48 protein-coding genes and 2 pseudogenes (1 of these 50 only partly in view) are annotated in these 57671 nt (G+C 61.7%); 15 read left to right on the forward strand and 35 right to left on the reverse strand.

Features of this window, described 5'->3' with window-relative positions; all coding sequences use genetic code 11:
- Positions 1 to 310: 310 nt before the first annotated feature.
- Positions 311 to 706: pseudogene (locus HV670_RS09425) on the forward strand (transposase); the annotation flags it as partial.
- Between the two features lie 150 nt (positions 707 to 856).
- Positions 857 to 1135 (forward strand): hypothetical protein, encoded by a 279-nt coding sequence (locus HV670_RS09430; RefSeq protein ID WP_175104333.1) that lies wholly within the window; start codon positions 857 to 859, stop codon positions 1133 to 1135.
- A 194-nt stretch (positions 1136 to 1329) separates the two neighbouring features.
- Here HV670_RS09430 and HV670_RS09435 read toward each other — a convergent pair whose 3' ends face one another.
- Positions 1330 to 1632: a hypothetical protein gene (locus HV670_RS09435; protein ID WP_175104503.1), complete on the reverse strand. Its 303-nt coding sequence runs from the start codon at positions 1630 to 1632 to the stop codon at positions 1330 to 1332.
- 312 nt (positions 1633 to 1944) lie between these two features.
- Here HV670_RS09435 and HV670_RS09440 point away from each other — a divergent pair, with 312 nt between their 5' ends.
- Complete coding sequence (locus tag HV670_RS09440) at positions 1945 to 2187, forward strand: hypothetical protein (RefSeq protein ID WP_175104504.1); 243 nt, start codon at positions 1945 to 1947, stop codon at positions 2185 to 2187.
- A gap of 121 nt (positions 2188 to 2308) precedes the next feature.
- On the forward strand, positions 2309 to 2584 hold the full coding sequence (locus tag HV670_RS09445) for a DNA-binding protein (protein WP_175104505.1): 276 nt from the start codon (positions 2309 to 2311) through the stop codon (positions 2582 to 2584).
- 612 nt (positions 2585 to 3196) lie between these two features.
- On the opposite strand, the gene HV670_RS09450 is transcribed toward HV670_RS09445, so the two are convergent.
- From HV670_RS09450 to HV670_RS09470, 5 genes are all read right to left on the reverse strand, one after another.
- Complete coding sequence (locus tag HV670_RS09450) at positions 3197 to 3355, reverse strand: hypothetical protein (protein ID WP_175104506.1); 159 nt, start codon at positions 3353 to 3355, stop codon at positions 3197 to 3199.
- An 88-nt stretch (positions 3356 to 3443) separates the two neighbouring features.
- Positions 3444 to 3647 (reverse strand): hypothetical protein, encoded by a 204-nt coding sequence (locus HV670_RS09455; protein ID WP_175104507.1) that lies wholly within the window; start codon positions 3645 to 3647, stop codon positions 3444 to 3446.
- A gap of 377 nt (positions 3648 to 4024) precedes the next feature.
- Positions 4025 to 5233, reverse strand: a complete 1209-nt coding sequence (gene bamC / locus HV670_RS09460; RefSeq protein ID WP_175104508.1) for an outer membrane protein assembly factor BamC — start codon at positions 5231 to 5233, stop codon at positions 4025 to 4027.
- A 188-nt stretch (positions 5234 to 5421) separates the two neighbouring features.
- Positions 5422 to 5961, reverse strand: a complete 540-nt coding sequence (locus tag HV670_RS09465) for a hypothetical protein (RefSeq protein ID WP_175104509.1) — start codon at positions 5959 to 5961, stop codon at positions 5422 to 5424.
- 198 nt (positions 5962 to 6159) lie between these two features.
- Positions 6160 to 7683, reverse strand: a complete 1524-nt coding sequence (locus tag HV670_RS09470) for a CoA-acylating methylmalonate-semialdehyde dehydrogenase (RefSeq protein WP_175104510.1) — start codon at positions 7681 to 7683, stop codon at positions 6160 to 6162.
- A gap of 307 nt (positions 7684 to 7990) precedes the next feature.
- Here HV670_RS09470 and HV670_RS09475 point away from each other — a divergent pair, with 307 nt between their 5' ends.
- Positions 7991 to 9418, forward strand: a complete 1428-nt coding sequence (locus HV670_RS09475) for an aminotransferase-like domain-containing protein (RefSeq protein WP_175104511.1) — start codon at positions 7991 to 7993, stop codon at positions 9416 to 9418.
- 166 nt (positions 9419 to 9584) lie between these two features.
- On the opposite strand, the gene HV670_RS09480 is transcribed toward HV670_RS09475, so the two are convergent.
- The 5 genes from HV670_RS09480 to prpB all read right to left on the reverse strand — a co-directional run bounded on the left by HV670_RS09480 (position 9585) and on the right by prpB (position 16310).
- On the reverse strand, positions 9585 to 10154 hold the full coding sequence (locus tag HV670_RS09480; protein WP_175104512.1) for a peroxiredoxin: 570 nt from the start codon (positions 10152 to 10154) through the stop codon (positions 9585 to 9587).
- A gap of 76 nt (positions 10155 to 10230) precedes the next feature.
- Positions 10231 to 12516, reverse strand: a complete 2286-nt coding sequence (locus HV670_RS09485) for a P-loop NTPase fold protein (RefSeq protein WP_175104513.1) — start codon at positions 12514 to 12516, stop codon at positions 10231 to 10233.
- 123 nt (positions 12517 to 12639) lie between these two features.
- A complete protein-coding gene (locus tag HV670_RS09490; RefSeq protein ID WP_175104514.1) occupies positions 12640 to 14091 on the reverse strand; it encodes a bifunctional 2-methylcitrate dehydratase/aconitate hydratase in 1452 nt (483 codons plus the stop codon).
- A gap of 78 nt (positions 14092 to 14169) precedes the next feature.
- The gene (prpC, locus tag HV670_RS09495) at positions 14170 to 15393 is read right to left on the reverse strand and encodes a bifunctional 2-methylcitrate synthase/citrate synthase (protein WP_175104515.1); all 1224 of its coding nucleotides are present in this window, start codon (positions 15391 to 15393) and stop codon (positions 14170 to 14172) included.
- An 11-nt stretch (positions 15394 to 15404) separates the two neighbouring features.
- Positions 15405 to 16310, reverse strand: coding sequence for a methylisocitrate lyase (gene prpB, locus HV670_RS09500; RefSeq protein ID WP_425511405.1), 906 nt, complete (start codon positions 16308 to 16310; stop codon positions 15405 to 15407).
- A 162-nt stretch (positions 16311 to 16472) separates the two neighbouring features.
- Between prpB and HV670_RS09505 the strand changes: the two genes are divergently transcribed.
- Positions 16473 to 17225 (forward strand): SDR family NAD(P)-dependent oxidoreductase, encoded by a 753-nt coding sequence (locus HV670_RS09505; protein ID WP_175104516.1) that lies wholly within the window; start codon positions 16473 to 16475, stop codon positions 17223 to 17225.
- A 231-nt stretch (positions 17226 to 17456) separates the two neighbouring features.
- Here HV670_RS09505 and HV670_RS09510 read toward each other — a convergent pair whose 3' ends face one another.
- From HV670_RS09510 to HV670_RS09520, 3 genes are all read right to left on the reverse strand, one after another.
- Positions 17457 to 17753, reverse strand: a complete 297-nt coding sequence (locus tag HV670_RS09510; RefSeq protein ID WP_175104517.1) for a DUF4148 domain-containing protein — start codon at positions 17751 to 17753, stop codon at positions 17457 to 17459.
- 375 nt (positions 17754 to 18128) lie between these two features.
- The gene (locus tag HV670_RS09515) at positions 18129 to 18407 is read right to left on the reverse strand and encodes a DUF4148 domain-containing protein (protein WP_175104518.1); all 279 of its coding nucleotides are present in this window, start codon (positions 18405 to 18407) and stop codon (positions 18129 to 18131) included.
- A gap of 410 nt (positions 18408 to 18817) precedes the next feature.
- Positions 18818 to 19261 carry an Lrp/AsnC family transcriptional regulator gene (locus HV670_RS09520; RefSeq protein WP_175104519.1) on the reverse strand — a complete coding sequence of 148 codons (444 nt, stop codon included), beginning with the start codon at positions 19259 to 19261 and terminating at the stop codon, positions 18818 to 18820.
- Positions 19262 to 19605: 344 nt separating this feature from the next.
- On the opposite strand from HV670_RS09520, the gene HV670_RS09525 reads away from it, so the two are divergent.
- Complete coding sequence (locus tag HV670_RS09525; protein ID WP_175104520.1) at positions 19606 to 20745, forward strand: ornithine cyclodeaminase; 1140 nt, start codon at positions 19606 to 19608, stop codon at positions 20743 to 20745.
- 125 nt (positions 20746 to 20870) lie between these two features.
- The gene (locus tag HV670_RS09530) at positions 20871 to 22451 is read left to right on the forward strand and encodes a hypothetical protein (protein ID WP_175104521.1); all 1581 of its coding nucleotides are present in this window, start codon (positions 20871 to 20873) and stop codon (positions 22449 to 22451) included.
- A 37-nt stretch (positions 22452 to 22488) separates the two neighbouring features.
- On the opposite strand, the gene HV670_RS09535 is transcribed toward HV670_RS09530, so the two are convergent.
- Positions 22489 to 23865 (reverse strand): sigma-54 dependent transcriptional regulator, encoded by a 1377-nt coding sequence (locus tag HV670_RS09535; protein WP_175104522.1) that lies wholly within the window; start codon positions 23863 to 23865, stop codon positions 22489 to 22491.
- A gap of 457 nt (positions 23866 to 24322) precedes the next feature.
- On the opposite strand from HV670_RS09535, the gene HV670_RS09540 reads away from it, so the two are divergent.
- The 3 genes from HV670_RS09540 (at position 24323) to HV670_RS09550 (ending at position 29296) form a co-directional block, all read left to right on the forward strand.
- Positions 24323 to 25498: an isovaleryl-CoA dehydrogenase gene (locus HV670_RS09540; protein ID WP_175104523.1), complete on the forward strand. Its 1176-nt coding sequence runs from the start codon at positions 24323 to 24325 to the stop codon at positions 25496 to 25498.
- A 75-nt stretch (positions 25499 to 25573) separates the two neighbouring features.
- The gene (locus HV670_RS09545; protein WP_175104524.1) at positions 25574 to 27181 is read left to right on the forward strand and encodes a carboxyl transferase domain-containing protein; all 1608 of its coding nucleotides are present in this window, start codon (positions 25574 to 25576) and stop codon (positions 27179 to 27181) included.
- A gap of 3 nt (positions 27182 to 27184) precedes the next feature.
- Entirely contained in the window at positions 27185 to 29296 is a 2112-nt protein-coding gene (locus tag HV670_RS09550) for an acetyl/propionyl/methylcrotonyl-CoA carboxylase subunit alpha (protein ID WP_175104525.1), read from the forward strand.
- Between the two features lie 24 nt (positions 29297 to 29320).
- Here HV670_RS09550 and pcaF read toward each other — a convergent pair whose 3' ends face one another.
- The 3 genes from pcaF to HV670_RS09565 are packed head-to-tail and all read right to left on the reverse strand — an operon-like array spanning position 29321 to position 31952.
- Positions 29321 to 30523, reverse strand: a complete 1203-nt coding sequence (pcaF, locus tag HV670_RS09555; protein ID WP_175104526.1) for a 3-oxoadipyl-CoA thiolase — start codon at positions 30521 to 30523, stop codon at positions 29321 to 29323.
- 41 nt (positions 30524 to 30564) lie between these two features.
- Positions 30565 to 31233: a CoA transferase subunit B gene (locus HV670_RS09560; RefSeq protein WP_175104527.1), complete on the reverse strand. Its 669-nt coding sequence runs from the start codon at positions 31231 to 31233 to the stop codon at positions 30565 to 30567.
- A gap of 11 nt (positions 31234 to 31244) precedes the next feature.
- Complete coding sequence (locus HV670_RS09565; protein WP_175104528.1) at positions 31245 to 31952, reverse strand: 3-oxoacid CoA-transferase subunit A; 708 nt, start codon at positions 31950 to 31952, stop codon at positions 31245 to 31247.
- 174 nt (positions 31953 to 32126) lie between these two features.
- On the opposite strand from HV670_RS09565, the gene HV670_RS09570 reads away from it, so the two are divergent.
- Entirely contained in the window at positions 32127 to 32933 is an 807-nt protein-coding gene (locus tag HV670_RS09570) for an IclR family transcriptional regulator (protein WP_175104597.1), read from the forward strand.
- A gap of 135 nt (positions 32934 to 33068) precedes the next feature.
- Here HV670_RS09570 and HV670_RS09575 read toward each other — a convergent pair whose 3' ends face one another.
- From HV670_RS09575 to HV670_RS09655, 17 genes and pseudogenes are all read right to left on the reverse strand, one after another.
- Positions 33069 to 34172, reverse strand: coding sequence for a fimbrial protein (locus HV670_RS09575; RefSeq protein WP_175104529.1), 1104 nt, complete (start codon positions 34170 to 34172; stop codon positions 33069 to 33071).
- Positions 34169 to 36763 (reverse strand): fimbria/pilus outer membrane usher protein, encoded by a 2595-nt coding sequence (locus HV670_RS09580; protein ID WP_343054375.1) that lies wholly within the window; start codon positions 36761 to 36763, stop codon positions 34169 to 34171. Before HV670_RS09580 ends, HV670_RS09575 begins: the two co-directional genes overlap by 4 nt.
- 132 nt (positions 36764 to 36895) lie before the next feature.
- Entirely contained in the window at positions 36896 to 37636 is a 741-nt protein-coding gene (locus tag HV670_RS09585) for a fimbria/pilus periplasmic chaperone (RefSeq protein ID WP_175104531.1), read from the reverse strand.
- Between the two features lie 258 nt (positions 37637 to 37894).
- Entirely contained in the window at positions 37895 to 38458 is a 564-nt protein-coding gene (locus HV670_RS09590) for a fimbrial protein (protein WP_175104532.1), read from the reverse strand.
- A 546-nt stretch (positions 38459 to 39004) separates the two neighbouring features.
- Positions 39005 to 39322, reverse strand: coding sequence for a GIY-YIG nuclease family protein (locus HV670_RS09595; RefSeq protein WP_175104533.1), 318 nt, complete (start codon positions 39320 to 39322; stop codon positions 39005 to 39007).
- A gap of 2 nt (positions 39323 to 39324) precedes the next feature.
- Positions 39325 to 42327: an EAL domain-containing protein gene (locus tag HV670_RS09600; protein ID WP_175104534.1), complete on the reverse strand. Its 3003-nt coding sequence runs from the start codon at positions 42325 to 42327 to the stop codon at positions 39325 to 39327.
- A gap of 157 nt (positions 42328 to 42484) precedes the next feature.
- Positions 42485 to 43267 carry a hypothetical protein gene (locus HV670_RS09605; RefSeq protein ID WP_175104535.1) on the reverse strand — a complete coding sequence of 261 codons (783 nt, stop codon included), beginning with the start codon at positions 43265 to 43267 and terminating at the stop codon, positions 42485 to 42487.
- A 185-nt stretch (positions 43268 to 43452) separates the two neighbouring features.
- Positions 43453 to 44748 carry an NAD(P)/FAD-dependent oxidoreductase gene (locus HV670_RS09610; RefSeq protein ID WP_175104536.1) on the reverse strand — a complete coding sequence of 432 codons (1296 nt, stop codon included), beginning with the start codon at positions 44746 to 44748 and terminating at the stop codon, positions 43453 to 43455.
- Between the two features lie 78 nt (positions 44749 to 44826).
- The gene (locus tag HV670_RS09615; RefSeq protein ID WP_175104537.1) at positions 44827 to 46389 is read right to left on the reverse strand and encodes a DUF3138 family protein; all 1563 of its coding nucleotides are present in this window, start codon (positions 46387 to 46389) and stop codon (positions 44827 to 44829) included.
- Positions 46390 to 46457: 68 nt separating this feature from the next.
- Positions 46458 to 47330: an ABC transporter permease subunit gene (locus HV670_RS09620; protein ID WP_175104538.1), complete on the reverse strand. Its 873-nt coding sequence runs from the start codon at positions 47328 to 47330 to the stop codon at positions 46458 to 46460.
- On the reverse strand, positions 47327 to 48247 hold the full coding sequence (locus tag HV670_RS09625) for an ABC transporter permease subunit (protein WP_246257183.1): 921 nt from the start codon (positions 48245 to 48247) through the stop codon (positions 47327 to 47329). The genes HV670_RS09620 and HV670_RS09625 overlap by 4 nt, the downstream gene beginning before the upstream one ends.
- Positions 48244 to 49329 (reverse strand): annotated as a pseudogene (locus tag HV670_RS09630) (ABC transporter ATP-binding protein); the annotation flags it as partial. The pseudogene HV670_RS09630 and the gene HV670_RS09625, both read right to left, overlap by 4 nt.
- Positions 49330 to 49660: 331 nt before the next feature.
- Positions 49661 to 50782, reverse strand: coding sequence for a polyamine ABC transporter substrate-binding protein (locus HV670_RS09635; RefSeq protein WP_175104541.1), 1122 nt, complete (start codon positions 50780 to 50782; stop codon positions 49661 to 49663).
- Between the two features lie 133 nt (positions 50783 to 50915).
- Positions 50916 to 52397 carry an aspartate aminotransferase family protein gene (locus HV670_RS09640; protein ID WP_175104542.1) on the reverse strand — a complete coding sequence of 494 codons (1482 nt, stop codon included), beginning with the start codon at positions 52395 to 52397 and terminating at the stop codon, positions 50916 to 50918.
- 17 nt (positions 52398 to 52414) lie between these two features.
- Positions 52415 to 53749: a glutamine synthetase family protein gene (locus HV670_RS09645; RefSeq protein WP_175104543.1), complete on the reverse strand. Its 1335-nt coding sequence runs from the start codon at positions 53747 to 53749 to the stop codon at positions 52415 to 52417.
- Between the two features lie 52 nt (positions 53750 to 53801).
- Complete coding sequence (locus tag HV670_RS09650; RefSeq protein WP_175104544.1) at positions 53802 to 54569, reverse strand: gamma-glutamyl-gamma-aminobutyrate hydrolase family protein; 768 nt, start codon at positions 54567 to 54569, stop codon at positions 53802 to 53804.
- 210 nt (positions 54570 to 54779) lie between these two features.
- Complete coding sequence (locus HV670_RS09655) at positions 54780 to 55004, reverse strand: hypothetical protein (RefSeq protein WP_425511407.1); 225 nt, start codon at positions 55002 to 55004, stop codon at positions 54780 to 54782.
- 384 nt (positions 55005 to 55388) lie between these two features.
- Between HV670_RS09655 and HV670_RS09660 the strand changes: the two genes are divergently transcribed.
- The 3 genes from HV670_RS09660 to HV670_RS09670 form a co-directional block, all read left to right on the forward strand.
- Complete coding sequence (locus tag HV670_RS09660; protein WP_175104546.1) at positions 55389 to 55940, forward strand: cupin domain-containing protein; 552 nt, start codon at positions 55389 to 55391, stop codon at positions 55938 to 55940.
- Between the two features lie 36 nt (positions 55941 to 55976).
- Positions 55977 to 57479: an aldehyde dehydrogenase gene (locus HV670_RS09665; protein ID WP_175104547.1), complete on the forward strand. Its 1503-nt coding sequence runs from the start codon at positions 55977 to 55979 to the stop codon at positions 57477 to 57479.
- Between the two features lie 115 nt (positions 57480 to 57594).
- Positions 57595 to 57671, forward strand: partial view of an NAD-dependent succinate-semialdehyde dehydrogenase gene (locus HV670_RS09670; RefSeq protein ID WP_175104548.1) — the start only. The gene runs 1396 nt beyond the window's last position; only the first 77 of its 1473 coding nucleotides appear in the window; the start codon lies at positions 57595 to 57597; the stop codon falls past the right edge of the window.

Here is a 57671-nt window from a genome sequence, read left to right on the forward strand (position 1 = left end):
CGGAGGCCCCGCCTCAGGCCGGGATGCACAAGATCGGTGATTTCCCCGATTTGCGCCCCCCTGCTTTTGGCGTCTGATACGCCGACCAGAGTGGGCCGCCAGCCTTATCCAGCGGCCGTTTGCGCTGCCGCACCGCAAGATTGGCATGGTTTTCGCTGAGGGGCATACACCCGACGAATCGAATCGATCGCGGGGTTTTCGAGAAAGCGGCCGCGAGTTTGAACATATTCGCGCGGCGAACAGCACGAGGAGTGCGCAACGCGCACGGCGCGGGCCCACACTGGGGTTAGCATCGCTGAGGTGAAAGATAATGGTGTTCGACGATTTGAAAGACAATGAATGGGCGTTGGTCGAGGCGTTGTTCTGTGACGAACCTAAACGCAGCGAACGCCGCGGCCGTCCGCGCGTCGAAGCCCGTTCAGTGGTCAACGCAGTCCTGTGGGTGTTGAGCACGGGCGAAGGCTGGTCGAAGCTCCCGGGTCGCTACCCGTCGCCGCCGACCTGCCGCCGCCGCTTTGACGAATGGCAAGCCGACGGCACCCTCTCCGAGATCGTGAAACGTCTCGGCGGCAACGGCAGGGAGATCAACTTGCGCGGCCGCGCAGCCGTAACAGTGGCGAAGCAGCCCATCCCGCCGACGCGCGATCGATTGCGCGGTGCATTCTGGACTAATCCGGAATCGTGGCGCGCTCCGGCCAAGCTCGCCTGATTGCGGATGGGAAAGGGGCGTGCTGGCGCCGCCCTCCCATCTCGCTTCTTGAGCGAACGCACCGAACATTCCCTTACTAACACTTACAGCAAGGTCGAATGCGAAACATAAACTGGAAGCTCTCAGTTCGAGCCTTCAGAGCATTCGATGACCTGGAAAGTGGTAGTCGCCGCCGGCATCGTGACCCTGGAATTCGGCGGCCTCATGGCAAGTAACGCGGCACATGGCCAAACCCCCATCAACGGATGGGGAGGGCCTCGCGCTGCCCCCGTGCTGCTGCCTGTCGAGCCTGCCGCGCCGCGTCGCGGCGATTTCACACCGCCGGCCCCGCGGGGCGACCTGCGCGGCGATATCGCAGCCAATTCAAAAGATGGCCACCGCGATCACAACCCACCTGCCGATCACCCTAAGAAAGCGCCACGCTAGTCTCGTGGTCCGGCGAACAACACCCAGGGTGAATAAACCCGAGGGCGGGAACCAGTGCGGTCTTCCGCGAGTCGGATCAAGTGCCATGACCACAGCGTGGCATGTGTTACCCGGTATCGCCCGTATCTTCGGATACGGGCGTTTTTTTGTGCAACCGGACTCCCCCTCTGTCAGTCTGTCAACGACTGCACCCGTCAGCTTTCGGTTTCGGTCGCACCGTCGGCAGGCACCAGATAGAGGCTCACGCGTTGATCGGGCCAGCTCGCGAGTCGCTCGATGCGCTCGAGCCGCACGATCTCAGCCTTGCCGCGCGCGGTCAGCACCGCTATATCGACCGGCGCATGATAGCCAGGGCCATCGGGTGTGCGCTGGCGAATGGTCTCGAGCAGGCCCGCATCGCGTAAGAACTCGAATACCCTGGGTCGCTTCGGCCACGGTACCTGACGATACTGCGCATGGCGCAGCGCCTCGAGAACGGCCTCGTTCGAATGCTTCATTTCGCTCTCCGCGTACCGGCTCTTGGCCGCTGTTCGACTTGTGTTGAAGATCGCGTCGATGCCGCCCGAAAGCCGGATCGGCAAACAGTCATATTAAGCCCGCAGTAATGGGCAGGCAAAGTATCGTTAAGCCGGAGCCTCTAAATTTACAACTGCCGATTTCCGGCACGGTTAGTAACAACTTGTAAGCATGGTAAGTATCGTTGCGCCGGGCCGAGGCTGGAATGCGCGCGCCGATAGAATGGAATCGTCTTCAGGAACCAAATTTGCAACTGGCTTGGTTCTCTTATCTTTCCCTGTGGAGGTCTGATCATGAAGAAAATGTCCGTGGCACTCGCGGTTTCCCTGCTGTCGTTGGCCGGCACCGCCGCTGCCCAGTCGACTGGCGTGACGATGAGCACCGATCCGGCCAAGGCGGCAGACATCGAGCAGCGTGCCCAAATGCTGCAGGACGCTCAGGACAAGCAGTCGGCGATGAAGATGGAAATGCCGGGCCACAAGGCAAAGCACCCCCACCACGGCGCAAAAGCTTCCGGGGCGAGCGCGGCGCAGTAAAATGGCGCGCGACGCCCGAAGCTGCGGCTTCGTGCCAGGCGTTTCGACAAAAGCCCGCCCCGCGCGGGCTTTTGTCCATCTGTATCCCGCCGCGTAGCGCGGTTTTTTTGAAGGAGCATGTGTGAGCAATATTCAATTCGACATCGAATGGACCGATGCGGCGAGCAAGAAGATCGAAAAACTGATGCCCAAGGCAAAGGGCCCGCAGGCGGAACGCGAGCCCGTGCTCGCGCTGCCGCCGATCGAGTGTCTCCCGGCGGAAGGCGACATCCTGTTCCTTGGACCGCGCGGCAAGCAGCAGCCTTTCATCGTCGCCGAGCGCCAATATCATCATGAAGGCGCAGCGGATTGGACGATCGTCCTGATCCTCGATCTTCCGGATGAAGATGAAGAATAAAACAACAATCGTAAAATTCATGTAAATCCGGTTTTTGCGGGATCCGCTTTAAAAGCCGGGACGAAAAAAACTCGCACTTTGGAAAGTGCGAGTTCAAACCATCGCCCAACGAGGAAAGGGCGACGGGGCCAATTCATTTCATTCGCAGTACTGCAGAGTGCCAAGCCGGAGTCGGATCGTTTCGACTGATTGCTCCGATTCCCGCTGCTCCGTCCCGCTGCCGTGTTTCGCAATTGTCCGTCGACGTATCCGACCGCGTACCATCAAGCATGCAACTGCCATGCGATTCACCCCTCCCACATGGGCGGCCGGATCGCTCGGCTTAATGCAGGGGACCTACCGCTGATTGATTCGCGAAATGGTTTGTGATACGAAGCAAATACAGGCGTCTTCAACGGTCTACGTGCTGCTGCGCGGATCGTAACGTTACGTTACGTTACGTTACGTGACCATCAGAAGGCCAAGCAGGAGATGCGACGAGGGACGGAGGAAACGGAAGCGGGACAGAAACCCAACGCCCGAAGCACGGCACTGGGCTTCATCGAAAAAATGCATGCACACGCTCTCGCCGGAGGGCATCCGGTCACAAATAGCGTCCGCAAACTTCCCCTGCTAGCGGGGATGTCGCCGCGCGTGTCGCAGCCGCGAATGCGGGAGCCGGGGAGGATCGCAGTCGTCGGACGGCTCGGTCAGCGTGTGGGCGACGATAAACACAAGGGCCGCAAGAAAAACGATGAACGCCCACATCCAGTACGGAATCAGATCGAACATGATGCCCCCACTTCGGCATTTATACTTACCAGCTTAATATCGGCACGCAATCCATCCGGCTTGATAGCGGGCCGACCACGCGCTCGCCTCAAGGACGCTGCCGGCGTGATCGGGTATCGATATGAATGGCGGCCGAACGCCGGGTGTCGGTATCGGAACGACGCCGGAATTCAAGTTCGATGGCGCGCGGTTTCGCGGGAAATCGCCTTTGCCAGGTCTGCACGAGTCGATCGAACGAACGATTGAACAGAGACTTCATTGCCTTGGCCGAGTCTTCCAGAACTTTTTTCATTTTGTCCGTCCCCTTGATTCCACTGCTATTGGGCGTCTCCGGCTTGACTGTCATGGCAGGCATCGAATGAGCCGGCACATTCCTCGTCAATCAGTTAAGCAAGCACCGAGCCTACACACTCACTGCACCGCCTCGAGTCCCGACGGTAGTTCAACAGTCCCACAAAACACTGCACGGCGCTATTGCGACGGTCCCGATGTATCCGATTGGACCACTACTACCCCTGCTTCGGTGCCACCGCAATACTCACAAAAAGGGCGAAAAAAATGCCGGCGCGGGGCCGGCATTTTCATACAGGATCACAATGCCTGACCGCTCGCAGCGCCCCGGCCGACCGTGTCGACCGCGACGCTACTCTGGTTCAAGCATAGGACAAATCAGCGCACCTGACCGCTTATCAAACCGACAATCTGCTGGGCCTGTTTCGAGGTGTCGATTTTGCCTGACTGGTCGACGACGGCAACACGTGTCAAGTTCTCGGTCAGCGCGCGGACGTTGATCCGATATTGTTTAGCAACCTTGTCTGTGTGACCGTGGAACAACTGGCTCCAGAAGCCCTGCTCTTCCGACGTATGGTCGTTCGGATCAACGTAGCGGATGAAGTAGAGGCCCTTGATCCGATCGCGGTCATCGACCGTGAAGCTCGCGCGATCGAGTGCGACACCGACCGCCAGCCAAGCGCGATCGTAGGCGGCCGGAATATTCAGCTCGGTCACCCCGGCTTCCGCACCCGACGACGTCGTTTCCTTTTCGGTGCTGGCAGCGGTGACCGCCGACGCCGCTGCGGTAGCCGACGCCGCTGCGGTAGCCGACGCCGCCGCAGTAGCCGACGCGGCTGACGGTTCATCCGGCACGGTCTGACCGCTCGTCTTGTTATACGAGATCGTCTGCATCAGACGGCGCAGGTACTCGACTTCGAGCGTCGGATCGTTCGGTGCCGCGACCCACTCGCGATTCTCGTTGTTCGATCCCGTCAACTGCTCGGTCAGGCTGCGTTCGCTGATGAACACATAAGTTGAGCCGTCGGGACCGGCTTCGATCCGTGTACGGTACTTGTAGCGGCTCGCCGCGGTGTATGCGCTGTCGAGACTCTTGCCGATGAAGTTACGAACGAACCCAGCATCGATGCTTGGGCGTTTCTCGTTCCAGTCGGTTTCCATGACGCCCGCGTTTCGCGTTTCGACCACCAGCAGAAAACCTTGTTGCTGCCAGAATTTGCGCAGTTGCGGCCAGAGCTGCTGGCTGTCCTGGTTTTCGACGACAAGCCAGCGCTCGTTGCCGTCTCGCTGCAGGTGCACTCCGGGCATCGAAGGCAGAACCGCGTCCGCCGGCGCCACCGTCGGCGCGGTCTTTTCGGTCTGCGTCAGCGAGCTCAGCGAGGTCTCGCCGCTGCTCGGCGCCGCGAGGCGCTGGTCGGGAACCTGCGCGGTCAGGTCCGGAGGCGCCGCGAGCGACGGCTCCTTGGTCTTTTCCGTGCTTTTGTATTCGATCGCATGCGGGTCCGGCGCGCTGCACCCGGCGACCAGGACTGCTGCGATTGCAAGCGCTGCATAGTTCAGCGTAAAGCGATGTGCATTGAGTTTCATGGAGTCCTTCGGGCGCACCACGGATCAGCTTCCGTGGGATCAACCCGGGATTTTACCGGGCTCCGGGCGTTCAGTGCAAAAACGCTTGCAAAACCCGGCTTTCGGCGTGTCACCAGACACAGACAAGATAGCGCGCTTACACCGGCCGGGCACCCCCCGCGCCCGGCCAGCCCAGCCTTTAGCCCGTTTCAGGCCGCGACGACGGCCCCCTCATAAAGCGAGGCGTAGCTTTCCCTCGGCAGCAGGTTCTTGCGATCGCCGGGCCGCATCATCGCCTCGAGATCCGGCATCGGCAATCCCATCACGTCCCCGAATGTGCGGAACGCGCTGTTGCTATTGCCCGTGGACAGCTCCGAGGGCAATCCGCCCAGGATGTGATAAACGATGTCCAGGTCATTGAGTGCCTGTGCCGCAGCAAGCGCACGGCCCCAGATCGCCATCGCCTCCTCCTTCGAACCCGTGAACACCACCTTGTGCGCCTGATCGAGCGCATACAGGCCCGAGAATCCGCCCTCCGCCGGTTTCATTTTTTGCTCCTGGCCCATCATGGGGTAAGGCCAGGCGCGCAATACATCGCGCGTGGTGCCGACTGCCTGTGACATGCCTGTCTCGCGGTCGGTTGCAAGCCCGTGCAATTCGCCGATCAGCCAGTCGTCCTCGTACAGCGTCCAGAACGTGTGGCAAGCGACCCACATGATGGGGTATTCGCGAAACTCGATTCGATACATATCGATGGACTCCCTGACGAAAAATGCCCCGCCGCAAGATTGCAACGGGGCATGCACAGGCTAAGTCCACTTCCGCAGGAAAAATCACGCGCTCGAGCCAAGTGCCGAGAATCGGTACTTACTCAGCGGCGATGCGAACAAATCCGACCCAGCGAATCGATTCGAAATCGTAACCGCTTCTGTAACACGTAGGCGCGGCTACTTCGCGACAGGCATCGTGAATTCCGCCCCCTTCGAGATCGAATCGGGCCAGCGCTGCATCACGCTCTTGTAGCGGGTGTAGAAGCGCACGCCCTCTTCACCGTAGGCGTGATGGTCGCCGAACAGAGAGCGCTTCCAGCCGCCGAAAGAATGCCATGCCATCGGCACGGGAATCGGCACATTGATGCCAACCATGCCGACCTGGATCTGGCGCGCGAACGCACGGGCCACCCCGCCGTCCGATGTGAAGCAGGCCACGCCGTTGCCCATCTCGTGCGCATTGATGAGGTCGACCGCGGAGGCAAAATCGGGCACACGCACAATCGACAGCACGGGTCCGAAAATCTCTTCCTTGTAGATCTTCATTTCGGGCTTCACATCGTCGAACAGCGTACCGCCGATGAAGAAGCCTTCCTCATGGCCCTGGACCTTGTGGCCACGGCCGTCGACGACCAGCTTCGCACCGCCTTCGACACCCGCGTCGATATACCCCTCGACCTTGGCCTTGTGAGCGGCCGTGACGAGGGGACCCATCTCCGCATCGCTTTCGAGGCCGTTCTTGATCGTTAGCGCCCGCACGCGCGGCGCGAGGCGTTCGACGAGCTCGTCGGCGATATGGCCGACCGCCACCGCGACGGAAATGGCCATGCAGCGCTCGCCGGCCGAACCGTAGCCCGCGCCGATCAAGGCGTCGACCGCGAGGTCGAGGTCCGCATCCGGCATCACCACGAGGTGATTCTTCGCGCCGCCCAGCGCCTGGACTCGTTTGCCGCGTGCCGCACCCTGCGAATAAATGTACTCGGCGATCGGCGTGGAGCCCACGAACGAGATCGAGTCGACTTCCGGGTGTTCGAGCAGCGCGTCGACGGCTTCCTTGTCGCCATGCACGACATTGAACACGCCGTCCGGCAGGCCCGCTTCCTTGAGCAGCTCGGCGAGACGAATGGCGCACGAAGGATCGCGTTCCGACGGCTTGAGCACGAAAGTATTGCCGCAGGCGAGCGCGACTGGAAACATCCAGCACGGCACCATCATCGGAAAATTGAACGGCGTGATCCCGGCGGCGACGCCGAGCGGCTGGCGCATGCTCCAGTTGTCGATGCCGCCGCCGATCTGCTCGCTGTACTGCCCTTTGAGCAGTTGCGGTGCCGCGCAGGCGAATTCGACGACTTCGATGCCCCGAGTCACTTCGCCCTTGGCGTCCGACAACACCTTGCCGTGCTCGCGCGTGATGATCTCGGCGAGTTCGTCCGCATGCTTGTCCAGCAGCTCCTTGAACTTGAAAAGAATGCGCGCGCGTTTGAGCGCGGGCGTCTCCGCCCACGCCGGGAAGGCCGCGCGCGCGGCCGCCACGGCGGCGCCGACCTCGTCCGTCGAGGCCAGGGGAACACGCGCCTGGACCTTGCCCGTCGCCGGGTTGAACACGTCCCCGATGCGCCCGCTCGTGCCCGGCTGTGCCTTGCCGCCGATATGGTGGGTGATCGCACGGACCGCTGTGTCGCTTGCGTGGGTATCGCTCATTGTCTTTCTCCGAGGAAATGCCTGGGTATGTCGGTGTGAGGTTGAAGCGCCGGTGCCGGACAACCGGGACGGCGGCGTCCGGCACCGGCGATCGCGTCCATCGAATCGGCCGGCGCCGCGCGCCAGCGCGCGCAGGCCGCGGCCGCGCGCGTGGGTGTTGGTACGCCACTATGCGGCGCACCCCGAGGCGCGCACATAGGCAGTTACGGAACTGCGATGCCAACTGTATTGATTGCAATATGCAAAGTGTATTGGCAAAACCTCGCGGTCTTCCGTAGCATCGGATATTCATCGCAGCCCGCCGACCATGATCGAACTCGAACTGATTCGCCAGCGTGCCAATGCACCTACTCTCGTCGAGCAACTCGTGCGCGCGTTTTCCGAAGCGATCGAGCGCCACACGCTGAAGGCCGGCACACGCCTGCCGTCCGTGCGACGGCTCGCACAGGAGCAGGCGCTGAGTACCTTTACGGTGACTGAAGCCTATAACCGGCTCGTATCGCTCGGCCTGGTGATCGCGCGGCGGGGTTCGGGCTATCGAGTCGCGAGCCGCCCACCGGCGCTCGCGGGCGCCACGCCCGCATGGGAGCCGCCGAGCCTGAACGCGACCTGGCTGCTCTCGGACGTTTTCGCCGATCATTCGGTGCCGATCAAGGCGGGATGCGGCTGGCTGCCCAATGAGTGGGTCAACGAGACGGGCCTTCATCATGCGCTGCGCGCGGTGAGCCGGACGCCGGCCGCGCGGCTTGCCGACTACGGCCATCCATACGGATTCGCGCCACTGCGCGAGCGGATCGCAGCCGAACTCAACCGATACGCTGTTCCCGCCAATGCGTCCAACGTGCTAATGACGCAAGGTGCCACCCAGGCACTCGACCTGATCGTGCGTACCCTGCTGCGACCGGGAGACTCAGTGGTCGTCGAAGACCCGTGCTACTGCAATCTCCTGCAGATCCTCAAGCTCGCCGGCCTCCAGGTCCATGGCGCGCCGCGCACGCCGCAAGGCTTCGATCTCGAGGCCCTTGAAGATATCGTGCGGACGCGCCAGCCGAAAGCGCTCTTCATCAACACTGTCCTGCAGAACCCGACGGGTGCCACGCTCAATATGGCCGCGGCATTTCGCGTGCTGCAGATCGCCGAACGACATCAGTTGTGGGTGATCGAGGACGACGTGCACCGCGAACTCGTGGCGGCCGGGCCGCCGATGCTCGCGGCCATGGAAGGGTTGCGCCGCGTGGTCTATGTGAGCGGATTCGCAAAGACGATTACGCCTGCTTTGCGATGCGGCTATGTCGTCGCCGATCGCGATGTGCTGCGCGAGCTTGCGCGCACCAAGATGGCGGTCGGACTCACTTCATCGGAGACGACAGAAAGGCTCGTCGACAAGGTGCTCGTCGAAGGACGGTATGCGCGCCATGTCGAGTTCGTCAACGACAAGCTCAAGGATGCGCACGCGCGCGTCGAGCAGCATGTCGACGATCTCGGTCTCGAGCTTTTTCATCGCCCCCAGGCGGGTCTGTATTTGTGGGTCAGGCTGCCGATCGATCCGGCGCGCGCGAGCGAGATCGCGACGAGAGCACTGCGTTATGGCATCTGGCTCGCACCGGGCTCGTATTTCAGGCCCGACGACCAGCCGTCGGAATGGTTCCGTTTCAACGCGCCCTATTCCTGCGATCCGCGACTCTGGGATTTCGTGGGACAGGTCGCGCAGGAGGCCCGGGTCGCAGCCGGATGAGGAGATCGACGAAAGACACGCCCCCCCACGGAGAGCTGCAATGCATTGCGGATTCAACCGGTCGATGCAACATACCAGGGGCTGTGTAGGCAGCGGGAGTGTGGCAGATGAAGTAGCGACCGGCCACCGCCCGAAGGCATGACCGGCCGGTCTTCGGCGCATCGCCTCAATTCTGTGCCGGATGCGTCTTCTGATAGTCGTCGAGCGCTCTCAACGTGTTATTCACGTGCTGGCTGGGGTCCATGCTCTGATACGAATACCAGATCTTGCCGTCAGGCTCGATCACGTACGAAACGCGGTCCGCCATCGGTAAGACCGTCATCCGCGCGTCGTACTTCGTCATGATCTTGCGATCGCCGTCGGCCGCGACCGGAAACTTGCTCCGGCATTCGCTGACCGAAAACTTGTTGAGCGTCTCGATGCTGTCATGTGACACACCGATGACCGTCGCGCGATAGTCGTCCCGGAATTTGTCGGCCGCATCCGCGAACAAGTGTGCCTCGATCGTGCACCCTTTTGTAAACGCGGCGGGGTAGAAATACAGCACGACCGGCCCCTTTTTCAACGCGTCCTCGAGCGAGAACGAGAACACCTTGCCGCCCAGCGATGCCTGCGCCGTGAAGGGAGGCGCCGCCTCACCCTTTTGCAGTTCGGCGTGCGCCAACTGGAACGCGCCGCTTGCCGCGAATGCCATCAACGCTGCCGCAGTCTTGCCAATAATCCGCTCCATTCCCATCTGAGTCTCCGATCGGGCGCATGCCCCATGGCGCCTATTGTGCCCGTTCCCGTGCGAGTCGGCTCGCGGGTCTTGCTCAGGCATGCAGGGCGCTGCGGCTGCGCTGGTCGCGCTCGCCCTGCTTGCTCGGCATGTCGAACATCGGCACCAGGTCCGGGCTGCATAGCGAAAAGCGCGCCGCTGTATTGGCGTGCAGCGCGAGTGCGTGGACCATCGCGCTACTCGGATCGAGCTCCTCCAGCATCTGCAGGACCTCCATATAACGACCGCCGCCGCGAATCCGGTCGAAATTCAAGCGGCGCAGACGCATGATGAGGCCATGCATGTCTTCGTTGCGCCGTGCACTCATGTTCTGCACCGCCACATAGCGTTCGAACAGGCGCGGTATCCCGCAGATGAAACCCAGCTGGGCAAGCACCGCGCGATAGTGCGGACGGGTGCCCTCGGTGCCGACGAAGCCTTCCATCAGTGCCGGCCCGAGCGAGGACTTGATCAGGTAGTAGGCGTGAATGAGCCGCTGGCCGCCTCCTGCCGACTGATTGGCGATGATGTCGAGTCTCTGGATGAGCTTGCGTTCCGGCTGTGACAAGGTGACCTCTTCGATCGCACCCGCGAATTCGGCTTCGCGGCTGCCACCGGGCGCATTCCACCACTCCTCGTCGTAGTCGGAGGCCAGTTCCGCGAGATGTTCGCCGACGGACGCGGAGTTGTGGACGAGAGCGGGTTCGGACTCGTCGCGAACCCAATAGAAGGTGTCGAAGCGGCCGCACAGATATTCGTCCGACAGCGCCGTCGTGCCCGCGCCCGGCATGAAGTCGTCGGTCGGACGGCGCGGCTGCCCCAACTCGTCCTCCTTCTCGATCGCCCGCTTTTCGTCTTCGCGGCGCAAGGTCTTGTTGATCCGCTCCTGGTCGAGCGTGGCGAGCACGGTGAATTGCGACAAGGTCATCATCGCGTCGATCGCACGCAAGGCATTGGTCAGCGCATTGTTGCCGCAGCGATCGAGACCGTCGAAGATCACGACGACCCGGCCGACCGGGGCCAGCGGCTTGGGGGAGGCCTCGGTTGCCGAGGATGCCTCAAGTGCCTCTGATCCCTCGGATGCCGGCGCATTCCCGTCCTGAACATCTTCCACCCCTGCCTCAGCTTCCGCCGCGGCCTTCGCGTATTCTTCGGCCAATTGTGCCGCGGCGTCCGACTCGGGTACCTCGCCATACCGTGCCCTCGGAGGGCGCGGTGGCCGGACCGGCGGCTCGCCAGCCGGATGGCCGCCCGGCGTCGCGGCCGCAAGTTCGGCACGCGCGTCATTCAATTCGCGCTCGGCGTCAGTCAGCGCCTGCCAGGCATTGCCGACATCTGTTTCGCGTTTGGCGAGGACCGTGGCCTTGGCCGACGACTTGACCTGCTCCCGCCCGGTCTCGCGTTCGATCGTCGTGCGAATTTGCTTGTCCAGGTGCCGCAGGTAACCGATCGCACGCGCCGGACCGAACAGGCCGATACGGAATGCGAGCACCGCGGCCGTCACCGCGACGGCCACGTCGCCGAGCGGCCGTGCGAGGTCTTTCGGCATGAACTGCGCGAGAACGTCGACGCCGATAGTGTCGAACGAGAGCGTCGCCGCGGCCGTCGCAACGATCGCCAGGACCGTCGTGATAAGGACGATCAGCGGGCGCCGCTTGACGATCGACATCAGCGACGATGCGAGCATCCGGGCTCGGCCGATGCGGGTGCTCGCGTCGGCCATCAGCGAGCGCAGTACGTCTTCGCTCATCGTGCGTACACCGAAATCGCGCGCGAAGCGTACGAGCTTCGCCTTGTCGTTCTTCAGGCGTGCCGCAAAAATCTCGCTGGTCACGTCGACACTGACTTTTTCCGCGCTCCGAACCGGTTTGCCGTAGATTTTCTCGTAGGCCTCGCGTGCGCGCTCCATGGCCGCTTCGGCGCGGGTCACGCGTTCGCGCGCGCGCAGCACGCGCTTGGCCTGGTCATCGAGCTTGAAGACGCTTGTCAGCTGAGCGGCCAGCGGATCAGCGTCGTTCGTGGCCTCCGCACCGGCCGAACCGAGTTTCAGCGCCGCAAAGAGGTGTTCGATGAACTGCGCCCAAAGCTGACCATGCTCACTCGGCAAGGGGGAAAAACGGACCGTGACGAAACGGCCCTGCCCCGGTGCCGGCTCGCCCTCGGTAAGCCTGCCGATCGTCGACACCACCCGATCGATGAACAGGCTTTTGGAATTCGAGGTTTCACCGAACAACGCGACGGAAGCCGGTGCCGCCGGGCCGCCCGCCACGATGACCTGCGCAAAGGCCGCCGCTTCGGCGGCCGCCAGTTTCCGACGTTCGTGATTCGTGCTCTCGTTCATGGCCCGTGAATTCGCGTTGAGGTGGCAAATGCCGCGGGTCTGGTTCAGAGAAGCCCGTTCGACTGTTTAACGGACGCGAAAATGAATTCTTTAATCAGGGCCTCTCTTCGATTAACGCTTCGCTCAGATCACATAGAGATCGACGTATTCATTGACCGGCATGGAATCGAGCGCTTTCCTGTCGAGCGATGCATCCAGAATCGCTGCCTGCTGCTTTGCCGGGAAACGACGTGCGAGGTTCGTCCGGAATTTCTCGATCAGCAACGGAATCCCGTCAGCGCGGCGGCGCTTGTGGCCGATCGGGTATTCGACCGCCACTTCCTCGAAGCGGCTGCCGTCGTTGAACTCGACCGTCAGCGCATTCGCGATCGAACGCTTCTCGGGATCGTGATAATCCCTCGTATATTGCGGATCCTCGACACATTCGATCTTCTCGCGCAACACGTCGATACGCGGGTCCGAGGCGATCGAATCTTCATAGTCCGCAGCCGTCAGGCGGCCATGGATCAGCGGTACGGCCACCATGTACTGGATGCAATGATCGCGGTCCGCCGGGTTCGCAAGCGGCCCCTTCTTGTCGATGATCCGGATCGCCGCTTCGTGCGTACGGATCGTGATTTTGCGAATGTCTTCAACCCGCTTGCCCGCCTTCGCAAGTTGAGCGTGCAAGGCCATCGCGGCCTCGACCGCGGTCTGCGAGTGAAACTCCGCGGGGAACGAGATCTTGAACAGTACATTCTCCATCACGTACGAGCCATACGGACGCTGGAACGCGAACGGCTTGCCCTTGAACAGCACGTCGTAGAAACCCCAGGTCTTCGCCGTCAGCACCGACGGGTAGCCCATCTCCCCCGTCTTCGCGATCAGCGCGAGACGCACCGCGCGGCTGGTCGCATCGCCCGCCGCCCAGGACTTGCGGCTACCCGTGTTCGGCGCGTGACGATAGGTGCGCATCGACTGGCCGTCGACAAACGCGAGCGACACCGCATTGATCAGTTCATCGCGTGTGAGCCCGATCATCTGCCCGACGACGGCCGTCGACGCGACCTTGACGAGCAGCACGTGATCGAGACCCACCTTGTTGAACGAGTTCTCGAGCGCGATACAGCCCTGGATCTCGTGCGCCTTGACCATGCCGACGAGCACGTCCTTCATCGTCAGCGGCGATTTGCCGCCAGCCACGCGGGTGCGCGACAGCCAGTCGGCCGTGGCAAGGATGCCACCGAGATTGTCCGAAGGATGGCCCCACTCGGCGGCGAGCCAGGTGTCGTTGAAATCGAGCCAGCGGATCATCGCACCGATGTTGAAAGCGGCCTGCACCGGATCGAGCTGGAACGGTGTGCCCGGCACCTTCGCGCCGTGGGGCACCACTGTGCCCGGGACGATCGGCCCCATCAGCTTGGTGCACGCCGGATAGCTCAGCGCCTCGAGGCCGCAGCCCAGCGTATCGATCAGGCAGTGCGCCGCCGTATCGAGCGCGAGCTCGCTGTCGATCGTGTAGTTGAGGACATAGTCGACGATGTCGACCAGCACCTGGTCCGGCTGCGGGCGAACGTTGGAAATGGCTTGGCTCATGCGGCTTCGTGGATGGGTTGAACGAGAGTGGAATGCTAAGGTCGCCGACGAAAGCCGGCAACCCGACCAGACGGCTAGTTATTTGCGCTCCGACAGCGGAACGAATTTCAGGTTTTCCGGACCCGTATAGTTCGCGCTCGGCCGGATGATCTTGTTGTCGATCCGTTGCTCGATGATGTGCGCGCTCCAGCCCGCCGTGCGGGCGATCACGAACAGCGGCGTGAACATCTCCGTCGGCACGCCCATCATGTGGTACGAGACCGCCGAGAACCAGTCGAGATTCGGGAACATTTTCTTGGCGTCCCACATGACCGTCTCGAGCCGATCCGCGATATTGAACATCTTCATCGAACCCGCCTGCTTCGACAGCGAGCGTGCGACTTCCTTGATCACCTTGTTGCGCGGATCCGAGATCGTGTAGACCGGATGTCCGAACCCGATGATGACTTCCTTGTTTTCGACGCGCTGACGGATGTCCGCCTCCGCCTGATCCGGCGAATCGTAGCGCTGCTGGATTTCGAACGACACCTCGTTCGCGCCCCCATGCTTGGGCCCTCGCAGTGCGCCGATCGCACCCGTGATCGCCGAGTAGATATCCGAACCCGTGCCGGCGATCACGCGGCCGGCGAACGTCGACGCATTGAACTCGTGTTCCGCGTAGAGGATCAGCGAAGTGTGCATGGCTCCGACCCATTCTTTCGAGGGCTCGGCGCCGTGCAGCAGATGCAGGAAATGGCCGCCGATCGAGTCGTCGTCCGTCTCGACTTCGATGCGCCTGCCGTTATGGCTGTAGTGATACCAATAGAGCAGAATCGAGCCCAGCGAAGCCATCAGCCGGTCGGCGACATCACGGGCGCCGACGATGTTGTGGTCGTCTTTTTCGGGAAGGATCGTACCGAGCACCGAGACACCCGTACGCATCACGTCCATCGGATGCGCTGAGGCGGGAATCCATTCGAGTGCCGCCTTGAGGTTCGCGGGCAAACCGCGCATCGCCTTGAGCTTTCGTTTGTAGGCGGCAAGCTCGCTGCGCGTGGGCAGCTTTTCATGCACGAGCAGATAGGCGATTTCCTCGAACTCGCTACCTTTCGAGATATCGAGGATGTCATAACCCCGATAGTGAAGATCGTTACCCGTCTTGCCGACCGTGCAAAGCGCCGTATTACCCGCCGTCACGCCGGACAATGCGACGGACTTCTTCGGCTTGAAGCCGGGAGTCGTCTCACCGGTTCCCGTGGCGCTGGCCGTGCCGTCACTGCCTTGCGCGGTCGTCCCGGTCGTCGCCTTCGCTGATACCGACATCGAACTTCTCCTTACTTTTGTTGAGAGAACAGCGCGTCGAGCTTGTCCTCGTACGCGTAGTAGTCGAGATATCTATAGAGGTCATTGCGAGTCTGCATCGTATCGACGACGTTCTTTTGTGTCCCTTCGCGGCGCACGGTTTCATAGAACTTCAGTGCCGCGGCATTCATCGCACGATACGCGCCGCAACAATATAAGGCGATATCCACGTTCGCCGAGCGCAATTCATCAAGCGTGAAGAACGGAGTCGAGCCGAATTCCGTCAGGTTCGCGAGGATCGGCACTTTGACGGCTTCCTTGAACTTGCGATACGACTCGAGATCGCCCATCGCCTCCGGGAAGATCATGTCGGCGCCGGCTTCGACGTAGCGGCAGGCGCGGTCGATCGCGGTTTGCAGGCCTTCGGAGGCGGCGGCGTCGGTGCGGGCCATGATGACGAAGTCGGGATCGGTCCTGGCATCGACGGCAGCCTTGACGCGGTCGACCATTTCGTCGGCGCTGACAAGCTCCTTGCCCGGACGGTGGCCGCAACGCTTCTGGCCGACCTGGTCTTCGATATGGACCGCGGCTGCGCCGTCGCGAATGAAGGAGCGGATGGTGCGTGCAATATTAAAGGCGCCGCCCCAGCCTGTATCGATATCGACCATGACCGGGAGGTCCGTGACGGCCGTGATGCGGCGCAGGTCGGTCAGGACATCTTCCATAGTGCTGATGCCGAGGTCCGGCATGCCAAGCGAGTTGGCGGCGACGCCCCCGCCGGAGATGTAGAGCGCTTTGTAGCCGGTCGCCTGGGCCATGCGGGCGGCGTAGGCGGTAATGGCGCCGACGACCTGCAAAGGGCTTTCCTCGGCGAGTGCGGCGCGGAATGCGGCGCCCGGACTGCGGCGGCGAGCTCGGGACGGGTCGGATTGGATCACGGAGGCTCCTCGGATAGCGGCGGATTGCGGGATGGGCGCATGCGTTTACGCGCGATCGTTGAAGCATACTCGATGCGGTACTCGGACATTTGCGCGGCTCCCAACGCGAGCCACGAACTCCCGCTAAACTTGCGGCTTCCCCACCCGCACTGTCCACCTACCATGAATGCTTTGATTACCGGCGCCTCCGCCGGCTTTGGCCGCGCGATCGCGCAACGTCTGATTGCTGCCGGCCACACGGTCTTCGCCACCGCGCGCCGCAAGGACAAACTGGACGCCCTGGCGAGGGAACTGGGTTCGAAACTCATTGCGTTCGAACTCGACGTCCGTGACCGCGACGCAACCGCGGCGCTCGTCAAGCACATCGAGCAACAACACGGCCCCATCGATGCGCTGGTCAACAACGCAGGGCTGGCGCTTGGCCTCGGCCCCGCGCAACAGTCCTCGCTCGACGAGTGGGACACGATGATCGACACGAACATCAAGGGTCTTGTCTACATGACCCACGCTGCATTGCCGGGAATGGTCGAGCGCAATCACGGCTGGATCATCAACCTTGGCTCAATTGCAGGCACGTATCCCTATCCTGGCGGCAACGTCTATGGCGCGACCAAGGCGTTTGTCCATCAGTTCACTTTAAATCTGAAGTCGGATCTGGTCGGAAAGAAGGTTCGGGTGACGTCGATCGAGCCCGGCCTATGTGGAGGCACAGAATTCTCTGTCACACGTTTCGGAGGAGATGAGTCGAAGGCGGCCAATGTCTACCAAGGCACCGAGCCGATTACTGCAGACGACATCGCCGAGACTGTGTCATGGCTTCTGTCGCTTCCTTCGCATGTCAACATCAATACGATTGAAATGATGCCGACGTGCCAGGCATCTGGCGCCTTTTCGATCGTTCGATCGGGCGCATGAGCGGGTGCATGCGCAGGCTCATGCGCGGGTGCATGCGCGGGTTCTCATAAGCGAAGCCCGGGCGTCGCGCAAAGGACGCGATCCGCGCATGCCGCAGCTTGCTCGCACGTGTGCGGCAGACACACAAGGCAACAACAGTTGCCAAAGCCGCTCGATCACGGCGCAGATCGCCGGCCGGAAGCAGTCCACTCAGGTGAATGAGCATTGCTTTCCGGCCACCATCCCGCCCCCTCACTCCATCAACGCCTTCGGATATACCTTCACGTCCTCACTGGCCAAGGTCCTCAGTTGGCGCTGTGCGTGCTCGATGTACTCGCTCGGATACTGGTTGGGATTGGCGTGCAGCAAGCCATTGCGGTGAGCTTCATGCAGGTCCTGCCTGACCTGCTCGCGCGTGAGGCCTTGCAACGTCATCTTCGGCGCCGCGGCATGCATCGAATCGGCATTCGCGGCCGCGCTGCCGGCAAAGCTGCTGATGGAAGCGGCAAGCAAGAGGCTCAGGGAAATACGACGGGTCGCGCGTTTCATCTATTCAGACTCCTGGAAGGGCGGACACTAAGACATGTCCGTGCCTTAATCTAGCGACATCTTGATGAACATCGACGCGAATAGTGAGAAATGAGTTTTTCGGAAAGTTAGAGGTGCTTCAGATCCCATATGCAGGGCACCACCGCCAAGCTGCGGCATTCGGTCGCAGGCTTCAAATTTCGAAGGCAACGCTCAATCTGAACGCAAAAAAGCCCGACAGGATCGCTGTCGGGCTTAAAACACACCTTATGGATAGTCCAGGGTGCGAGGAGTGACGCAGACCAGCTAGCTTTGGGCAAACGCCGAGGCGTTTGCGAAAACCGATGAAACAAAGGGTGCAAAAATCACTACGCGTTTTACAGACGTCTTACGGACTTACTCTTGCATGCCCGACGTGGGCGCGGTCGCAGCGACATCGGTGTTGGCGACATGATGCGGAGCAACGGCGTACTGGCGCGGCTGTGCGTCACGCCCGACAGGGAAGTTGTTGCGGGGCGTTTGCTCAATCAATTTGCCTTGTTCTTCTGCCTGAACCAGTTGTGCCTTGACTTCAGCGCGGGTCAGGCCGACGTCGCCGGTGCTCTGGGCAAAGGCGGGGGCGGCAAGTGCAGCAGCGGCGGAAACGAGCAGGGCGGAAATCAGGGTGCGTTTCATGGTGTTACTCCTAGCGATGGATTTATCTCGGTTTCGGCGGAGTCCTCGTAAGACGTCTCGCCGTTGGAGCTAATGTAAACCCTAGGCTATCGAACAAAAAGGTTGATAACCGAAATAAATAGTTTCGCTTGTCGCAATAATCAAGGCACGAATGCTGCATTGCAAAACCCTATTCCGTGAATGGGGGCTAGCCGAAAATGCCTGCCCACAAAGGATCTTGAGAAAAATACGTCGAAAAAATGTCGACGGAGAGCCCTCAATGCCGTCAGGGGATCTATGCGCGCAAGCTTGGGAAACACACGATCTGCGGAGCCCTCAAGGTCAAAATTTCGACTTTCCGAGGAGCAATCTCATCAAAACCACAACGTCCAATGGAGATCGCCCCTATCGACCAAAGGGAGAAAATATGCTTAGAGCTTCATCGTCGACAACAGAATGCTCGTTTCCGTCGCCGCGATGCCGTCGATCGTCCGGATTCGCGTGAGCACGCGGTCGAACGCGCCCAGATCGTCGGCACGTACTTCCGCCACGACGTCCCATCGACCGTTCGTCGTATGAAGTGACTGGACGGCCGGCTCGCCGCGCAAAGCGCTCAAGACCTGCCCGGCGCGATTGCCTTCAACCGCGATGCTCATCCAGCCGCGGACGCGTTGCTCCTCGGCTTCGGGCTTGAGCCGGACGGTATAGCCGACGATCACCCCCTCGGCCTGCATGCGGTCGATCCGGTTCTGCACCGTCCCGCGGGACACGCGCAGGGCCTTGGCGAGATGGGCAACCGGCAGCCGGGCGTTGTCCCGGAGAAGCGCCAGCAATTGACGATCGGTGTCGTCGAGTGAATGCAGTGCTTCGGCCATCGGTCTCTCCCGGGAATGCTCGCAATCTTTCAAACGCGATACGCCAAGTCAGCATTGTGCCAGTCATTGCTGTCACTTTGACGCGAAGGGCTAACGGATTGCGCACTCTGCTGGCTATTTGTTGACCTTGCAAACCGGCACAATCAGACAGGGCGACGGCTCCCCGCAAATTCACCCGGCTCCGCCGCCTGCTCCCTGTTTGCGCCTGAACCCACCGGGCGTCGATCCCCTGACATCGGCGCGAGCGGCCGGCAGGCCTTGAAACACCCGGTTGCGTTTAATCGCACCACGTGGCGTCCTGCCTTCGGAACCCGGATTCGCCACAGACTCTTTGGAGATTCAACATGACCCGCTATCTCGACGTCACCGACCTGTTCAGGTTAATCGACGCGGTCGGCGTGCCACGGATGTTGGAGGACATTGCCAGCGAGATCGAGGCAGATTTCCTGCGCTGGTCGTCGTTCGACAAGAACGCCCGTGTTGCGGCTCACTCGCTCGACGGTGTAATCGAACTGATGCCCGTCGCGGACAAGACGCGCTTCGGCTTCAAATTCGTCAATGGCCATCCGAACAACTCGCGTGTCGGCCTGCCGACCGTCATGGCATTCGGCGCGCTGGCCGATGTGGCCACCGGCTATCCGCTGCTGCTCAGTGAGTTCACACTCGCCACGGCGATCCGCACCGCGGCGACCTCGGTGGTCGCCGCACGTCGGCTTGCGCGACCCCATTCGCGCAAGATGGCCCTGATCGGCAACGGCGCGCAGTCTGAATTCCAGGCGCTTGCCTTTCACGCCCTGCTCGGCATCGACGAAATCCGCGCCTTCGATGTCGACGCGGCGGCGACGGAAAAGCTGATCCGCAACCTTGCGCCCTGGCGCGGCTTGCGCATCACGCGCGCGGCTTCGGTCGCTGAAGCGATGCGCGGCACCGATATCGTCACCACCGCGACGGCCGACAAGCGTCTCGCGACGATCGTCGATGTTTCGCTCGTCGAACCGGGCATGCACTTCAATGCGATCGGCGGCGATTGCCCTGGCAAGACGGAGCTTGATCCGAAGATACTCGAGCGCGCACGCGTGGTGGTCGAATTCGAACCGCAATCGCGCATCGAAGGCGAGATCCAGCAAATGCCCGCCTCGTTTGTCGTCACTGAACTGTCGTGCATCCTCGCGGGCCAGGAGCCGGGCCGGCATACGAACGACGAAGTCACTGTCTTCGATTCCGTGGGCTTCGCGCTCGAGGACTTTTCGACCTTGCGCTATCTGCTCGACACAGCTACACGACTCGGCATCGGAACTGAGATTGGCCTTGTTGCCGAGGCGCCTGATCCTAAGAATTTGTTCGGATATCTGCTCGACAATCGGCCGTCGGCACTCGCCGGTTGCGCCCCTCTATCGAGTTCTGTTCAGAATGTGGCGGCGTTCGCCAAGGTTACGGCGAATCAACCGTTCCGTGAAAGCCCGTCGGCGTTCATATCGGGATGATCTGCGCTCAGGTGCCGCCCATTCCGGGGCGGCAATGACCAAGGATCTCCATGTTTTCATGTCCCCACTGCCGGCCCATGCCGGCAGCGCACTGCTGGCGCCCCCGTTCCAACAGTTATGATCTCGTGAGCGCGCAGCGCTCGGTCAACGTGGTCGCGGCACATGGCCCCATGTCGCCCCCGGTTCGCATCGAGTCCATGCATCCGGCAAGCCTCACGCAACCGCGAACGACGGTGTCGAATGCGCTGCATCCCACGGTCGACGAATGCGTAGCCGGACCGTCGACATCAGGGCTTCGAGCCTCGGAATTCCAACTCAACCCGGCTTATTTCATCGACGAAGCTGACCGCCCTGGGGAGACCGGCATTCTCCATTTAGCGTCCAATCGCGATCGGGGCTTGTCTGAACCGTTGCCGCGAGTCGTCCGTGCCGCGTGGGAAACGACCGGCGCGCTGCAGGGTTTCTACGGCGCGGAATTCTCGCATGCACTGCAGTGTGCGGGAATCCGCCTTGCGCAACTCGAAGGCGCCACACTGCGCGAAGCGCTCGAGGCCAACTTCCGCACCCTCAGGACGTCGACCTGCAACGGAACCGGCATACGAGCCTGGCGCGACGCCCTGTCGTTCGCGGTCAGCGTACCGATCGTGGTGGGCGTCGGCATGCAGATGGCAATCGATACCGCCACGACCGGCGCGCTCGGCTTCGACTCGTTCCGCCATGCCAATCTGCCGTTCGGCAGTGTCGCCGCCTCCTACGGACTCATGTGCGCAGAGGTGATCAAGGCACCGCTGACTGCAGGTCTCAGCTATCAAACGATTGCCCGCCATCATATGGTGGACGACTATCTGACGCGCACCGAATGCACGCTGAAGCTGGCCGATGCCGTGCTCAACCAGCTTGGTGCGGCCGGTTCGGCCTGCCTGCCCGGCTTGTCCCGCTTGGCCATGTCCCGGCGCACCGGGATGGCATGCTACGAAGCAGGTGAAGTGGCGCGCCATCTGTCGACGGTGTTCACCATGCTGAACTACCTGATTGCACCGGTGCGCGTGGGCCTCTTCGCGAATAACGAACTGGCATGGCCAGGACGCCTCGATGAACCCGACTGGATGGCCCCCCTAGTTGGCCTGCTGCGCTTCGCCTCGAGCATGTCCGATACGATACGCGTCCTTCTCAGCCAAATCGGCACGCAATGCCGGCACGAACTGTTCTCTCTTCGCATGGAGGCCTTGCTCGATGTCGCCGAATATCTCTCGTTGAGAATCCGCGCACTGCAAAACGACGCTGGGACACGCGACCGTGTCGAAACAGCACTCGAACAGTTCCGTACCCTCTGTGCGCTGTCGACGAACGATGTACTCGGCTTGCTCGCGCGGGATCAAGCGGCGCTCGCCGAGGCGCTTCGAAGTTCAAGAGGCGGCCACGATATCCGAGTGCAGACAAGAATCGGCCATAACCTCGAGCCCTTCGGCGTGCGCATGTCGCAGATGGTCGAAAGCGGGGAACGTCGTCTTCATCTGTATCTGGAACCGAGACAGAATCATTGGGGCAAAGTCTCGGGGCGACATGCCACCTGGTGGGATCACGCCCAGTTTCCGCTGCGGCTGACCTACCGGTTCACGCTGATTCTGCAACACTGGCTCGCGAGCGTGGTCCACCGGCTGACCGAGCCGTGCGAACCACCACTGCAGCGGTGCATGCAGCGATAAGGCGGCGCATCGGGTCGCGCGCCCGGATGAAAGCGATTCAGCCTTCCGCCGCCTCCCGCAAATCGCGGTCATCCTTCGGTGCGCTCATGCCGAGCGCACTCATCAAGCGATAGAGCGTCACGCGCGAGATCCCCAGTTCACGCGCGACGTCGACCAGGCGTCCGGGATGACGTTCGAGTGCCTGCTCGATGACCTCGCGCTCGGCACGCTCGCGTGCTTGAGCGAGGGTCTTCAGCATGGGCGTCTCCGTCTGCTCGAGTTCGAGGTTTTCGGCGGTCACGAGCCTTCCGTCGGTCATCACGATCGCGCGCCGCACCCGGTTGATCAGTTCGCGCACATTGCCCGGCCAATCGTAGTTGTAGAGCGCCCGCACGCCATCGTCCGAAAAACCGCGCAGCGGCCTCGAGGCATCGCTCTTGTAGCGCTCGAGCACATGTCGCGCGAGTATCTCAATGTCCTTGCCGCGTGCGCGCAGCGGCGGGTTGTCGATACGCAAGACACAGAGACGGTGATAGAGATCCGAACGAAAACGGCCCTCGCGCATGGCCGCGTCGAGATCGAAGTGAGTCGCGGAAATCACACGCACATCGACGGCAATCGACTCGAAACCGCCGAGCCGGTCGATCACGCCTTCCTGCAGGAAACGCAACAGGCTCGCCTGCCCTTCCATCGGCAGATCCCCGATCTCGTCGAGAAACAGCGTGCCGCCGTTGGCGGCTTCGATGCGGCCGATCTTGCGCTGGCTCGCACCGGTAAACGCGCCGCGCTCATAGCCGAAGAGCTCCGAGAGCAGCAACTGCGGCGTGATCGCGCCGCAGTTGATCGCGACGAACGGCGCACGCCGCCGCGGCGATTGGTCGTGGATCGCCTGTGCGCACAGTTCCTTGCCCGTGCCCGATTCCCCGTGCACAAAAACGGGAGCGTCAGTCGCCGAGACCTTGCGCAGCGCGCGAAACAGCTTGAGCATGGCCTCGGACGAGCCGACCATTTCGCCGAGCGGCCCGTGCGAGACCGCATGCTCACCGGCACCAACGGTCAGCGCCGCCATGCCATAGGCATGGCCGAGCGCGTTGACGAGCTTTTCGTCGGGGCACGGAATCGTCACATAGTCGAAGCAATAGTCGCGGATCAGCCGGCGAATCGAAGCGTCGGCCATTTGCTCGGCGCTCGCGGCCGCGACCCAGCCGACCTTCGAAGCCGACAGGCAGCGTTCGAGCGAGGCGAGCTCGTGCTTGTCGAACTGACTGTTCAGGTCGAGCAGGCCCGCCGAGGCGGCATCGCGCATGGCTTCGCGCTCGGCCTCGCGCGCGGAGGACACGACACGGATGGTCCAGCCCCGGGACGCCAGCAAGCCTCGCAGTGTCTGGTCGGACGTACGGGTCAGGTAAATCAGGCTGCGCGGGCTATTTTCCATCACGCGGCTCTGGCATGCGCAACACCGAGCGCACTGACGAAAGGTGCACCCCCCACGTGCGGCGGCATGTCCCATACGCGTGGCTCGACGACAAAGCCGCGATGGCGCCCGCCAGGGCCAGGACAACGAACATGTTTATTCCAATTGGTCTGTAGCTGCCGGGGCCTCGTTATTGCCGAACTTGCCGGTTCGCCGTTCGCCGGACGTCATGCGCCGCGGCTGATTATTTTCACTACGATGACATTCTCCATGCAAAACCGCTTCATCGCCAATGATTATCTTCTAACCTCGCATCTGGACCACCCAAGACATGCGGGCCTTGAAGATATCCGTTCGCTCCGCCGTTTACCAAGCCCGCTAGGGTTTGCCCTAGGCGCGCTCCACTGGACCTCGCAAAACGCATCGGCAACAATGTCTTCAGCTTGACGTTAACGTAAAGCAACGCGAAGGAGACATCATGCTTGCGCCCCTCGGCCTGCCGGCCAATCCCGACCTCGATGCCCTGCGCGACTCGATCGCGAGCTTCGCGGCGGCCGAAATCGCCCCGCGGGCGGCCCAGATCGACCGCACCGATCAGTTCCCGATGGACCTCTGGCGCAAGTTCGGCGACCTCGGCCTGCTCGGTATCACGGTCGACGAAGAATATGGCGGAACCGGCCTCGGCTATCTCGCGCACATGATCGCGATGGAGGAGATCTCGCGTGCGTCGGCTTCGGTCGGCCTGTCGTACGGCGCGCATTCGAATCTCTGTGTGAACCAGATCCACCGCAACGGCACGGCGGCGCAAAAGGCCACGTATTTGCCGAAGCTCGTCAGCGGAGAACACATCGGCGCACTGGCAATGAGCGAGCCCAACGCGGGCTCCGACGTGGTCAGCATGAAGCTGCGCGCCGACAAGCATGGCGACCACTACCGCCTGAACGGCACGAAGATGTGGATCACCAATGGCCCCGACTGCAACACGCTCGTGGTCTACGCCAAGACCGATCCGGAGGCCGGTGCGCGCGGCATCACGGCGTTCATCGTCGAAAAGGGCATGAAGGGATTTTCGGTCGCGCAGAAGCTGGACAAGCTCGGCATGCGCGGTTCACACACGGGGGAACTCGTGTTCGTCGATGTCGAGGTCCCCGCGGAGAACATCCTCGGGCAGTTGCATGGCGGCGCGAAAGTGTTGATGAGCGGACTCGACTACGAGCGCGCAGTGCTCGCAGGTGGCCCGGTCGGCATCATGGTCGCGGTGATGGATTCGGTGATTCCGTACATTCACCAGCGCGAGCAGTTCGGCCAGCCGATCGGAGAATTCCAACTGATCCAGGGCAAGGTCGCCGATCTCTATACGACGTTGCAGGCGTGCCGCTCCTATCTCTATGCGGTCGGGCAGCGACTCGATACGCTCGGCGACGGTCATCTGCGCGACCTGCGCAAGGACTGCGCGGGCGTCATCCTCTATACGGCTGAAAAGGCCACGTGGATGGCCGGCGAAGCGATCCAGATCCTCGGCGGCAACGGCTATATCAACGACTATCCGGTCGGACGTCTGTGGCGCGACGCGAAGCTCTACGAGATCGGCGCGGGCACGAGCGAGATTCGCCGCATGCTGATTGGCCGCGAGCTGTTCAACGAGACAGCCTGAACACGTGTCCTCTGAGCACGGCGGCCTGCGCCGTACCCGTCGAAGCCACGACTGCCCGAGCAACCCGCCCACACGATGCCGATCCTCGATAGCAAACTGAACCCGCGCTCAAGCGATTTCATCGCGAACGCGACCACCATGCAGGCGCTCGTCGATGCGCTGCGCGCCAAAACCGAACAGGCCGCGCTCGGCGGCGGAAAGGCGACGCGCGACAAACACCTCGCACGCGGCAAGCTGCTACCGCGCGACCGTGTCGCGCAGTTGCTCGACCCCGGCACACCGTTTCTCGAATTCTCACCGCTTGCCGCCAACGGGATGTACAAGGACGATGCGCCCGGCGCGGGCATCATCACCGGCATCGGACGCATCGCGGGCATCGAGTGCGTCCTCGTCTGCAACGACGCCACGGTCAAGGGCGGCACGTACTACCCGATGACCGTGAAGAAGCATGTGCGCGCACAGGAGATCGCCGCGGAAAACCATCTGCCCTGCGTCTACCTGGTCGACTCGGGCGGCGCCAACCTGCCGAATCAGGACGAAGTGTTCGCGGACCGCGAACACTTCGGACGGATCTTTTTCAACCAGGCGAACCTGTCGGCACAGGGCATCCCGCAGATCGCCGTGGTGATGGGTTCGTGCACGGCCGGCGGTGCCTACGTTCCCGCTATGAGCGACGAGTCGATCATCGTGCGCGACCAGGGAACGATCTTTCTGGGTGGGCCGCCGCTCGTCAAGGCCGCGACCGGCGAAGTCGTCAGTGCGGAAGACCTCGGCGGCGGCGATGTTCATACGCGTCTGTCGGGCGTCGTCGATCATCTTGCGAACAACGATGCGCACGCACTCGCGATTGCACGGACGATCGTCGGCAATCTGAACCGGCGCAGCCCGCATCCAGGCCCGTCCGTGGCGGCGCTGCCGCCCCGCTTCGATCCCCCGAGCGTCTACGGCGTGATCCCGACCGATACGCGCAAGCCCTTCGACGTCCGCGAGGTCATCGCGCGCATCGTCGACGATTCAGCCTTCGACGAGTTCAAGGCGCGTTACGGTACGACGCTCGTGACGGGCTTCGCGCATCTCTGGGGCATGCCCATCGGGATCATCGCGAACAACGGCATCCTGTTTTCGGAATCGGCGCTCAAGGGCACGCACTTCATCGAACTCTGCTGCCAGCGCAAGATCCCCCTGATCTTCCTGCAGAACATCACAGGCTTCATGGTCGGCCGCAAATACGAGAACGAAGGCATCGCACGCAACGGCGCAAAGATGGTCACGGCCGTTTCGACGGCGAGCGTGCCGAAGCTCACAGTCATCATCGGCGGCTCATTCGGCGCGGGCAACTACGGGATGTGCGGCCGCGCGTTTTCGCCACGCTTCCTGTGGATGTGGCCGAACGCGCGCATCTCGGTGATGGGCGGCGAACAGGCCGCATCGGTGCTGGCGACCGTACGGCGTGACGGCATCGAGGCGAAGGGTGGCACGTGGAGCACTGAGGAAGAAGAAGCCTTCAAGGCGCCGATCCGCGATCAATATGAACGGCAGGGGCACCCCTACTATGCGACGGCGAGGCTCTGGGACGACGGCGTGATCGATCCCGCGCAGACACGCGACGTGCTGGCGCTGGGTCTATCGGCGGCGCTCAATGCGCCGATTCCCGAATCGAAGTTCGGTGTGTTCCGGATGTGAGCCATGTTCAATAAAATCCTGATTGCCAATCGTGGTGAAATCGCCTGCCGCGTCGCGGCGACCTGCCGGCGCCTCGGTGTGGCGACCGTCGCGGTGTACTCGGACGCCGATGCCGACGCGAAGCATGTCGCCGCCTGCGACGAGGCGATCCTTATCGGTCCCGCGCCAGCCACCGAAAGCTATCTGCTCGGCGAGAAGATCCTCGCGGCAGCGAAGGCGACCGGCGCACAGGCGATTCATCCGGGTTACGGGTTTCTGTCGGAGAACGCGGCATTCGCCCAGGCGTGCTTCGAGGCCGGCGTCGTTTTCATCGGACCGCCTGCCGGCGCGATTTCGGCGATGGGCTCCAAGGCCGCCGCCAAGTCGATGATGGCGCAGGCCGGCGTGCCCCTGGTGCCGGGCTATCACGGCGACGATCAATCGCCCGCGCTGCTCAAGCGCGAGGCCGACGCGATCGGCTATCCGGTGCTGCTCAAGGCGAGCGCCGGCGGCGGCGGCAAGGGCATGCGGGTCGTCGAACGCAGTGCCGACTTTGCGGCCGCCCTCGCCTCATGCCAGCGCGAAGCGCGTGCGAGCTTCGGTGACGACCGGGTCCTGATCGAGAAGTATCTGATCCGTCCGCGCCATGTCGAAATCCAGGTGTTCGCCGATACGCACGGCGAAGCAGTCTATCTGTTCGAACGCGACTGCTCGGTCCAGCGGCGGCATCAAAAGGTTCTGGAGGAGGCGCCGGCCCCGGGGCTGAGCACCGCACGCCGCGAGGCAATGGGCGGGGCTGCCGTGGCCGCGGCACGCGCGGTCGGCTATGTGGGCGCGGGCACGGTCGAGTTCATCGTCGCCGACGACGCGTTCTACTTCATGGAGATGAACACGCGCCTGCAGGTCGAGCACCCCGTCACGGAGATGATCACGGGCCTCGATCTCGTCGAATGGCAGCTGCGCGTGGCCGATGGCGAACGACTACCGCTCGCACAAGAGCAATTGCGCTTGTGCGGCCATGCGATCGAGGCGCGGATCTATGCGGAGAATCCCGCGCGCGGCTTTTTGCCGTCAACGGGGCGGCTTGCCTATTTGCGCACGCCGGCCGCCATCGAGTTTTCGGTCGGCGCGGTGATCACTCCGGCGCATGGCCGTGCGACTGCTCCGGCCGACCAGGGCGCTCACAGCCGGACCACGCGCATCGACAGCGGCGTGCGGGAAGGCGACGCGATCAGCCCTTACTATGATCCGATGATCGCAAAGCTGATCGTCCACGGCCGCGATCGCACGGATGCGTTGGCGGCGATGCGCGCGGCATTGCATTCCTTCGAAGTCGTCGGCCTGTCGACCAATATTGCATTCCTGCAACGGCTGATCGCGAGCGAGCCTTTCGCGACCGCGGATCTCGATACCGGCCTGATCGAACGCCATCATGCGGAGCTCTTCCCAGCTGAAGCGCCGACGCCTGCGCTGGCGCTCGCGTTCGCGGTGGCGGCGCTGCTCAGCACCGAAATGGCAGTGGCAGCGACAGCTTCGGCAACCACCCCGTGGACAGGTCTTGGCGGATGGCGCTTGAATGCCCCCTATCAACGGGAGTTTCCGCTGTCGACACTGTCCGAGGGCGATGCAGAGGCACGGCCGTGCATCGCCACCTTGATACGAAATGCGAACACCTCATCCCTGCGGATCGGCGGTGAAACGCTTCCCTTCTCATTCCGGCGCGAACCGGATGACGCGCACGCGCTAAATGTATCGTTTGGCCATACACAAACGCGAGCCCGTGCATTTATCGCGGCCGAGGTCGTCCACGTTTTCCTGCATGGCATCGAGTACCGCCTGGAATGGCGCGACCTGCTCGCGCACGCGGGCGACACGGATCATGGCGAAGGCAGCCTCACCGCGCCGATGCCCGGCAAGGTCGTCGCGATCTTCGCGGACAAGGGGCAACGGGTCGACAAGGGCGCACCCCTACTCGTGATCGAGGCGATGAAGATGGAACACACCATCGTCGCACCGGCCGCGGGCATCGTCGACGAGGTGTTGTTCGGCATCGGCGACCAGGTCACGGACGGCGCGCAACTGCTGCGCTTTGTCGATCCCGAGGCCAAAGCAAGGCCGGCCCCAGCATCGGCTTGACCCGCCCGAACCATGAACTCCCGCTCAGACGCGCTCGATCACCATGGCGATGCCCTGCCCGACGCCGATGCACATCGTGCAGAGCGCGAAGCGGCCTTGCGTGCGTTGCAGCTGATACATCGCCGTCCCGACCAGCCGCGCACCGGACATGCCGAGCGGATGGCCGAGCGCGATCGCGCCGCCATTGGGGTTCACGCGGGGATCGTCGTCGGCCACGCCGAGCGTGCGCAACACGGCCAGCCCTTGCGAGGCAAACGCCTCATTGAGTTCGATCACGTCGAACTGGTCGATGGTCAGGCCCAGGCGCGCCATCAGCTTCTGTGAAGCGGGCGCCGGTCCGATGCCCATGATCCGCGGTTCGACACCCGCGGTGGCGACACCGAGGATGCGTGCGCGCGGCGTCAGGCCGAAGCGCTTCGCGGCGGCTTCGCTCGTGATCAGCAGCCCTGCGGCGCCGTCGTTGATACCCGACGAGTTGCCGGCCGTCACGGAACCGTCGGGCGTCACCACGCCCTTGAGCTTCGCGAGCGCTTCAAGGCTCGTCTCACGCGGATGCTCGTCGCGCTCGACGACGATGGCATCGCCCTTCTTCTGCGGCACGGACACCGGCACGATTTCCTGCGCGAGCGTGCCGTCCTTTTGCGCACGCGATGCGTTCAACTGGCTGCGCAGGCCCATCGCATCCTGGTCGGCACGCGACACGCCGAATTGCTTCGCGACGTTCTCACCCGTTTCGGGCATCGCATCGACACCGTACATCTGCTTCATCAGCGGATTCACGAATCGCCAGCCGATGGTCGTATCGAAGATCTGCGCCTGCCGCGAAAACGCCGAGTTTGCCTTCGGCATCACGAACGGCGCGCGGCTCATGCTTTCGACGCCGCCCGCGATCATCACTTCGTATTCATCGGCGCGAATCGAGCGCGCCGCGACGCCGAGCGCGTCCATGCCCGAACCGCAGAGCCGGTTCACCGTGCTGCCGGGCACCGTCAACGGCAGGCCCGCGAGCAGCAGCGACATGCGCGCGACGTTGCGGTTGTCGTCGCCGGCCTGGTTCGCGCAACCGAAGATCACATCGTCGATCGCCGCAGGATCGAGATTCGGATTGCGCGCGACCAGCGCACGCAGGGGAACCGCACCGAGGTCGTCCGCACGGACCGAGGACAGTGCGCCGCCGTAACGCCCGATCGGCGTACGGATGGCATCGCAGATAAAAGCTTCAGTCATGATTACTTTTCAAAGAGTGGGCAGTGGCAGTCAGGCTGCATTCAAGCCGCATTACGCGCGGCGCGGTTCGCGCTTTCGTCGCGCAGCGGCACGCCGGTCAGTTTCTGGAGTTCCTCGAACGAGATGTCCGCGCAGATGTCGCGCACGACGAGTCCGTCGGGCGTCACGTCGAGCACCGCGAGATCCGTATAGATGCGGCCGACGCAGCCGATGCCGGTGAGCGGGTATGAACACTCGGCGACGATCTTGCTTTCGCCGCTCTTGGTCAGGTGCTCCATCATCACGAACACCTGCTTCGCGCCAATCGCGAGGTCCATCGCCCCGCCGACGGCCGGAATCGCATCCGGCGCGCCGGTATGCCAGTTCGCGAGATCGCCCTTGACCGAAACCTGGAACGCGCCGAGCACGCAGTAGTCGAGGTGGCCGCCGCGCATCATCGCGAACGAATCGGCATGGTGGAAGAATGCGCCGCCGCTCAGCAAGGTCACATGTTGCTTGCCGGCATTGATCAGCTCGTCGTCCTCTTCGCCGGCCGCAGGCGCCGGGCCCATGCCGAGCAGGCCGTTTTCACTGTGAAGGAAAATTTCGCGGTCGACCGCGAGGTGGTTCGCGACAAGCGTCGGCACACCAATGCCGAGGTTCACATACGCGCCTTCGGGAATGTCCTGCGCGACGCGCCGGGCCATTTCATCACGAGTCAGTTTCTTCATCATTCTCTCCTTCAGGCCGCTTTCGCCGCCGCATCACCGGCCCGGGTCGAAGCCCGCGGCTCGACCTGCACCACGCGTTGAACGAAGATGCCCGGGGTTACGATACTCTCCGGATCGAGTCCGCCGAGGGGCACCACTTCGGAAACCTGCACGATCGCGGTCTTCGCCGCCATCGCCATGATCGGCCCGAAGTTGCGCGCGGTCTTGCGGTAGATCAGGTTGCCCCAGCGGTCACCCTTGTGAGCCTTGATCAGCGCGACGTCGGCATGCAGCGGTCCCTCGAGCACATAGTGGCGCCCGTCGATCACGCGCGTCTCCTTGCCTTCGGCGAGCAGGGTGCCGTAGGCGGTCGGCGTGAAGAAACCGCCGATCCCCGCACCGGCCGCGCGGATACGCTCGGCGAGGTTGCCCTGCGGCACGACTTCGAGCTCGATCTCGCCCGCACGGAACAGGCCATCGAAAATATAGGAGTCCGTCTGGCGCGGAAACGAGCAGATAATCTTGCGTACGCGGCGCGCCTTGAGCAGCGCAGCGAGGCCCATCTCGCCATTGCCCGCGTTATTGCTCACGATCGTCAGGTCGCGCGCACTCGTTTCGAGCAGGCCGTCGATCAGTTCCGAGGGCATGCCCGCCGTCCCGAAGCCACCGATCATCACGGTCGAACCATCGCTGATGCCTTCGACGGCCGCGGCGACTGAAGTAAAGATCTTGTCGATCATCCTGTCATCCTCTACTATGCTTACCGGTATGAAAAGTTCGCTATACGCACATAGATTCGTTTAGCGAACGTTTGTCGAATAGTAGTGACTTGCGCCACAGGGTGTCAAGGCACGTGCCCGGAGTTCCGCATGCCGAATTCGCTTAAAACGTCGACTCGCAACCCGCCAATCACCATGTCCGACCCATCCGCTCAGCCTCCCGGCGAAACCGCTGAACGCCCAGGCGACTCGTTTGTCCAATCGTTCGCGCGCGGCCTCGCGGTGATCCGCGCCTTCGATGCGCAGCGCCCTTCGCAGACCTTGTCCGAGGTGGCTACCACGGCCGGCCTCACGCGCGCGGCCGCACGGCGGATCCTGCTGACGCTGCAGACGCTCGGCTATGTCGATGCGGAAGGGCGGCAGTTCAGGCTGACCGCCAAGACACTCGACCTCGGCTTCGCTTACCTGACTTCCATGCCGATCTGGAACCTCGCCGAGCCGGTGATGGAGCATCTGGTCGCACAGGTTCATGAAAGCTGCTCGGCCTCAGTGCTCGATCGGACTGAAATCGTCTACGTGCTGCGCGTGCCGACCCAGAAGATCATCGCGATCAATCTTGCCACGGGCAGCCGCCTGCCTGCGTTCTGTACCTCGATGGGACGTGTGCTGCTCGCCGGCCTCGACGAAGCGAAGCTCGATGAAGTGCTGGCCGCTTCGGAACTCCGGCAGCGCACGCCACGCACGGTCACCGATCCGGCGGAACTGAAGAAGATCATCGCGCAGGTGCGCGAGCAACAATGGGCGATCGTCGACCAGGAACTCGAAACGGGGTTGATCTCGATCTCCGCGCCGATTCGCGACCGGCAAGGCCGGATCATTGCGGCAATGAATGTCAGCGGCAATGCGCAGCGCAGTACCGCCAAGCAGATGATTCGGGATTTTCTGCCGCCGTTACAGGCTGCGGCCTTGCGCGTTTCAACCCTGGTCGCCTTGCGCGGCTGAGCCGGCCGTGCATGGTAAGGTCGTCTACGACGGCCCGTCGACCGCGCTTACACCGGTCCTCATCAAACAGCTCCAGGACAACGCGGCCGACGAATGCCTGAGCATGAGGAATGACGTGAATGGGCGCCTTCGTGTTCAGCGATAGGACAGAGTAAATGTCGCAAGGGCTTTCACGCTTCCCTCTCGCAGATTCGACGCCGTCCGGACGTACTGCGCTGTCAGCCAAATCGATCCGGTTCCCTTTAAATTGCTTTTCACCAGAACTTCATTTTGGGTCCCGACGACCGACGAATCAGGACCGAAAGACACACGCTTCCCCAAATATAGAACCTCGATACCCACACCGGAGGCCGTCGATCCCGGACTCAGGGTCAACGTGGAAGTGCGATTCCCGGGGTTAGTGACGTCCGAGATGACCATATACACGTCCAACACGGACCCACAGCTGATTTCAATAGTCTGCTTCGTTGCGCCCGCGACTGATCCCACGGCGGGCAAATCCCTGGGCGCAATTCGCGGAAGTTGAAACTCGACAGCGCTGGTCCTTACTCGGCACGTTTGGGCGCGTACCGAGATAGTAGGCATGTTTAACAGGGTCGGGGCGGAGACGTCATTTCCATCGGTGATCTCGAACAAACCGGCCTGGAAACCAGGCGTCTGCCCGGTGACCATCGGCTGTCCCGTCGCCACCAATTTGACGGAAAACGCGCTGTCGTAACTGGAACTGTAATCGGTAGTCAAATACGTATCTCGACGCCCGATCGGAGTCCAGGATCCATATCGGTCCTTCCCCTTCATGATGTATCCGATTCCCGGAGCCGGACTTTTAAAGACTTCGTATGTCGTGCCAGCATCGCTCACCGTACCTACGGAAGCATTGCTCGACCGGGCAATGCTGCCCGCTTTTGTGTTATCGCTGAAAACACAGTGGTCATGCGTTTGAACCTCCGACCTGTCCTGCCAGTTCGTCAGGGCTTGTCCGAAAGGAACATTCTGGGCCACGGTCAATTGCGCGGGAAGTGGAAACGTCACAACTGGCGTTACCACCGTACACGACACCGATGCATGAGCACTATAAGAAATGGTCCCTGAAAACAGGATGCCCAGGAAGGTTAGTGAATATTTGCTTCGCGCCATACTCCAGAATGCCTGGCAATATCGTCCACGCAAACCAGACCACGCATCAACGCAAGGCCGGCTTTCCGTTCCAATGTGATGCTCCATGCGTTGCGTGCTCAATTGCAGACTCCAGTACCTTGCCGTTCAGGACGAACCGCTATCGTGCAGCTTTCCCCCGCCCCACTGCCCCATTTCACGAGCAGCTCATCTGTCTCCTCGACGCCCCGGGCCAGCATTCTGCCGCCCTGCGAGACCTGCCCCACGCTGATGCCCTCACGGTTGGTCACCTCCGAACCAAATGCGAGCGGTGTCCCGTCAGGGTGAGTGACCGTCAAGACAACGGTCCGTCGGGTGTCCGTTTCGAACCGGGTCTTGACTACCGCACCCGCCAGCGGCGCAATGTCCTGCCCCGTCGTCTTGAGTTCGACGTCGAGAGGCAGTCCCTTCGGATCGATCTCAATCCGATTAAGCATGTACGGACTGAGCGATGCCACGATGCCATAGCCGAAACCGTTGATCCGGTTGCTCGACACACCGTTGATGTAGGCCCCCTTGGCACCCTTTGCTTCGACCAGTGCGTTCGTGTCGCCGAGCGGAGGCCCGAACGTCAACCCGTCGCCATGGAGAATCACGCCACCACTAGCGCTCAGCGAATACTGCTGGGTATGAGTGGCCGCCCCGACACTTGCTCCAAACGTGCCCACGGAAGAGGCATAGCTGCCGCTCGCGCTGCCACCCGCACCGCTATCGCTGTCCGAATGATCGTAGCTGCCCGACACGCTGTACGAGAAGTCATTGTGCGCACCCGCCGTTCCGGACAACGTCGTCTGCACCTGCGAGGCATGATCTGTATCCGAGTGCGACACGTTTGTCGTCAGCGAGGCTGTGCTCGATGCGCTGCCCAGCGGGACCGTGAAGCTGACAAAGACGCGGTTGTCCCACTCGCCGGTCGATACGACGCGCGTACGCGATATCGATGCGTTGTAAGACACCCTGCCGATATAATTCGTATAGCCGAACTGGAAGCTCGCGTCGGTATCGCCGTTATTCCAGTAATTCTGTGACTGCCCCGTCAGGTAAAGCGAGCCCCACTTCGGACCCATGTCCTGTGAAACACTCAGCTGAAGCCGGCCCTTCTCGCGATCGATGCTCCAATCCGGTCGCCCGTTTTCCAGGTAGTCGCGTGTCATCATCGCATCGGCCAGACTCAGGTAACCGCTCGTCGAATAGCGATAGGCCGCGACTGTCAAATTGGTGTCCGTCGCGGGAATCAACTTGGCAAAGCGGATCTGGTAGCTTTGCCCCGTCTGACGCGACTGACCGGGCAGTCCGGTCGAGGCCACCGTGACGTCGCCTGAAAGCGCACCGAACTGCGTATTCAGCGCGGTGCCGAGAGCGACCGAACCGTAGCGGTCGGCGAATTGAACGCCGCCATACAGCGTGACAATGTTGGTCAAGCCACGCTGATAGGTTGCCGCCAATACATTGCTCTTGAATTGCAGGCTCTGATCCCGATACTGGCCCGCGGTCACGCTGTAGCGGTAGATACCCGGCCGCAAGGCCTGGGGAACCGACGAGTACGGCACGGCGAAACTTCGCTTGGTCCCGTCCGACTCGGTCACCACCACGTCGAGATCGCCCCCGTAACCCGTGGCGTAGAGGTCGTTGATCTCGAAGGGACCCGGCGGCACGGTCGTCTCGTAGAGCAGATTGCCGTTCTGGTTTACTGTGACCTTCGCATTGCTCAATGCGATACCTCTCACCACCGGTGCAAATCCACGCTGCGCATCGGGCAACATCCGATCGTCGCTGGCGAGGCTGACCCCGCGAAAGCCGAATGAATCGAAGACCGTCCCGTCGCTATACCCATCACCGAGCTTGATCTCGCTCTTCCACGGCACGATGGCGTACTCCGCGTAGGTCGCGCTCGACTGATAGTGTGTTTGCTCGCCTACGCCCGAACTGAACGAGCCGTTGTGACGAAACCGCCAGCGGCCGATATTGACACCGGCGTTCAGGCCCAGATACAGATCCGTCGAACCATCGCCGCTGTAGGACGAGTGATAGGCGTTGGCGTTGTAGTTCAACAGTCCGGCCGTCACCCCCTGATCCCACAACGAGGGATCGACGTAGCCTCGCGCGGTTCGCCTCATGAACACCTGCGGGATGGTGACGCTCATTTGCTGATCGGATGAATCGAAATCGACCGAAGCCTCAGGTATCAGTTCCGTCAACCATTTGCACGTGTTGGGCGAATCGATATCGGCAATCTGGTTCACCGTGAGCTTCGAGAAATCGACACCCATCTGCTGCAGGAGCGCACGATCGAAACACGGTTTAGCGTGCAGCGGGTCTTTCGTCGCGGTGAAGCCCACTTCAACCTTACCCACCGGATTGTCGTTGACGCTCAACCTGACCGTATATTTCCCGGGATAGACAGGATTGCCTCTCGCAAACTGCGACACATCGATGGGTTTGCCACTGGCGGTCCTGGCCAAAAACGCGCTATTGAACTCGATCTCTGCCGGAGATTCGTCAGTCGAATTGACAGATGGATCCGCGTCTTGCCCAAAAGCATAGGATTCGAAGCGAAGCATCAGGAGCGTCGTCACCATCGCTCGTGCTATAGGACGCAAACGAAGGGAACGCAGACGTGGCAGCCGAACACGCGATGATTGTGTCACCCCGTGCGGTAGGTATGGATAGTGCATAGACCTGACAATCTCTCGGCGGCGATGCCTGCCGGCCCCGTCCGCACTGTTATGTCCAACTTATGTTCAAGTTGATTACGGAAGCTTCCGCTTGCGCCTCTCGGCTAAATCGGAAACCCGTCCGACTTGAAACTATTTTTGAAGGGTGACTTGACCCGTGGTCACACCGCCGTGGTCATTGACAAAGCGATATTCAAGCGTTGTCCACGAGGCGGGACTGTTCGCCCCTTTGGGTTTGAAAGTCGTCATGCCACGGGGATTGATCATGCCGCCGGCCGCGTCGGTGGCAATTGCGCCCGCCGATTTGAGATCCACATTCAGAAAGGTCACGTGATACGGCGTCGGATTCGACGCAATGACTTCCCAGGTATCGTCATGCCGCTCGACTTTCCATGTGACCTTTGCCGCGGCCTCATCCGCCTCCCCCTCGAGACCCGGAGGACGCAAAAACAATTTGATTCGCGTACGAAATGCAAATTGCAATAATTGTCCGGCCTCTTGCTCCGCATTTGGCTTAGGGGGAACTTCAAGGAGATTGAAGTAATAGATCGACTCGACATCCTGCGGCACCGGTTCACCGGTATGAATCAGCCTGATGGATTGCCCCTTGCCCGGGTCAATTCTACTGATCGGTGGCGACACGAGAAACGGTGCTTTTGCGGTATTGGGATCCGCCTTGATATCTCCATCATCCAGCCAGATCTGCACCAGAGCGGATTGCTTTCCATCATTAGACAAACGCACGGTCTGCTCTTTTTCCGCCAACGTATAGATAACTCGTGTGCCGGAAATCACGACACTGGCAGTAGACGAGAAACTCGTGGCACTGAGAGCAAAGGCGATCAACGCCGAGCCAATTTTGTTTGATTGCATGATTCACCGAACGTCGCCTTGCAGGCCGAACAGCAGTGGATTGCGGGCTCAAGCATGGCAGCCGGCGCGTGCTTCGACGGGCGTAATCGCCCGCCGAACCGCCGTCTGCGGCAATGAGTCGCAACCCACGTCTAGGTAAAAGAAACGTGCTGGCATCCACTCGGATACCGAACGTCGCCGCCCCCTGGGGGGGGGGCGCGACGCATTGGCAGAGCGAATCACCGATCAGTTCTCCACTCACATCAGCAAATTAATGACTTACGGTAAAATCACTGAATAGGTCACTTGCGAAGCCACATCACCCGACGTTGTTTTACCCGTTGCATAATAACGAGCGAAATATTTGAGAGTCGCAGTTCCAGTCGTCCCACTCGTAGTCAGTGCAGTACTCGCGGAGTTTTGCGACCCAATCGGCTTGCCCACCAAGATCTGCGAAAGATCGCTCGCATTCAGCAACTCAATCTGCACATTGGTCGCACCACCTGATTTGGTATTTTTGAGTCGACCGGAAGCCATATCGACTGCGCTACCCGCCTGGAAGTCCGTCTTGACATTTCCCGACGTGTCGCTACAACCGGTCAATTTGATTTCAAATGCGGTCATACCGGCTGTGTTTCCCACTGCGCTCAGCGTCTGGGCGGTGACTGTGGGAAGAGGAACAGAAAATGAGCCGCTTGTTCCAGTCGAGATCGTGCATGTCGACGCATCAATCGAACCGGTAAACGAAATCGTCCCATCGGATGCCACTGCGTGGCCGGACAAGATAACGAGTGCAGCTCCGAGAGCACGAGCCGAAATGGAGTGATAATAATTCTTTTTCATATACCAATATTTTAAATTGAAAAATGTCTAACCGAATCCGCGCACCTGACAAACGCGCAATACCTTGATTTTTCAACCGCTGACCGACCCGCGTTAGCGGACGAAGATCGATATCGCCGAAGTCAATGACTCGATCTCAATCGATTTATCGTCGATATCGTTTTCACCGTGTCGAATAATCAGAAGAGATTAGACGCCCCTCCGATCCGACATTGAATTCGGAAATGGGAATAATTGATTAAGAAAAGTCTTATGCGAGTAGGCCAAGCGCCAGGGCGCCCGCAGGGTGAACGGCAATGGGCAAATCGTGCTGAGTGCTGCGGATGAACTAAACCACGAAGGATCCAACTTCTACACCGCATCGCCCGTATCCAGTCGCTTCAAGACAGGGAAATCAAGGCAATGGAATAGTGAGACGCTTGATCTTGAAAGCGATCACGCTTAACGCGGATCAATTCGACGCGGGCAGGTCCAGTTATCACAAAACACGCCTGAGCGCCCGCTGATCCGGTCCACTTTCATACGCGGTAGCCTGAGCCGCCCTTCCTATGAGTCTTCCTCGGTCCCTTCGAGAACCGATTCCAAAAGACCAGCGGGCGCCGCTACCTGCGGCACCGGCAGCAACCCCGCGGCTAAGGCCCGCTTCGCCGAGGGTGACATCTTTTTGACCGCATGTTCGGCCTTGGAGGCGGCCGAGCGATCGGCCATCTCGAAGCTTGCCAGCAGCCTGCGTGGCGCATGGGAGCGCGTATAGCGCGCGCCAGTCCCGTTGAGATGCTGTTGATAGCGCGCGTCGACATCCACCGCGATTCCGGTGTAGATGCTGTTATCGGCGCACTCGATCAGATAGAGGTACCAAGCCATGGTTAGTGAAGATCCGACCCGGTCCTTTGAAACTCGCTGCCGAATCCCCCGAAGTCTTCGTCCAGCGCCCCGCGCCGCCTCGCGTTGCCGCCGACGAACGCGCGCACCTGGGCGTCCTCGATGAATGCCGCCGCGTTGTGCGCGCCGAGAATCCGCTCGCCGGGCATCGGCTTGGCGATCACATAACCCTGCACATAGTCGACCCCAAGCTCGGCGAGCGCAGCCAGCGTGTTGTAGTCCTCGACCCACTCGGCAATACTGCGCATGCCGAGATTGCGGGCAAGCGCGACGATGGCCTCGACGATCGCGACGTTCGCCGGATGACTGGCCATGCTCTTGATGAACGCGCCGTCGATCTTCAGCGCATCGGCCGACAGTTCCTTGAGGTAGTTGAACGAGGTATACCCCGCACCGAAATCGTCGAGGGCGATCTTCCCGCCGAGCTCATGAACCCGGGCGATAAAGCGGCGCGTGTTGTCCAGATCGTGTAGCGCGACACCTTCCGTGATCTCGAAGCACAGCATTTCGACCAGCGGCCCGAACCGTGCGAGCACGGCGAACACATCTTCGATGAACTGTTCGTCGTTGAGCGAACCACCGCTGAGATTCACGCAGACAAAGCGGGTTTGCGGGAGTTCGGCACGGTGACGCTGGAGCCATTCGAGCGTGGTCGTCACGACCCAGCGGTCGATCGCGGCGATGTTCCCGCTGCGCTCCGCAGCCTGGATGATCTTCGGGGCTGGAATCAGCGTGCCGTCCGGGCCGCGCATGCGCAACAGCACCTCGAAGTCGAGCGACTGCCCGGGCGCGCTGAGCGACATGATCGGCTGCATGAACAGCGTGAGGCCGAGCGGTTCGAGATCGCCGCCAAGGGTTTCGATCAGCTTGAGCTCTTCGGCGCGCTCGCGGAACACAGACGCATCGCGCCCGTAGATGACCATGCGGTCCTGCCGCCCCGCTTTCGCTTCACGGCAGGCTCGATCGGCCGCCGAGACGGCATCGTGGGTGCGTATTCCCGCGGTGACCTCGACCAGTCCGATCGATGCCTCGATCTTGAACGCGCGGTTGCCGACCTGATACGGCGCGCCCCGGATCGCATCGATGATCGCATGGCACAGTCCGGTCGCGAGCTCGATCGAGGTATCGGGAAACACGATGATGAATTCATCGCCGCCGACCCGGCCGACCTTCTCGCTCGAGGACACCACCGCCTGAATGCGCTGCGTTACCTGCTTGAGGACCTCGTCGCCCGCGCGATGCCCGAACAGGTCGTTGACCAGCTTGAAGCGGTCGAGGTCGACATAGGCCAGCGACAGCAGACGCCCGGGCACGTCGCCGAGCGCATGGCGGTTCAACGCCTTCTCGACGCCGCGGCGATTCAGCGATCCGGTCAGCGGATCGTGCTCCGACATGAAACGCAGCTGTTCGAGCGCATGCGAGCGCTCGGTGATGTCCTGGAGCGAACCTTCGATCAGTTCGTTCGAGCGGATCGCCTTGACGAGATAGTACCGAGCCTCGTTCACGGTGCCGCCCTCACCCGGCACGCCGCGAATCTCGACCTCGGCATCGCGCCGCTCGGCGGCGACCGCCTCGAGCTTGGCCCACGCGCCGAACTCGAAGAAATCCTGCCAGCGCCGGTGCGCATGGCCGACACCCTGCAAATCGAGCATCGTGCGCAGGGCCGGATTCGCGCGCACAAAACTGCCATCGGACCGCAAGGTGAACAGGCCGATCGGCGTCACATCGTAGGTATTGCGCAATTCGACTTGCGCCTGCCGCCGGTGCGCGCGTTCGAAGCGAATCTGCTCGGCAATGGCTAGTGCCGCCATCATGCTCGACATCAGGGCGGCCGTGACGGCGTTCACGCCATCGGCGAGCGCCTTGATGCCGAATGCCGCACCGATGACTTCGGAAAGCATCGCGAACAGCACGACACCGAGCGAGGCGCTGTACCACATCGCGACACGCGAGTGCGTCCTCATCAGGATCACGGCGAGCAGGAAGATCAGCATGCTCAGGCCGAAGCTGCCGATGCCCCAGAGCACCGGAATGAAGTGGCGATACGGCAGCACGAACGCAAGGACCAGCATGACGAGGCCCAGATACTGGCCCGTGCGCAACAGCCACCAGTAGCCGACCTGCTTGAGTTCGCGCCGGAACAACTGCCGGAACAGCGCTGCCGTCACGGGGTAGTAGCAGCCGAATGTGACCTTGCGGACCAGCGGCATCCACTCGTAGGGAATGGTCCGGTCGAGCCATTGGGTATCCCACCCCATCGTATTCGCGCAGAGCCGCAGGTTGCCGACGAGCCAGACCGCGAACATCACATAGCTCCATTCGCGGTTGATCAACGCGGTAATCAAGACGAACACGGCGAGCGTGAGCAGTCCGCCCTCGAGCATCCCCGCGCTCGCATGAAAGTCGGCGCTCGAGGTGTGCAGGTCCGCGGCACGCCAGGCATCGATGCTCAGGCGCGCGGGACCCGAGAATGTCGCGCGACACAGGAGCTCGACCGGCACCAGCGTGCGGCCGAGATTCACCGCGAAGCCGGCCTTGACGAGCCTCATGTCGCCGCGGCTACCTTCCGCGTGGCTGGCCTCGCCAAGACTGTGGAGATCGCTCGCGCGCCAGCATGCAACACGTTCGGCATGACGCGACGGCAGTTCGACCTCGGTCGCGTCATTGGCGGCCAGACTCGGCGCAGTCGTCCTGAACCAGACGGGCGCCTCCGACAGGTGAGTGCTGTATTGGACAAGCTGCGGCGTACCGTTCAGACGTATCAGTGCGGCAGCGGGATCGAGCGAGGCGTCCCGATCGGAGATGGCCTGGAAATGCAGCGGATGCCGTTTGGCGACGGTGAACTGATTGGGAAAGATCAGCAGCGTCACCACGGACACCATGGCGACGACGACCGGAACGAGATAGACCGAGAAGCGAAACAGCCACCGGTCGATGGGCGAACGGAAGCGCTTGACCGGTTTTGACCTGTTATGAATGGCGGCCACGTTTGTCTTCCTTTCAAGCCTGCGCGATTCCCACGCGCTCCCCGCACAACACAACGCGCGTCGCCAACGCCGGCCCTACCTGACTATCGAGGAAACCGTACCCTGCCCGACGCGCGGCGCGGCCAGCACAAGCGTGCTGACCGCGCCCCCCTTCACATCACATGCCGTACTGCTGTTCAGCGAATCCTACAGGGTCTTCAACAAAAGATAAATCCAAGTCAAGCCGCCCGATGTCAGGATGAGACGTCTGGAATACCAGCGTGAACAGAGGATGTCCGATCGCCTGCCAGCGTGACTCCGCCTCGGCGACCCGTCCCGCGAGTATCCGGTGCGGCAGGTTGCCGACATGCTGCATCGGGATGTAGCCCAGGTCCGGGAACACATCCTCGAAGAGCATCGTCTCGTACTCGCGGTCGATTGGCGCGCGTGCGGTGATCACCATGTATTCGATGTCCCGCTGCTGGCAGTAAAGGAACAAGGCCTTGAACAACATGGTCTTGACCACCCGGCCGATCTGGCCACCCGCGACACCGAGCCGGGTTGCCTCGGCCAGACGACGGCCCTTAAGCCAGGGTGGCAATTTGACCGACTGCTCGAGCGCAAGTGGCGCCAACCGGTTGGTCTGGATCCGCATGGTGCCGAGCGGCGCCCCGTCGAGTTTCGACTCGGCCAGCAAGATGGCTGTGCCGGCCTCGCGGTCGGCGAGATCGGGCTCGCACATACGCGTCGCAAGCTCGGGCAAATGCCGCGCATAGGCCGAGCGCCGAACCTCGACGGCCTTGAGCAAGGCAGGCTCGTCGGCCACCACGCGAATCGTAAACGGCAGGCGCTGAGTCGTCCGTGCATACGGAACCGTCGAATGCGCCACGCTTGTATCCGCGGGCATTCCGTCGCTACTGTCGGAGGAAGCACCGTTGTTTTTCTTGAAGTGCTGCTTCATGTCTAACCCCTGTAGTGAAAGTAAGAAAATTGCGTCCGCCACGGATGGCGTCGGCAACCTCAGACTCTCACGTAAGACAATTCGACAGGCAGCCCGAAAGCACTGAATAGAAGGGGTTTTTGCTAAAAAACCACCGCGGGATGGCTTTAGAAGACTTGAGGCCTTGCGCCTGTGGTACCTCGCGACTATAGCCAGTCGCGCAAGCGGAACCAGGCCATGGCGAGCACCAGCGCCGGCATGCGCAGCATGGCGCCGCCAGGGAAATCGCGGTGCTCGAGCTTCGCGAAGATGTCGAAGCGGCTCGCCTGCCCGGCGATCGCTTCGGCGATCAGTTGGCCAGCAAGGCCGGTCGTGTTGACGCCGTGCCCTGAAAATCCCTGAGCGAAGTAGACGGTCGGTGCCAGACGCCCGAAATGTGGCGCGCGGTTCATCGTGATGTCACAGAAGCCGCCCCATGCATAGTCGATCTTCACGTCATCGAGCTGGGGGAAGGTCTTGAGCATGTCGCGCCGCATCGCCTGTGCGAGGTTCGGCGGCTGCATCGTCGAATAGCTGACCTTGCCGCCCCAGAGCAGCCGCCGGTCGGGCGACATGCGAAAGTAATCGAGGACAAAACGACTGTCGCAGATGGCCGCGTCAGCCGGCATCAGCGCATTGCCGCGCGTCTCGCCGAGCGGTTCGGTCGCGATCACATAGGTGCCGACCGGCATGATCTTGCGCGCTGTCGCGGGCGCGAGCTTGCCAAGATAGGCATTGCAGGCGAGCACCACGAACTTCGCCGAGACCTGTCCATGAGCTGTCGAGGCCCGATGCTTGCCCGCTGCGGGCTGCTCGAGGCGGGTGACGAAACTGTTTTCAAAAATACGCACACCCGCATCGCGTGCGGCGCGCGCAAGACCTAGCGTGTAGTTGAGTGGGTGCAAATGACCGCTGTCGGGGTCATGGAGACCGCCGATATAGCGATCCGACTGGACATAGCGCCCCATCTCCGCCTTCGGCACCCACGTAAGGCGATCGTAACCAAATCGCCTGGCCGCCGCGTCCCGGCCCGCAAGCAGCTCGCCTTCGTCGCGCGGCTTGTTGCCCGCATGCAGATAGCCGAAGCTCAGGTCACAGTCGATCGCATGCTTCTCGACACGGTGCCGGATGATCTCGATGGTCTCCTGCCCCATCCGCCAGACTTGCTGGATCTCGGACTCGGACAGTTTCCCGCTGAAGGTATCGATCCCGCATGCATAGCCGGCGATCATCTGGCCGCCATTGCGCCCACTCGCGCCCCAACCGACCTTCGAGGCTTCGAGCACGACGACCGACAGGCCCCGCTCGGCAAGGTTCAGCGCCGCGGAGATGCCCGTCAGGCCCGCGCCGATCACACAGACATCGGCCTCGAGCGCACCCTCGAGTGCGGCATAGGGAGGGTGTTCGTGCGCGGTCGCGGCGTACCACGACGGTTCATGCGGCTGGTTTGCGATATTGAACATGGGACAAGGCAAGAGAACGGCCGCCGTGGCCGGACTGCCGATCGCGGGCAGTCCGGCCGGCAGCGGCAGCGGGCTTCGTCAGAACGAGTAGATCAGCTGCGTGCCCAACAGGTCGTTGCTCTTCGAGTACGAACCGTCGGCGCGGAGGAACACATTCTGGCTGGCCCAGTCGTGGCGGTATTCCATCTTGACCGTGATCTGGTTGGTCGGATAGAACAGCAGGTCGAACGCGACATCCTGGCGGTTGGCGCCACTGCAATCGCTGCCATTGCCGCCGTTGGCAACCGAATTGGCCAGGCACTCGCGCGAGATGCCAAAGCCGTTGTACGGATCGCCCCCCAGGCCGTCCAGCGCAATCCCCCCTCCGCCGCCACCGTTCTTGTGGTCGCCGAGATAGTCATAACGCGCCGTCCATCCCATGCGGCCCAGCGTCGGCACGGTGAAGCCCTTGTGCGCCTGCAGCGACAGGCCATACCACTGTGCCTGACCGCCGTTGAACGCGGCATGCTCCTGCTGACCGTAGTCGAGTTCGGCATTGAGCAACCAATCGGCGGTCGTGTATGTCATGTCCACTTCGCCGAACACGAAGGTGCCTGCCGAACTGGTGCCAAGCCCACCTGGACCATAGAACACCGGAATCGGATTGCCCGCGTCGTCGGTCGCCGGTGTCGCGCCCAGAGTTTGACGACCGATATTGAATGAGCCACCGATATCGAGCCGGCTGTTGGCCGTGTAGTCGACGCGGCCAGTGAGAGTCGGAATCTTGTTGCTCGTCGTTATCGGATCGCCGAACTGATTGACGCCGGTCTGGGTAATCGAACCATACGTACGGTACTGCTCGTTGCCCACGAAGAACTTCCACGCCCAGTCACCCTTGGTGTAGTTCGCACCCGCGCCGATATAGCTGCCCGGATCGGAGAAGTCATACAGCAGGTTGTGGGTCAGCGTGTTCATCAGGTTCGACTGCTGAACCTCGTAGCCGCCGAAGCTCGGGATCAAGCCGAACACCGCCGTCCATTCGGCCGTCACCGGCACATTGATGACCGCCGTGTTCAGGATGTTGTTGCCGATATCGCCATGCTCGTTGGTCAGCAGCGTAATGCCGTTGCCGCGATTTGGCATCAACGTGATTTCAGCCGATGGCGCCATCGGGCCGACACCGAAGGTCTTCTTGATGTCGAGATAGAGATCCCCGAACGTGCTGTTGTAGTACTGGTAAGCCGAGTCATGGTTCGCGAAGAGGAAGCTCGAAGAGCTTTGCGCACGGTTATAGATATACGTCGGATCGAGATACCCCGTCACAGACAGGCCCGCGAGCGGCCCGGTCTGTGCGGCGTCGTTGAGCGTATCGACCTTCAGCTGCTGGTTCGCGACCTGTTCCTTCATCTGGTCCACCTGGGCGTTCGTCAGGTTTGCAGGTGCGTTGTCGTATTCGGGCGTGCCGGGCTGCGCGGTGACCGCCGCCGTGGCGGCAGGCGCTGTGACCGGCGCCGCTGCCTGTGCGTGCTCGAGCGCATCGACTTTCTTTTGCAAGACAGCCAGCTGCGCCTTGAGCTCCTTGATCTCGCTGCTCGTCGAATCCGCCATCGCGAGTCCCGGCACGGTCGCCGCGACCAGCAGGCAGATAAGCTTCTTCTTCATGACCATTCTCCGTAGTGAGTCTTGCGTCGCAAACTATTAGAAAGTTTCTTTTATTACGTTGCAGAACTTCAGGTCGACGTCACGCCGACTGGCGCCGCGACCGGCACCGGTGCAAACGCCAGCTGCATGTCGCGAGCACGTTTGCGTTCCTTCGACACGAGCACCTGATTCACGACGATCACCCCGACCGTCACGATGCTGATGAACAGCGTGGCCAATGCATTCATTTCAGGGTTCAGCCCGAGGCGGACCCGCGAGAACACCACCAGGGGCAGCGTGGTCGAACCCGGGCCGGACAGGAAGGCCGACAGCACAAGGTCGTCGATCGACAAGGTGAACGACAGCAACCAGCCCGACAGGATCGCCTGCGAGATCAGCGGAATCGTGATCACGAAGAAGACCTTGAGCGGTGTTGCGCCGAGATCGAGCGCGGCCTCCTCGATCGAGCGGTTCATCTCCTTGAGCCGCGACTGGACGATGATCGCGACATAAGAAATGCACAGCATGACGTGGCCGATCCAGATCGTGAGCATGCCGCGGCCCTTGGGCCAACCGAGCAGCTGCTGCATCGCGACGAACAGCAGGAGCAGCGAGATGCCCTGGATGACTTCGGGGATCACGAGTGGCGCGTTGATCATGCCTGTGAACAGCGTGAAGCCCTTGAAGCGGCCGAAACGCGCCATTACGAAGCCGGCCCAGGTGCCGATGACGACCGACGCGGTGGCCGTCATCAGGGCGATCTTCAGGCTGAGCCACGCGGCCTGCAGCAGTTCGGTATCGTCGAGTAGCGCCGCATACCAGCGTGTCGAGAAACCGCTCCAGACCGTCACGAGCTTTGACTCGTTGAACGAGAAGATGACGAGACTCAGAATCGGCCCATAGAGAAACACAAAGCCGATGGTCAGCACGGTGACCGACAGGGCCTTATTGGGCTTGATCATGACTTGCCCTCCATTTCACGAACCTGGTAGTACTGGAACACGGCCATCGGCACGAGCAGCAACATCACCATCGCGACCGTGACCGCCGAGGCCATCGGCCAGTCGACGTCATTGAAGAACTCGTCCCACATGACGCGGCCGATCATCAGTGTGTCGGCACCGCCGAGCAGTTCCGGAATCACGTACTCACCGACCGCCGGGATGAACACCAGAAGACAGCCCGCGATGATCCCGTTCTTCGAGAGCGGCAGCGTAATCCGGAAGAACACCGTCCACGGCTTGGCCCCGAGGTCATAGGCCGCCTCGAGCAGCGTGAGATCCATCTTGACCAGGTGCGCATAGAGCGGCATCACGAGGAACGGCAGGTACGAATAGACCATGCCGATATAGACGCCCGCATCGCTGTGATAGAGACGCAGCGGCGTATGAAGCATGCCGATACCGATCAGGAAGTGATTGAGCAGGCCATCGTCCTTGAGAATGCCGATCCACGCGTACACGCGGATCAGGAACGAGGTCCAGAACGGCAGCATGACCGCCATCATCAGCAGATTGCGCGTGGCCGGATTCGATCGCGCGATGTAGTACGCCATCGGATAGCCGATCAGGAGGCAGAACACCGTCGAAATCGCGGCCATCTTCAGCGAACTCAGATAGGTCGCCACATAGAGGCTGTCCTGCAGCAGGAACAGATAGTGACCGAGCTGGAACGCGAAATTGACGACACCGTCCTTGATCTGGACCAGGTCGGTATAAGGCGGCACCGACAGTTGGGCATCCGCGAAGCTGATCTTGAGCACGAGCACGAAGGGCACGGCGAAGAACAGCACCAGCCAGAGAAACGGCGCGGCGATCACGAGTGTGCGTCCCGAGGGGGCGAACCGCCGCAAGGGGTTGAACATGCGTGGGGTATTCATTGCGTGAGCACCGTGCCGGAGGAAGCCGACCATGAGACGTAGACCTCGTCGCCGAAAGCCGGGGCGCCCTCACGCATCAGACGCGAACTCGAGAGATTCGCCACCACGATCTTGCCGCTTGGAAGCTTCACGTGATAGAGCGTATAGCTGCCCATGTAGGCGATATTGCTGACCTCGCCTCGCGCGTAGTTGTCGATCGCTTCTTCTGGCTTCGCCGTCGTCACGAGCACGCGTTCGGGCCGGATCGAGATCGACACGGGCATGCCGAGCGGACCGGTGATGCCGTGGCTGATGTGCATGCGGACCGCAAGATCCGGCGATTCGACATAGATATGGTCGGGCTCGTCCTCGACGACTTGGCCGTCGAACAGATTGGTCGAGCCGATGAACTGCGCCGAGAAGCGCGTGTTCGGATATTCGTAGACCTCGCTCGGCGTGCCGACCTGGACGATCTTGCCTTCGCTCATGACGGCGAGGCGGCTTGCCATCGTCATCGCCTCTTCCTGGTCGTGGGTCACCATCACACAGGTCACGTCGACCTTGTCGATGATGCTCACGAGTTCAAGCTGCGTCTTGTGGCGAATCTGCTTGTCGAGCGCCGACATCGGCTCGTCGAGTAACAGCAACTTGGGCCGCTTGACCAGACTGCGCGCGAGCGCAACGCGCTGCTGCTGTCCCCCCGAGAGCTGGTGCGGCTTGCGCTGCGCATAGCGGCCCATCTGCACGAGCTCGAGCGCATCCTTGACGCGCTCGCGGATCTCGGCCTTCGGGGTGCCTTCCTGTTTGAGCCCGAATGCGATATTGCCCTCGACCGTCATATGCGGGAACAGAGCATAGGACTGGAACATCATGTTGACCGGACGCTTGTACGGCGGCAGCGCCGCGAGGTCTTCGCCATCCACGAAGACGCGGCCCGAAGTCGCGGATTCGAAACCCGCGAGAATCCGCAGCAGCGTCGATTTGCCGCAACCCGAGCTGCCGAGCAGCGCGAACAGCTCATTCTTCTGGATCGACAGGGTGACATTGTCGACCGCGACGCTGTCGCCGAACTTCTTGACGACGTTGTCGATCCGGATGAAGTCGGGCGTTGCGCGCCGCGCATCGGCACGTGCGCCGGTCTTCAATATGCCCGCGGGCAGGGAGAAGTTCATCAGACAACCCTTTTTAAAAATTTAGCGTGCAAAGCCCCATTGCGTGCACCGGAGGGCGCCGCAATTCCTGCGGGTTTCACCGGCTTGATGGCCAGCCGGTGAAACCGACATGCGTGATCGTAAAACCGGGCCCTGCACGAAATGTCGCTGGGCGCCCCTGCGCATCGCTCACGTGCCGCTATGTGTTCTCATGTGCTACGTACATGCTCTCGCACCCAGCGGCCTCTTAGCGCTCAGACACTCGGGACAATAGCCCGTGTGCTCAGCGGCCCGTCTTCAGTTCGGCCCACAGACGGTTTTCGAGACGAAGGATGTCCGAAGGCACGGGCTTCATGACGGTCAGCTTGTTCATGACTTCGGGCGGCGGGAACACATTGGTGTCGTTGGCCGTGACAGGATCGATGAACTGCTTCGACGCCGCATTCGCGGTCGGATAGAACACCTCGTTGGTGATACCCGCGCTGACCTTCGGCTGCTCGATATAGTTGATCCACTTCAACGCGGCTTCAGGATGCGGCGCGTCCTTCGGGATCACCATGACGTCGAGCCACAGCAGGCCGCCGTCCTTCGGATTTGAGAATTTGATCTCGTACGAACGCTTGGCTTCGCTCGCACGGCGGCGCGCAATGCCCACGTCGCCCGAATAGCCGAACGCGACACAGATGTCGTTGTTCGCGAGATCGTTGATGTAGCCCGAGGAGTTGAACTGCGTGATGTAGGGGCGGACTTTCTTGAGCACTTCGAGCGCGGCCATGTAGTCGGCCGGATTGGTGCTGTTCGGGTCCTTGTGCAGATACTGGAGCACGGCCGGGAACAGGTCGGACGCCGAATCGAGGAACGACACGCCACAACCCTTGAGCTTCGAGAGGTTCGCCGGGTCGAATAGCAGCGCCCAGCTGTCGACCGGCGCATTGTCGCCGAACGCCTTCTTGACGGCCTCGACGTTATAGCCGATACCGTCGGTGCCCCACGCCCAGGGCACGCCGTACTGGTTGCCCGGGTCGGCCTGCGCGACGAGCTTCATCAGCGTCGGATCGAGGTTGCTCAGGTTCGGCAGTTTCGACTTGTCGAGCTTTTGGTAGATGCCGGCCTGGATCTGCTTGGCCATGTAGGTCGAGGTCGGCACGACGATGTCGTAGCCCGAACTACCGGCCAGCATCTTTGCCTGCAGCGTATCGTCGCTGTCGTAGTTGTCGTACTTGACCTGGATCCCGGTTTCCTTCTCGAAATTCGGAATGGTGTCCTTGCCGATATAGTCCGACCAGTTGTACACATTCAGGGTGGTATCGGCGGCATGCGCCGCCGGTGCGATCATCGAACCGGTCAACGACATCGCGATCCATGCCGTCGCGAACAGGGTCCTGCGAAGATGACAAGCGCTCATGATGAGAAGTTTTCCCCTAGCGGTTGAAGAGCCGTTCTGCGCTTGATTTTTTTAGGGCGACAGGGGCGGCCGAAGGTGATTCAAAAATCTGCTGCTCAATGAAAAATACGCCGACAAAACATTCGTGTCTCGCTCAAGTTCCGATCCGTTGCGCGGTGAGATCAATCGCGCGCCGGGCCTTGCCAACGAGCTCGTCGACTTCTTCGTGCGTGATGACAAACGGCGGCGAGAGCAGCATCCGGTCGCCGGTCGCGCGCATGACGAGATCGTTTTCAAAACAGAAGTCGCGGCAGATCGTGCCGACCTCACCGCCGTTGGCGAAGCGCTGGCGCCCGAGCCCCTGGGCATCGCCCTTGTACTGCGCGAGTTGAATGCCCGCGACGAGGCCCGTGCCGGCGATATCGCCGACCAGTGGACTGTCGGCAAGCGCCGCGCGCAAGGTCTTCTGGAAATACGGGCCGATGTCTGTCTTCACGCGTTCGACGATGCCGCCTTCGCGCAACAGCCGCAGGTTCGCGACCGCAACAGCCGCCGCAACCGGATGCCCCGAATACGTGAGGCCGTGATTGAACTCCCCGTTCTCGATGATCGCCGCGGCAACGTGATCCTGGAGTCCGACCGCGCCCATCGGTACATACCCGGAGGTCAGGCCCTTGGCCATCGTCAGCAGGTCCGGCTGGAAACCGAAGTATTCATGCGAGAACCATTCGCCGGTCCGGCCGAAGCCGCCGATCACCTCGTCCGCGCAGAGCAGGATGTCGTACTTGCGGCAGATGCGCTCGATTTCCGGCCAGTAGGTCGAGGCCGGGAAAATCACCCCACCCGCTCCCTGAAACGGCTCGCCGATAAAGGCGGCGACATTTTCGGCGCCGAGTTCGAGAATCTTCGCTTCGAGTTGCCGCGCGCAGTTCAGGCTGAACGCCTCCGGCGACAGATCGCCACCGTTGCCGTACCAGTACGGCTGGTCGATATGCACGATGTGTTCGACCTTCGAGGGCATCTGCTCATGCATATAGCCCATGCCGCCGAGCGAGGCCCCGGCGATCGTTGAACCGTGATAGCCATTGGTCCGCGAGATCACATATTTCTTCGAGGGCTGGCCCTTGACGAGCCAGTACTGATAGACGATGCGCAGCACCGTATCGTTGCCTTCGGAGCCCGAATTGCAATAGAAGAAATGATTGAAGCCCGGCGGCGTGACTTCGGCGAGCAGCGCCGAGAGTTCGATGACCGGCGGATGGGTTGTCTTGAAGAATGTGTTATAGAACGGCAATTCGAGCATCTGGCGATAGGCGGCTTCCGCGAGCTCCTTGCGTGCATGGCCGACGTTCACGCACCAGAGGCCGGCCATGCCATCGATGATCTTGTGGCCTTCGGAATCCCACAGATAGACGCCTTCGGCACGCGTGATCACACGGCTGCCCGTACGGTTGAGCGTGCCCATGTCCGAGAACGGGTGAAGATGGTGCGCCGCGTCGAGCACGCGGTATTCGGCGGTGCTGCGCGCCACGCGCGGCGCGGCTGCGGTCACGGGCGCCTGGCCGGGTGCCGGCGACGGGCTTGCGACGCCCGCGGCGGGCGCGACGATCGGAGCGGGGTCATTGCGAAACGTCATGGTGGTCTCCGTACGGTTCAGACGTGCAGCAACAAGTGCTTGCGTTCCCACGAACTGATGACGCGGAAGAACGCTTCGTATTCGGTTTCCTTGAGCGCCAGGAAAGCCTTGACGAACTTCTCGCCGAGAGCCCGGGCGATCGGTTCGCACGAGGCCATCTTCTGAATCCCCTCTTCGAGATTGCGCGGCAACTGATACGGCAGGCCATATCCGTCGCTCGCGAGTGGCTCGGAAGGCTTGAGCTGTTGCGTCATACCCAGGTAGCCCGCGGCCAGCGTCGAGGCGATGGCGAGATACGGGTTCGTATCGACGCCCGGAATCCGGTTTTCGATGCGGCGCGCATTCGGCGTCGAATACGGCACGCGGAAACCGACCGTGCGGTTGTCGTAGCCCCACTGCACATTGATCGGCGCCGCCATGAAACGTGACAGCCGCCGATACGAATTGATATAAGGCGCGAAGATCGGCATCAGGTTCGGCACATATTCCTGCTGGCCGGCGAGGTAGCCATAAAAGAACGGGGTCGGCTGCCCGTTGTCGTCGGTGAACAACGGCCTGCCGGTCTCGAGATCGATCACGCTCTGATGGATGTGCATCGCCGAACCCGGTTCGTTCTCCATGGGCTTGGCCATGAAGGTCGCATACATATTGTGACGCAGGGCCGCTTCGCGAACGGTGCGCTTGAACAGGAACACGCGGTCGGCGAGGTCGAGCGGATCGCCGTGCAGGAAGTTGATTTCCATCTGCGCGGCGCCCACTTCGTGAATCAGCGTGTCGACTTCAAGGTCCTGCAGTTCGCAATACTCATAGATATCCTCGAAGAGCGGGTCGAATTCGTTGACCGCCTCGATCGAATAGCTCTGCCCGCCCGTTTCGGCACGGCCCGTACGGCCGACCGGCGGCGTCAGCGGCAGATCGGGGTCCTTGTTCATGTCGACCAGATAGAACTCGAGTTCCGGCGCGACCACGGGCTTCCAGCCTTTTGCCTTGTAGAGGTCGAGCACCTTACGCAGCACGTAGCGCGGCGAGATCTCGACCGGCGTGCCGTCGAAGTGCACGCAATCGTGGATGACCTGCGCGGTCGGGTCGACGGCCCATGGAATGAGCCGCATGGTCGACGAATCGGGCACGCAAATCATGTCGGGATCGGTCACGCCGGTTAGCGTGCCGTCTTCGGGATAATCGCCGGTGACGGTCTGGACCATCACGGCGAGCGGCAGACGCATGTTCTCGCCCGTTTCGAACTTGCTGCGCGGAATGATCTTGCCGCGCGCGACGCCAGCCATATCGGGGATCACGGCTTCGACTTCGGTGATCCGGTGTTTTTTCAGAAACTCATCAATGCTTTGCATGATCGTTCTCGCTGAGTCGGGACGCGGTGCGCCGGCGTGCAACGGGTGACGCTCACCCGTGTGATGTCGGACGTACCGCGCTCCGCTTTCGACAGGCTTCGCCAAAGGCGGCGAACATCGCGCTAGACACCGTGTCTTGCGCATATCTCCACTCCGGGTGCCATTGCACGGCAAACGCGAAGGTCGGCGCATCCGTCACGCTGAACGCCTCGATCAGCCCGTCGGCCGCGATTGCCTCGACCGTGAGGCCGTTGCCGAGCCGCTCTACGCCCTGGCCGTGCAGTGAATTCACCTGAATCTGGAGCGCGCCGCTGATTTGGTGCAGGATCCCGCCCGGGACGACCTGAACCGGATGCGACGGCGCGTATTGCCTGTCGAGTGGATCGTTCGGGTTCTCGCGGTGGTCGTGCAGACCGTCGACCGCGTGAACCTGTTGGTGCAGGCTGCCCGAGCGCACCACATTCATTTCCTGAAAGCCACGGCAGATCGCCAGCACGGGCACGCCGGCCGCGATCGCCGCATCGATCAGCGGTAGCGCGGTTGCGTCGCGGTGCGGATCGTGCAGCGTGCCGGGCATGCTCGGCGTGCCGCCATAGCGATGCGGCTCGACATTTGAGTAGCTGCCCGGGAAGACCAGCCCATCGACCAGCCCGAGCGTGCGCTCGATCGACTGCGGCGTGTCGAGCACCGGCAGCAGCACGGCAAAAGCATCCGCGCCGCCGACCACGGCGGCGATGTACTTCTCGCCGACGGCATGCGAGGCGTGATGCCCGATCACTTTGCGGTCGGCGCAAATGCCGACGATGGGTTGACGTGCCATGACCTTGGACAACCTGCTCTAAAAAGCTTCAGAAAGACGAAAAGACGGTGCAGCAATGCAGCGTGCTTTTTTGTCGCGATCGTGCGCCATGAACGCGCACGTCGTGCGGCCGGCCGCGCGCGGCACCCACGGAAAACCTCCAGTGGGCGCTGTGTCGACGAGTGGGAGTCGTCGCCGCCCGGCCTGACAGCGGGGCAAGCGAGAAGAAAACTACGGCAGCAGAGAAGCGACTTCGTCGCAATGCACGGCGATGAACGCGCGAGCATGAATCGAATTGTGACGGCGCACCGAACGACGCGACAGAATCGCGAAGATCGAAGCAAACCGGCACATGGCCGATACGTAGTGCGTGCCGGTCAGGAACTCGGCATTGTCAATGGTGGAGCGCGATGCGGACCGCAGGTGTCCGCCAAACGTCTGGCGCTCCCACCTCAGCAAAGGACCTCGGACTCTCACGATGCACTCTTTAGGAATGTCTTTCGTTAAGTATATTCAACGCACAGGGCAATCACGGCTGCCGGCGGGTATCGCAAGTGTTTAAGATTACGCTACGCTTACGTCGAAGTCGTCATGCAGCGACACGCGAGGAACTCTTCTTGCTGCACCGACGACACAAGCATAGTCGAGCCAAAATTCGGGTGGTAGCCATTATTACCCTTATATGAATAGGGATTACCCTAAGACCATGGAGCGATCGCCTCTGCTTAGAATAAACGTACTTGCATGCGTGATTTGCCGGCGCGTGCTTATTTTTTTCAACACCCAGAGCGGCGCTTCGCGGTCGTTCGATATGCTCGACAGGCACTGCCGGGAGCCAGGATGTCCGTGGAAGTCGCCGCGCGGTTGCAATATATCCGCAAGAAGAACGGTCTATCGCAGCGCGAACTTGCCAAGCGCGCCGGGGTCACCAATGGGACGATCTCGCTGATCGAGCAAAACCGGGTGAGCCCCTCAGTCGGCTCGCTCAAGAAACTGCTCGAATGCATCCCGATGAGTCTTGCCGAGTTCTTCACCTTCGAACTCGACGAGAACAAATGTGTCGTGTTCAGTGGCGACACACTCCCCAATCTGGGTAATGAGACGATCCAGCTCCTGCTCGTCGGCTCGGGCACCAAGGACCGCAATATGTGCATCATGCGCGAGGTCTATGAGCCGCGTGCCGATACCGGCCCCGAAGCGCTCGAGCACGCCGGCCAGGAAGGGGGTGTGGTCGTGCGCGGCGAGATCGAACTGACCGTCGACGGGCAGAGTTGGATACTGCGGCCCGGCGATGCCTATTACTTCGAAAGCAAGCTCGCGCACCGCTTTCGCAATCTGAGCGAGTCGGAGCCCTGCGAGATCGTTTCAGCGAACTCGCCCCCGACTTTCTGAGCGCTGCCGACACCCTACTCGACCCCTGGAGGTCCAATGGATACGAAGACCGTCAAAGACGTGCAGTACTGGAAAACCTTCGCAGGTTCGCTGAAAATCGATGCGCGCGCGCTGATCGACGGTCAGTCCGTCGACGCGGCCGATGGCAAGACCTTCGACTGCGTGAGCCCGATCGACGGCAAGGTGCTCGCGCAAGTCGCGGACTGCGGCGAGGCGGATATCGACCGTGCGGTGAGCGCCGCGCGGCGCAGTTTCGAGCAGGGTGTCTGGGCCGGCCTCAATCCGCGCAAGCGCAAGGCGGCGATGCTGCGCTGGGCCGCCCTGCTGCGCGATCATGCCGATGAACTCTCGGTGCTCGAAACGCTTGATGCCGGCAAGCCGATCGGCGATACGACGAGTGTCGATATTCCGGGCGCAATCTATTGCATCGAGTGGTTCGCCGAGGCGATCGACAAGGTCGGGGGCGAAGTCGCACCCGTCGACCATCATCTGGTCGGCCTCGTGACTCGCGAGCCGATCGGGGTGGTCGCGGCGGTCGTGCCCTGGAATTTCCCTCTGCTGATGGCCTCGTGGAAATTCGCGCCCGCGCTCGCGGCCGGCAACAGCGTCGTGCTCAAGCCCTCCGAGAAATCGCCGCTCACGGCGATCCGTGTCGCGCAGCTTGCGCTCGAGGCCGGCATGCCGGCCGGCGTGTTCAACGTCGTGCCCGGCTTCGGCGCAACCGGCAAACTGCTCGCGCTGCATATGGACGTGGACTGCCTTGCGTTCACGGGCTCGACCGCGGTCGGCAAGCAGATCATGCAATGCGCGGGGCAATCCAATCTCAAGCGCGTGTGGCTCGAGCTCGGCGGCAAGTCGCCGAACATCGTACTGCCCGACTGTCCCGATCTCGATCGCGCCGCGTCGTCCGCTGCGAGTGCGATTTTCTACAATATGGGTGAAATGTGCACGGCCGGCTCCCGCCTGCTCGTGCATCGCGACATCAAGGACGTGTTCATCGAGAAGCTACTGGCCGCGGCCGCAAGCTATCGGCCCGGTGACCCGCTCGATCCGTCGACCTCGATGGGCGCGATCGTCGACACGATCCAGCTCGAGCGCGTGCTGTCGTATATCGAATCCGGCCGTCAGCAAGCGACCCTGCTGTGCGGCGGCTCGCGGGCGCTGGAGGACAGCGGCGGCTACTACATCGAGCCGACGGTTTTCGACGTCACGGACCCCGCGGCACGGATCGCCCGCGAGGAAATCTTCGGACCCGTGCTCTCGGTGCTGACCTTCGACTCGGTCGACGAAGCGATCCGCATCGCGAACGACAGTGAATATGGGCTTGCCGCCGCGGTCTGGACCTCGAACCTGACGACCGCGCATGAAGTCTCGCGCCGGCTGCGCGCGGGGACCGTCTGGGTCAATTGCTATGACGAAGGCGGCGACATGAACTTCCCGTTCGGCGGTTACAAGCAATCGGGCAACGGCCGCGACAAGTCGCTGCATGCGCTCGAGAAATACACCGAACTCAAATCAACCTTGCTGCGTCTGCGCTAAGTGCCCGTGGGCGGAGATGCGCCACGCGGCGCAACGCCTTTCCCGGCTTGTGCCCTATCGCATCGTCTCACGCGGCATCGTCATGCCGCCGCACCGGAACTGAATGGAAACCATCATGCACCGTGATCATGCTTTCTTGTCTCTGAAGGACCCCGACCTGTTTCGCGTCCAGGCTTATGTGGACGGCCAGTG

Origin of the sequence: Pararobbsia alpina (genome assembly GCF_902859895.1) — a bacterium.
GTDB classification, from domain to species: domain Bacteria; phylum Pseudomonadota; class Gammaproteobacteria; order Burkholderiales; family Burkholderiaceae; genus Pararobbsia; species Pararobbsia alpina.

Bases quoted from the DNA above. Each gene is read 5' to 3' on its own strand.
- HV670_RS09430 (WP_175104333.1), top strand. From the start codon at position 857: ATGACCTGGAAAGTGGTAGTCGCCGCCGGCATCGTGACCCTGGAATTC.
- HV670_RS09435 (WP_175104503.1), bottom strand. From the start codon at position 1,632: ATGAAGCATTCGAACGAGGCCGTTCTCGAGGCGCTGCGCCATGCGCAG.
- HV670_RS09440 (WP_175104504.1), top strand. From the start codon at position 1,945: ATGAAGAAAATGTCCGTGGCACTCGCGGTTTCCCTGCTGTCGTTGGCC.
- HV670_RS09450 (WP_175104506.1), bottom strand. From the start codon at position 3,355: ATGTTCGATCTGATTCCGTACTGGATGTGGGCGTTCATCGTTTTTCTT.
- HV670_RS09455 (WP_175104507.1), bottom strand. From the start codon at position 3,647: ATGAAAAAAGTTCTGGAAGACTCGGCCAAGGCAATGAAGTCTCTGTTC.
- bamC (WP_175104508.1), bottom strand. From the start codon at position 5,233: ATGAAACTCAATGCACATCGCTTTACGCTGAACTATGCAGCGCTTGCA.
- HV670_RS09465 (WP_175104509.1), bottom strand. From the start codon at position 5,961: ATGTATCGAATCGAGTTTCGCGAATACCCCATCATGTGGGTCGCTTGC.
- HV670_RS09470 (WP_175104510.1), bottom strand. From the start codon at position 7,683: ATGAGCGATACCCACGCAAGCGACACAGCGGTCCGTGCGATCACCCAC.
- HV670_RS09475 (WP_175104511.1), top strand. From the start codon at position 7,991: ATGATCGAACTCGAACTGATTCGCCAGCGTGCCAATGCACCTACTCTC.
- HV670_RS09480 (WP_175104512.1), bottom strand. From the start codon at position 10,154: ATGGGAATGGAGCGGATTATTGGCAAGACTGCGGCAGCGTTGATGGCA.
- HV670_RS09485 (WP_175104513.1), bottom strand. From the start codon at position 12,516: ATGAACGAGAGCACGAATCACGAACGTCGGAAACTGGCGGCCGCCGAA.
- HV670_RS09490 (WP_175104514.1), bottom strand. From the start codon at position 14,091: ATGAGCCAAGCCATTTCCAACGTTCGCCCGCAGCCGGACCAGGTGCTG.
- prpC (WP_175104515.1), bottom strand. From the start codon at position 15,393: ATGTCGGTATCAGCGAAGGCGACGACCGGGACGACCGCGCAAGGCAGT.
- HV670_RS09505 (WP_175104516.1), top strand. From the start codon at position 16,473: ATGAATGCTTTGATTACCGGCGCCTCCGCCGGCTTTGGCCGCGCGATC.
- HV670_RS09510 (WP_175104517.1), bottom strand. From the start codon at position 17,753: ATGAAACGCGCGACCCGTCGTATTTCCCTGAGCCTCTTGCTTGCCGCT.
- HV670_RS09515 (WP_175104518.1), bottom strand. From the start codon at position 18,407: ATGAAACGCACCCTGATTTCCGCCCTGCTCGTTTCCGCCGCTGCTGCA.
- HV670_RS09520 (WP_175104519.1), bottom strand. From the start codon at position 19,261: ATGGCCGAAGCACTGCATTCACTCGACGACACCGATCGTCAATTGCTG.
- HV670_RS09525 (WP_175104520.1), top strand. From the start codon at position 19,606: ATGACCCGCTATCTCGACGTCACCGACCTGTTCAGGTTAATCGACGCG.
- HV670_RS09535 (WP_175104522.1), bottom strand. From the start codon at position 23,865: ATGGAAAATAGCCCGCGCAGCCTGATTTACCTGACCCGTACGTCCGAC.
- HV670_RS09540 (WP_175104523.1), top strand. From the start codon at position 24,323: ATGCTTGCGCCCCTCGGCCTGCCGGCCAATCCCGACCTCGATGCCCTG.
- HV670_RS09545 (WP_175104524.1), top strand. From the start codon at position 25,574: ATGCCGATCCTCGATAGCAAACTGAACCCGCGCTCAAGCGATTTCATC.
- HV670_RS09550 (WP_175104525.1), top strand. From the start codon at position 27,185: ATGTTCAATAAAATCCTGATTGCCAATCGTGGTGAAATCGCCTGCCGC.
- pcaF (WP_175104526.1), bottom strand. From the start codon at position 30,523: ATGACTGAAGCTTTTATCTGCGATGCCATCCGTACGCCGATCGGGCGT.
- HV670_RS09560 (WP_175104527.1), bottom strand. From the start codon at position 31,233: ATGAAGAAACTGACTCGTGATGAAATGGCCCGGCGCGTCGCGCAGGAC.
- HV670_RS09565 (WP_175104528.1), bottom strand. From the start codon at position 31,952: ATGATCGACAAGATCTTTACTTCAGTCGCCGCGGCCGTCGAAGGCATC.
- HV670_RS09570 (WP_175104597.1), top strand. From the start codon at position 32,127: ATGTCCGACCCATCCGCTCAGCCTCCCGGCGAAACCGCTGAACGCCCA.
- HV670_RS09580 (WP_343054375.1), bottom strand. From the start codon at position 36,763: ATGCACTATCCATACCTACCGCACGGGGTGACACAATCATCGCGTGTT.
- HV670_RS09585 (WP_175104531.1), bottom strand. From the start codon at position 37,636: ATGCAATCAAACAAAATTGGCTCGGCGTTGATCGCCTTTGCTCTCAGT.
- HV670_RS09590 (WP_175104532.1), bottom strand. From the start codon at position 38,458: ATGAAAAAGAATTATTATCACTCCATTTCGGCTCGTGCTCTCGGAGCT.
- HV670_RS09595 (WP_175104533.1), bottom strand. From the start codon at position 39,322: ATGGCTTGGTACCTCTATCTGATCGAGTGCGCCGATAACAGCATCTAC.
- HV670_RS09605 (WP_175104535.1), bottom strand. From the start codon at position 43,267: ATGAAGCAGCACTTCAAGAAAAACAACGGTGCTTCCTCCGACAGTAGC.
- HV670_RS09610 (WP_175104536.1), bottom strand. From the start codon at position 44,748: ATGTTCAATATCGCAAACCAGCCGCATGAACCGTCGTGGTACGCCGCG.
- HV670_RS09615 (WP_175104537.1), bottom strand. From the start codon at position 46,389: ATGAAGAAGAAGCTTATCTGCCTGCTGGTCGCGGCGACCGTGCCGGGA.
- HV670_RS09620 (WP_175104538.1), bottom strand. From the start codon at position 47,330: ATGATCAAGCCCAATAAGGCCCTGTCGGTCACCGTGCTGACCATCGGC.
- HV670_RS09625 (WP_246257183.1), bottom strand. From the start codon at position 48,247: ATGAATACCCCACGCATGTTCAACCCCTTGCGGCGGTTCGCCCCCTCG.
- HV670_RS09635 (WP_175104541.1), bottom strand. From the start codon at position 50,782: ATGAGCGCTTGTCATCTTCGCAGGACCCTGTTCGCGACGGCATGGATC.
- HV670_RS09640 (WP_175104542.1), bottom strand. From the start codon at position 52,397: ATGACGTTTCGCAATGACCCCGCTCCGATCGTCGCGCCCGCCGCGGGC.
- HV670_RS09645 (WP_175104543.1), bottom strand. From the start codon at position 53,749: ATGCAAAGCATTGATGAGTTTCTGAAAAAACACCGGATCACCGAAGTC.
- HV670_RS09650 (WP_175104544.1), bottom strand. From the start codon at position 54,569: ATGGCACGTCAACCCATCGTCGGCATTTGCGCCGACCGCAAAGTGATC.
- HV670_RS09660 (WP_175104546.1), top strand. From the start codon at position 55,389: ATGTCCGTGGAAGTCGCCGCGCGGTTGCAATATATCCGCAAGAAGAAC.
- HV670_RS09665 (WP_175104547.1), top strand. From the start codon at position 55,977: ATGGATACGAAGACCGTCAAAGACGTGCAGTACTGGAAAACCTTCGCA.